Here is a 57,671-nt window from a genome sequence, read left to right as displayed (position 1 = left end):
TGGTGAAAGAAGCACGCCACCGCATCGCAAATGGCGAACTTGGCAAAATACGCAAAGTCGTCGTTGAATATAGTCAAGGATGGCTTGCAAGTGCTGATGACGAAAACAGCAAGCAAGCCAGCTGGCGACTAGATGCAAGTAAGTCTGGCGTGAGTTGTTGTATGGGCGATATCGGTGTGCACGCAGCGAACCTCGCCGAATATGTGAGTGGCTTGGAGATAGAGGCGCTTTGTGCGGATTTAAACACGGTTGTGTCCGGCCGACAGCTCGACGATGACGGCACCGTGTTACTGCGCTTTGGCAACGGTGCAAAGGGCGTGTTGATGGCAAGCCAAATAGCCCTTGGCGAAGAAAATAATCTCACCTTAAAAATCTATGGTGACAAAGCCAGTATCGAATGGTCGCAAATGGAGCCTAATAGTTTGTGGTTACGTGCGGCAAATGCTCCAGCTCAGTTGATCCGCACAGGAGTGGGTTCACTTAGCCAAGCAGCCATTAGCGCAACTCGTGTGCCAGCCGGTCACCCTGAGGGATATCTGGAAGCATTTGCAAATATCTACCTTAACTTCGCCAGCCTTATTCGTGCGCATCAGCTGCAACCCGATGTGCAGCACGAAGAATTTGACGTGCCAAGTATTAACGCTGCAGTCCGTGGCATGGCATTTATTGAAAACGCGGTCGCAGCTAGTGCAAAAGACACTAAGTGGCACCCCTTTACCATTGGATAAAATAAGAATGAAGCAAATTAAAGGACCCGCTATTTTTCTCGCGCAGTTTGTCTCGGACGAGGTGCCATTTAACAATTTTAATAGTATTTGCCAGTGGGCAAGTAACCTAGGTTATAAAGGTATTCAGCTACCAAGTTGGGAACAGCGACTGTTCGATCTGCAAAAAGCCGCTGAAAGCCAAGATTATTGCGACGAGATCACTGGTATTGCTGCAGAGCATGGCCTTACTATTTCAGAGCTATCAACCCATTTGCAGGGTCAATTAGTGGCGGTGCACCCAGCTTATGACCAAATGTTTGACGGCTTTGCACCAGCAAAAGTGCATGGCTCGCCTCAGGCTCGTATGGAGTGGGCAACCGAGCAGCTAATGTTAGCGGCCAGTGCCAGTGCTAAGCTTGGGCTAACTAGTCACGCAAGCTTTTCTGGCGCCTTGCTCTGGCATACCTTTTACCCCTGGCCACAACGTCCAAATGGCTTGGTGGAACAAGGGTTTGAGGAGCTCGCAAAACGCTGGTTGCCTATTTTGAACCGCTTTGACGAGGTTGGTGTGGATGTCTGCTACGAGCTTCATCCAGGTGAAGATCTACACGATGGCGTGACTTTTGAGCGCTTTTTAGCGGCGACGAATAATCACCCGCGAGCCAATATTCTTTACGATCCAAGTCACTTTGTTTTACAGCAATTGGACTACTTAGCGTTTATCGACATCTATCATGAACGTATCAAAGCGTTCCATGTAAAAGATGCCGAATTTATCCCCAATGGCCGCTGCGGTGTTTACGGCGGATACCAAGGATGGCAACAACGGCCAGGTCGGTTCCGTTCATTAGGTGACGGACAGGTCGACTTTAAGAAAATATTTAGTAAGTTAACACAGTACGGTTTTGATGGTTGGGCTGTATTGGAATGGGAATGCTGTATTAAGCACCCTGAAGATGGGGCCAAAGAAGGTGCCGAATTTATCAAACAGCACTTGATAAGACCAACCGAAAAAGCCTTCGATGATTTTGCAGGAAGTAGCACCGATACCGAACGCAATAATCAAATCCTCGGCATAAAATAAACAGGACTACGACCATGAATAATAATAATCATAATCGGACCGTGTTTCAGCTCTGTTGCCTTGCACTGGTCGTCACATCAATGACGTTCGCTATTCGCGCAGGCATTTTGGGGCAATTAGGTGCGCAGTTTGGACTCTCAGATACAGAACTTGGTTGGGTTAACGCTATGGCATTTCTGGGCTTTCCCGTTGCAACCATGTTAGGTGGCGCAATCTACAACGCCATTGGCGCTAAAAAGTTAGTTGCCCTCGCCTTTATTTGCCACTTTGCAGGATTGGTTTTAACCATTACCGCTGACGGTTTTTGGTTACTGCTGATCTCGACGTTTTTAATCGGCTTTGCGAATGGTTCAGTGGAAGCTGGCTGTAATCCACTGATTGCCGAAATGTATCCGAAAAACACCACGACCATGCTCAACCGATTCCATGTCTGGTTTCCAGGCGGCATTGTGATTGGTGCTCTGGCATCGAATGCCATGACTGCATCGGGCTTTAATTGGCAATGGCAAGTTGCTTTGATATTAATTCCAACGCTGATTTACGGAGCAATGATGGTCAAGTCACGGTTTCCTGAATTTGACCGCACAGATCATTCTACCACCAGCAATCTCAAGCACCTGTTTTCTCCGCTCTACCTATTTTTAATTTGCTGTATGACATTAACAGCAACCACTGAACTTGGTACACAACAGTGGATTGAACGCATACTGGGAGCGTCAGGCGCCTCTCCTATGATGATCCTCGCACTGATCACAGGCTTGATGGCATTAGGTCGCTTCTTTGCCGGCCCAATAGTCCACCGTTTTAATCCAACAGGCGTGTTACTCGGCTCTGCGGTATTGGCAACCGCGGGGATTTTCATGATGAGCCAAGCACAAGGGTCAGCAATCTACTTGGCTGCAATATTATTTGCCTTGGGTGTCACTTATTTTTGGCCAACCATGCTGGGCTGTGTTGCAGAATATACCCCAAAAACAGGCGCACTTGGTATGTCTTTAATGGGCGGTGCGGGGATGTTCGCTGTCAGCATGTGGAATCCAGTAATTGGTAGTTGGATTGATTCGGCGCGACTCGAAGCCCAAGCGGCGAACTTAACTGCGCAGCAATCAGAACTAGTTGCAGGTCAAGCGGTGCTTGAAAATATCCTGTTATTCCCAGCTATTCTCATTGCCGCTTTTATCGGCCTTTACCTTTATATCAATAAAAATAAACGCGTTGAGAAATACGCGTAATACCCTTTGTATTAAGTAGCAACAAGTAAAAAGTGAACAGACGAGGTTCCAATATGCTCAACTCTATAAAAATACTAACGCTGGCATTGGCTGTTAGTTGTGCGGCTTGCGCTAGTACAACTGACAACCAATTGAGCCCGCAAGAACAACAAGCCGGATGGCAACTGCTTTTCGATGGCAAAGATATGTCGCAATGGCGCAACTTTAAAAGTGACGGCCTAAATAGCCAATGGCAAGTTGAGGACGGCGCGATGACACTTACCCAAGGTGGTGGCGGCGATATTCTGACCAAAAAACAGTATCACAATTTTGAGCTCCAGCTCGATTGGAAGATTTCTAAAAAAGGCAACAGTGGGATCTTTGTATTGGCGGATGAAAGAGGCGGTGCAATATACTCCCACGCCCCAGAAATCCAAATTCTAGATAACAAAGAACACCCAGACAATAAAATAGACTCTCACCTTGCAGGTTCTATATATGACCTGTTTGCAGCGCCAAGTACGGCACATAAACCTGCCGAAGCTTGGAACCAAGTTCGCATTAAGCTACAAGATAGTCACCTACAAGTTTGGCAAAATGGTGTAAGCACGACGAGTATCGTGATTGGCAGCACCACTTGGAATGCTTTGGTTAAGAATAGTAAATTTGCAACATGGCAAGGGTTTGCTGAAGGTAAAAAAGGCCACATCGGCTTGCAAGATCACGGCGACAAAGTCTGGTTTAAAAACATTAAGATCAAGGAGCTGTAACCATGGCAACATTTGATCATAAAGTATTGGTCGTTGGCTCAGGTGCCGGTGGCGCAATGGCCGCTTATACACTCACTAAGCTAGGCCACAAAGTTTTATTGCTAGAAGCTGGCAGAAATTACGACCCAAAAACAGAAAGCCCGATGTTCCGTCGCAATAGCGAAGCCCCACTCATGGGCGCTGGTAATAAGGATAAGAACTTTGGTTTTTACGACGCGACGATTGATGGCGGTTGGCAAGTGCCAGATGAACCATACACACGCGCAGAAAACACCGATTTTTATTGGTGGCGTGCACGTATGCTCGGTGGCCGAACCAATCACTGGGGTCGCTACTCGCTGCGTTTTAGTGAACACGACTTTAAGGGCAAAAGCCGTGATGGACATGGCGCTGATTGGCCGTTTGAATATCAAGACATTGCACCTTGGTATGACAAAACAGAAGAAATAGTTGGGATCTGTGGTACCAATACTGGCTTGGATGACATGCCCCCTTCTGCGCCTGGCGTGTTACAGCCACCACCAACACCAAGAGTACCCGAATTATTGGTTGCTGCTGCCGCAAAGAAAATGGGGATCCCAGCGGTTCCAATGCACAGAGCTGTGCTGACTCGTAATAAAGACGACCGCTTAGCATGTTTTTACGCCACACCTTGTGGCCACGGTTGCTCAATTGGTGCGGCATTCCAAACTACAACCTCGCTTATTCCGATGGCCAAAGCGACAGGAAACCTTGAAGTGATCACCGATGCCATGGTGAAGTCGGTCGCGGTGAATGAAGATGGCAAAGTAACTGGTGTGACTTACGTCGATAAAAAGTCTGCGCAAGAACATACACTCAATGCAGATGTAGTGATTTTGGCGGCCAGCGCCTGTGAATCTGCTCGTATTCTGCTTAATTCTAAACATGCAAAGCATCCCAAGGGACTTGCAAACTCAAGTGGTCAGGTAGGTCGTAATCTAATGGATTCTACCGGCGCTTGGCTTGGTGCACAAATCCCTGCGTTAAAAGGTCGCCCACGTTATAACGAAGACGGCCATACCGGGAACCACCTTTTTATTCCCTGGTGGGGACACAAAGCCCATGAGAAAGGTGAGCTTAATTTCCCGCGCGGCTATCACTTTGAAATTAGCAGCGGCTTTAATCAACCGGGCTCTGGCGTGTCTGGCAATAAACAAGGTTATGGCCCCAAATTAAAGCAGCAAGTGCGTGACGCTTATGGCTCCTATGTTGGATTTGCACTGCGTGGAGAAATGCTACCGAACAAAAATTCTTACATGGAAATTGACGAAAACGTCAAAGATAAATGGGGGATCCCGGTTGCTAAGTTCCATTTCAAATGGTCTGACAGAGAGCTCAAGCAAATCGAGCATGGTCTCAAAACCGCTAAGCAGATCCTTGAGAACATGGGTGCCAAAGTCGGCGAGCTACCGCCTGCGGAAAAAGCCATTTCAAAAGGCGGTGAGATCATTCATGAGGTCGGCACGACGAGAATGGGCAGCTCAGCAAAAGAATCGGTAACGAATCAGTGGGGGCAAACATGGGACTGTGACAATCTATTTGTGATGGATGCCGGCGTCTTTGCGTCTAACCCCCATAAAAATTGCACCTTAACCATTATGACCTTAGCGATGCGAAACTCCACCTGGTTAGCAGCACAAATTGATAAAGGAGCGCTGTGATGAATACACCTGTCCGCGTTGATTCTTATAAATATATTTCAGGCATGACACGTCGCGAGTCATTAAAGTGGTTAGGCTTGCTTGCTGCTGGATCTGCGGTGACACTCACCGCTGGTTGCAGTAAGGCCATTGAAGGTGAAACGGCTGCAGCTGGGCACTGGCCAGATATTGAAATAAAGCCAGTTAGCGCTCAAGGGTATGGCACCGATCCAAACATGATCATGCCGCCAGAATCACCTTGGCCGCTCACCCTCACCGAAGCGCAGCTCACGTTAGTTGCAGTACTAGCTGATTTTATTGTGCCAAAGGAAGGAAATCATCCATCGGCTTCTGAAGTACAAGTACCGAGTGTGATCGATGAATGGGTAAGCGCACCGTATCACGGACAACAAAAAGACAGAGTGACAATACTCCATGCGCTTGCTTGGATTGACGATGAGTCGACTTTGCGCTTTAAAAAGCCATTTATACAACTTAGCGCAACGCAGCAAAGTAAGATTATGGATGATATTGCTTATTTTAATGCACAAACACCAGAGCAATTTCAGCGTATAGGTAAAGCATTCTTGCGCTTTAAAGATCTCGTTCTCGGCGCTTACTTCTGCACACCTGAGGGCTGTCAAGACATAGGTTATCTGGGCAATATGCCAATTGCAGGTGATTATCCAGGGCCTACTGCCGAAGCCAAGGCGCATCTAGATGGCGTACTCGCAGAGCTTGGGCTAAGCCAGTATGCGTACCGCGACTAACCCTTGAGTCATTTTGTTATGACTAACCGAAGCAGAGTCTAGCTCTGCTTTTTCTTTAGGAGTAGATCATGTTTGTTGAAAACACCAACCGATTAAAGCAAGTAATGCTGTTCATTGCTTTAATTTTTATCTCGCCACTGTATGCACAGCCTTCCCTTCAACCTTTGCCCGTTAGCGTTCAACTGTGGTCGGTAAAAGATGAATTGGCAAGAGACTTCGACGGCACCTTGCAAGCAATCGCTAGCATGGGATTTGATGGCGTTGAGTTTGCGGGAAACTTTGGCAGCTATGCCAATAACCCAAGTAAATTAAAACAAAGGTTAGCCGAACTCGGCCTAGTTGCGAGCAGCGCCCACATCGGCTTTGACGCATTAGCTGAAGAAAAACGAGCAAGCACCCTACTCTTTTACAAAACCTTAGGCGTATCCACGCTCTTTATTCCTTGGGATGAAAGAGCATGGGATAAAAACCAAGTGCAAGCATTTGTAAAACAGCTTAACCAAGTGCACCAAATTGCCAAACGTTATGATATGAGGATCGGATTTCATAATCATGAGAAGGAATTTAACCCATACGCTAATAGCACGTTTTGGGATTATATCGCCACCAATACCCCTAGCGATTTCCCACTGCAGCTCGATGTCGGCTGGGTGATTTACGCAGGTAAATCACCCAGCGATTATGTTAAGCGATATGCAGGAAGAACCGTATCGACACATATTAAAATACGTACTCATCAAGGAGATGACAAAAGCCCAATCATTGGCGAAAACCACTACCCCTGGAAAGCGCTCATCCAAACCATGCAGCAACACGGCGGTACACAGTGGCTGATAATCGAACAAGAAGAATACCCAAGCGGCCTAACACCACTAGAAAGCGTCGCCCGCTCAAAAGCGAATTTAGATAAGATACTGAGTGAGTAACAAGCGGGAATATGTTTATCTGAAATAGCTAATAGTCACTGTCAGGTTTGAGCTTTAGGGTTAATCAAACCTGACTGCTGTAATGGTGCGAGAGTAGAAAATGGTAATATTAAGGTAAGGGAAAATATGGTGCTATAACGCGAAGATACGCTACGCTTTAGGCCCGATTTGTGAAGCGAATGTTTTAAGCGCTTGTATGTGCGTTTACCAGAAACGCCACCAAGGCTTCCCCTCAACCTCATGCAAATAAACAGGGTACTTGGTATTTAGTAACTCAACTGGTGAAGGCAACTGTTCCATCGCTTCTTTAGTTGGATTCATAGCAATAACTTCATTTGCATATGACTGACTAAAGCTGTTGAGGAGTATACCTATTTCTACATTTTTTCTCGTTTTGGGGATTATTTTTCGATTGCACTCAATTAAAGTCACCTCGGCAGATAGACTCCCTTCATTCGTCTGAAAAGAAACTGTCTGTCCCGTTTTTAATACACCGTCCAACACGTATCCACGAAATACGATCCCACGCCCAGCCAGCACAAAAATATCTTCAGATTTGAATCGAAACTTCATGTTAACCCTTTAACACATAATGCCTGTTGCTAGAAAATCGCTGACACCCCATCTCAAACCTGTGCGTTCCAAAGATAGCTTTTTCAGCATCATACAATTAGTAACCGTGTCATTGATTCGTCTATTAACGACTCACCGACATAACGAAGTTGTATAGTTCTAAGCATTGCCACTACAAATTAGCAGCTAAAAAGAATCGTAATGCATACTTGAATGGAGAAAGCTAGTATGCATTAGGTGAATTAATCACCATAGAACAACAAGCCCGTTTTATGTTTTATTGCTAACTCAGCTGCTTCAGATAATTGCGCTAGAGTTGACATAATTTCGCATTTATTCAATGAAACCAAACCTTTCTCAATAGTTTCGTATCTCACAACTGACTTTGACATAAGAGCTAGAGTTTCTTTAGCGAAAGCTACCGTATTTATCAAACGACGGCAATCTTCTACGGTGTAATTAGTTTGCCCATATTCATCGAAATTTTGTCCACCAACATTAATGATTGGTAATAAATATTCTTGAATTTCAAATGATGGAAAGTGCCAACTGCTTTGGCCTTCCTTAATGATAGCAATATTCCACAAAATCAAAAGTTCACCTAATGCTTTAAACAATGGAAAACACGAGCACAGCGGGTGGTTTTCCAGTGCTTTAACTTGTTAACTGCTTTTGCAAACATGATAGATTTCCTGTGTATCAACAAACTTGTTCACTTGGGACCAATTTTGACCATCGTAATAATTAACAACAACACCATGCTTATGTACATATATCGTAATTTTGTCTGATTTATAAAAATATCCAGGAGCAGCAGTTGCTACATAGTTTTGCCAGTTTGAGCCATTTAATTTCAACCATTTATTAAGTCGGCTATATTCAACTGAACCCTTGTTGATTTTTCCATTACATGTAGCCCAAAAATCTGGTTGATAAGCAGAAAAGTCTATATCTTGGGAACGGTCAAACCACAGAAACAATGCGCCAACTAGAAGTGCTGCAACGATAACAACACATGCAATAACTTTAAGGAACTTGACCATGCGACTCCATGCAGTTAACGAGTCAGTAGAATCACTTGTTTTTAATACATTTCCCATTGTGGTATTAACCTTAGCCGTGTTCTTTATTTGATTCAACCATTCACTTTAAAAAGAAAGAAATCGCTGACACCCACCTCATGCTTGGAGCTGTATTATCAGCATTGATGCAGATAGTAACGGGTATTATTTGATACTTCGCTTCGTTAGGCTAGGGCTAAGAACAAATTTCTTTTGTATCAGCATCTAAGTTATTTGTCGCCATAAATGGCGACCTACATAAAATCGTGGCGTAAAGCCACTCCCGCAACACTATTTGCACTGTGATGTAGGAGACATACCTTGACGCTAAATACTTTCCTCATAATCCAACACTTTTGCGTCATTGGCTTTGTTAAGCAGGCCTCGGCTTTGTGATAAGAAGTGTTTCGCGCTTTCTGAGAAATACTGTTTGGCCTCTGAAAAAGATTGCATTAGGCCTTCTTTATCGCCTTGTTGTAGCTTGGTCAATGTCTGCTCAAAGGTATCTTGATAGCTTGCCAATAACCCTTCTACATCATTAAATTGCGCGAGCATAATATCTGAATAAAGCTCAGGGGATTGCGCAAACAGCCGTCCCACCATCATCAGCTCTAATTGGTAGATAGGCGATGAGCAGCTTCTTAGCTCTTTTAATGAATGGCACTGCTTAGATAAGAACTGACCGTATACAAACGTAGTTAAGTGGCGCATTACCTGAATGATCTGCATGGATTGGTCGTGTTTTTTAGCGTCCATCGGTACCAACTGGCTGCCCCAGATCTTTAGTTGCTTGATTAATCCTTCGCATTGCTTTGGCATACGTCCTTCGCACACCACGACAGTTTGCTTAACCCAGTGAGATATATCTGGACCAAACATAGGGTGTAGACCGACCACAGGGCCGTTGTGCTTGTTCATTAGTACTTTGAGCGGGGCTTGCTTCACAGAGGTAATATCTGCAAGAATACAATCATCAGGTAGCGCTGGTAACTCGTTAACGACTTGCTCTAGCGCGTTAATTGGTACGCTCACCAGCACCAATTTTGCATCACTCAGTAGCTCAGTAGCCTGTGATTGATTGTCTTTGTCTAAAATGCGTACTTCGTAGCCTGAGCGTCTAAACTGTTTCGCAAACAGTTTACCCATGGCGCCTTGGCCACCGACAATAACAACCGGAGACATTTTTGGTGCGGCACAGGCGAGTTCACTTTGCTGGTTTTCGTAGGCTTCTCGCATCATACGACGCAGAATATCTTCAACTAAATCAGGGTTTACCCCTTTGGCATCAGCTTCTGCGCGCCGGGCTTTGATCAGCTCAGCTTCGCGCTTCGGCACATGTAGCGGTGCGCCCTTTTGCTGTTTTATTTTTCCAACCTGTTCGGTCAATGCTTTGCGCTTTGCAAGTAGCGCGACAAGCTCGCTATCGCAATCATCTATTGCAACGCGTATTGCTTCTAAATCGTTAGCCCCATTCATGATGTAAACTTATATATACAGTAGTAAATTAAATAATACACCGAGTCTAACAAGAAGTACGCCGCTTTAAAAGTAAGCAACCATGAAAATATCGTGACAAGACGCCTGATATGTCAGTGAGTATTCACAGAATGGAAATAATGAGAGGGATAAAACCAAAACAGGCCGCATAAAGCGGCCTGTTTTATCTGCATTTGATAAATGCGACGTATTAGTTAAGTTTCTCTTTAATACGTGCAGATTTACCAGAACGCTCACGTAGGTAGTAAAGCTTAGCGCGACGAACCGCACCACGACGCTTAACTGCTACGCTGCTGATAAGAGGGCTGTGCGTTTGGAATACACGCTCAACACCTTCACCGCTTGAAATCTTACGAACAGTGAAAGATGAGTGTAGACCACGGTTACGCTTAGCGATTACAACACCTTCAAAGGCCTGTAGACGCTCTTTGTTACCTTCTTTTACGCGTACCTGTACAACTACTGTATCACCAGCGCCGAACGCAGGTACGTCTTGCTTAAGCTGTTCAGCTTCAAGCTCTTTAATAATATTTTGGTTTACTTTTGCCATTTTATTTCTCACATTCCTAGGTGTAACTGTCTTCTAGCCACAAGCTTGGCCATTCTCTTGCTGAAATTCAGCAAGTAATGCCGCCTGCTCCTCAGTCAGAGCTAGGTTACGCAACAAGTCAGGACGACGTTGCCAAGTTCTACCCAAAGACTGCTTTAAGCGCCATTTGGCTATTTCTTGGTGGTTTCCGCTGAGTAATACAGCAGGCACCTGTTTATCATCCAATGTTTCCGGCCGAGTATAATGAGGACAATCCAACAAGCCATCCGAAAATGAATCTTGTTCTGCTGATTGGTTATGACCTAACACACCTGGCACTAATCGCGCGACTGCATCGATTAATGTCATGGCTGGTAACTCACCACCACTCAGTATAAAATCGCCGATGGACCACTCTTCGTCTATATAAGACTCGATGATCCGCTCATCAATACCTTCATAACGACCCGCTACTAAAATCAACTTTTCAGATTGCGCCAATTCAGTCGCACCTTGTTGATCTAGCTTTCGCCCTTGAGGGGACATATAAATTACTTTAGCGCCTGCTCCTGCTGCCGTTTTGGCATCAAGAATAGCTTTTTTCAGAGGCTCAACCATCATCAACATTCCCGGGCCACCACCATAAGGGCGGTCATCCACGGTTCTATGTTTATCAGTGGCGTAGTCTCTCGGATTCCAACAATTAAACTCAATCAAGCCGTTTTTCACAGCTCGACCCGTTACGCCTTGCTGAGTTATCGCATTAAACATGTCAGGAAAAAGTGAAACCACTCCAACCCATAGCTTTTGCTGATCGCTCATTAAAACGCTGGATCCCAATCTACCGTAATTTTTCTCTCGTCATGATTAATATCCAAAATAACAGAGTCTGTTAAGAATGGAATTAATCTTTCCGATTGGCCAAATGCATCTTTTTTGTTTGCTTTCACAACCAAAACGTCGTTTGAACCAGTCTCCATCAAGTCATCAACTATGCCTAAGTCGTAGCCTTTATCGGTTACTACTGACATGCCGATGAGATCTCGCCAATAAAACTCCCCTTCAGGTAATTCAGGAAGCTGCTCAGCATAAACAGCGATTTCAGCATTGGTATAAGCCACTGCTTCGTCTCTGTCGTTTACCTGTGCAAATTTAGCGATATATCCCTTGTTGTGACGACGCCAGTCGCTCACTTCAAGGTTTTGCCATTTACCTTGTTGCCCTATCAACCATGGGCTGAAATCGAAGATCCCTTGGGGATCGTCAGTAAATGAATGCACCTTAAGCCAACCCTTGATGCCATAAGGAGCACCAAGCTTACCAACAACGATTGTCGAGGTTTTACTTTGACTCATGGTTACACTTACGCCTATTAAGCCGCTTTACGAGCGTCTTTAACCAGCTTCGCAACACGATCTGAAAGAGCTGCACCTTGACCTACCCAGTGATCAACACGAGATAAATCTAAACGTACTTTTTCTTCCTGACCTGCAGCGATAGGGTTAAAGAAACCTACCTTCTCGATGAAACGACCGTCACGCGAGAAACGGCTATCCGCAACCACGATTTGATAGAATGGACGCTTTTTAGCGCCGCCACGTTGCAAACGAATAGTTACCATACCGTCCTCTACATAGATTGACTGTTTTCATTAATAAGTTTGTACTTCCCATTACGGGAAGCTCGGGCATTTTACGCATTTTCACGCGCAATGCAAGTTAATTCCAAAGTTGATGCTTTATTAGACCCTGCTACAAAGTTACCGCTGAAGTTTCGCACGGCACATTCGTCCCAATAGTGGTACAAAAAATTGGCTTTTTCAGCACTGCTGGAAAGTCGAAAATCCCTGTTGTTTCATTTATAAGGAAAGCACACATATGAACCAAATGCGCAAAGCAAAACGTTCAATTAAACATCTACTTCTAGGTATACCACTCTTTTCTTTTGCGCTCATTGCTACTTCAACACTTGCAGCAAACAATGAAGAAATAACGGCTTGTAAACTGTTACGTTTTGGTGACTTCTCGCAGCTAGAGCAAGGTAATGCTGCAATGAGTATCACCAACGCAGAATATGTACCAAGCCAAACCCTAGATGCCGACACCGAACTCTGGACATATAAGTATAGTCGCCTATTGGGTGCACCTATACCAAAAGGAATAAACTCTTTACCTGAGCACTGTTTGGTTGAAGGCTATGCGGCACCGACGATACGTTTTCAGCTTAGGTTGCCAATGAATCAAGTTTGGAACCAACGTTTCTTGCTCAATGCCTGTATGGGCTTTTGTGGCGAAGTATCCAACTACCCAACGATGGCTGGCGTTATGCGTAATTACGCGACCATGTCTCATGATGGCGGCCATACCGCTGCTGGATTCGATGGTTTGTGGGCTAAAAACAATGTGCCGTTAAGGGAGGACTTTGCCTACCGAGCGAATCATGTGGTTGCTGTTGCAGCAAAGGCGGTTATTGAGCGCTTTTATAGTAAACAACTTACGTACTCATTTATATCGGGTTGTTCGAAGGGAGGTCATGCAGGGATAATGGCCGCAAAGCGTTACCCAAATGATTTTGATGGCGTGATTGCCAGAGGACCGACGATTAATTACACCAAAGTCAACCTAATTAACTGCATGGATAACGCAAAAGCTATTTTGGATGAAAACGATAACGCACTGCTCGATGCAAGCTACACTGACTTTATTTCACAGGCCGTCATGCAAGCATGTGACCATAAAGATGGCTTAGTTGATGGATTAATAAGCGACCCAAGACGCTGCGATTTTGACCCGCAAACGCTCCTGTGCAGCAACAACACCACGGGTAAATGCCTGACACCTCGCCAAGTCAACGCAATTAAGGAAATATATGCACCATCCTACGACCAACAAGGCAACGTCATTTATGGCGGCCTCCCCTATGGCTCCGAGCCTGAATGGACAGGTTGGTTGTTTCCTGAAGCACCGTTTATCAAGCCTTATCACTATTATGCTGCAACCGAGTACTTAAAGTACTTGGCTTTTCCTCGAGAAAGATACAATCAAGGCAACTGGAGAGACTTTTCTTATAACAATGAGGTTGGCGAGCTTTCACCTATCTCAAGCTTTATGGACGCCGATCACCCTGATCTCACTGGGTTTAAAAATAGCGGTGGCAAAATGATTGTATTACATGGATGGTCAGACGCTGCAATACCCGCATATGCAACTATTGATTGGTATGAGTCAGTTATCAACTATATGGGTAAAGACAACACCTACGACTTTGCTCGGTTATTCTTGCCACCAGGATTGGTGCATTGTGGTATCGAGGGACCTGGCGCTGAAACCTTTGATGCCATCGCAGCGTTAGTGCATTGGCTTGATACAGGCATAGCACCGGATGCGCTTATGACGCAAAAAGAAGATCCGCAGGGCAATATTCTTTTCACTCGCCCTGTTTACCCCTATCCACAAGAAGCCCAGTACATTGGTACAGGCGACCCTAGAAAAGCAGAAAACTTTAGGCCAATAGTGCCCAATTTTAAGAATAACTAAGTAAACAAAAAGGCAAGCCTCATGGCTTGCCTTTCACATTATACAGACTATAAAACGGTGTTAGAACTTAGGCCCACCGCCACCGAACATGCCCGGCGGCATCATGCCTTTCATGTTCTTCATCATTTTCATCATGCCGCCTTTGCCTTTCATCTTCTTCATCATCTTCTGCATTTGGGTAAATTGCTTCAGCAACTTATTAATGTCTTGTACTTGCGTACCAGAACCCGCAGCGATACGCTTTTTACGCGAGCCTTTGATGATTTCAGGACGTGCACGCTCTTTTGGCGTCATTGAGCTTATGATGGCTTCCATTTGGTTAAAGGTCTTATCATTTACTTGACCTTTTACTGCATCTGGCAAGTTCGACATACCAGGCAGCTTTTCCATCATCGACATCATACCGCCCATGTTTTTCATCTGGCGCAGCTGCTCAGCAAAATCTTCCAGTGTAAAACCGTCGCCTTTAAAGACTTTCTCAGCCACTTTTTGGGCTTTGTCTTTATCGACTTTCATTTCGACTTCTTCAATAAGCGACAGTACATCGCCCATACCTAGAATTCGAGATGCAACACGGTCAGGGTGGAATGGCTCTAGAGCATCAGTTCTTTCACCCACACCGATAAACTTAATGGGTTTACCGGTAATATGACGAATAGACAGAGCCGCACCGCCGCGCGCATCACCATCCGTCTTAGTTAAGATAACACCGCTAAGTGGCAGCGCTTCATCAAACGCCTTTGCTGTATTTGCAGCATCCTGACCTGTCATTGAGTCAACGACAAATAAGGTTTCAATCGGATCAATCGCCGCGTGTAAATCTTTGATTTCGTCCATCATGTCTGCATCTACGTGCAAACGACCTGCGGTATCCACAAGTACCACATCAATGAACTTTTTCTTCGCGTGAGAAATAGCACCCGTTGCGATATCTACCGGCTTTTGTGAAATATCACTGGGGAAGAACTCGACGTCAACTTCTGCTGCTAACGTTTCAAGCTGTTTGATAGCCGCTGGACGATAAACGTCAGCACTCACCACCAACACAGATTTCTTTTTGCGCTCTTTAAGGAATTTAGCCAGCTTACCAACACTGGTGGTTTTACCCGCACCTTGAAGACCTGCCATCATGACGACAGCTGGCGGCTGCGCGTTTAGGTTCAGCTCCTCGTTGGCCTCACCCATCGACTTTTCAAGTTCTTCGCGAACAATCTTGATGAAAACCTGGCCTGGGCTCAGACTCTTTGTGACTTCTACACCAACCGCACGTTCTTTTACTTGTTTTACAAAGTCGCGCACAACCGGCAAGGCAACGTCAGCCTCAAGCAATGCCATGCGTACTTCACGGAGTGTTTCTTTAATATTGTCTTCAGTTAGTCGGCCACGGCCACTGATGTTTTTAAGCGTTTTTCCTAAACGCTCTTGGAGGTTTTCAAACATGTATCGGTTCCAAAATCTCGAAATTGTCGGGCATTATACTGATATGCGAGCCACTAATACAGTATTCAAGCCGATTGTTCTGCTTTTTACGCTTTCGTTGAACGAAAATAAGAATAAGTTAACGGATTGAAATAAAACCCTATGCAAGCGCAGAGGCTTTAAATACAATAGCTAAAAAAGGAAAGCAAAAATTAGGCACTTATTTTTATGTTGATTGTTAGCTTGTCATTAATCGCCTGTCTCTTTTACGTCATGGCCACTAGCCATGTTTTATCGCGCTTATTTGACAAACAAGGTCCAGATCAAAAGAAAACCTTAATATTAAGCACCGTCGCCATTTTGACTCATATGCTAGTGTTGGTGAATTCAGTGTTTACGCATCAAGGACAAGATCTCAGTACCGTCAACGTTGCCTTGTTAACCTGTTGGGTTATCGTCGTTTCTGTAACGACCGTATCTTTGCGCTTCCCTGCAACACTATTACTACCTGTGGTGTATGGCTTTGCCGCCATTTTGTTATTAGCAAGCCTGTTTATTCCGCACCATATTATTATGCATACAATAAACATAGATGTTGGTCTCGTTTTGCATATTTCACTTTCATTGTTGGCTTACTGCGTACTTATCATCGCCACCCTCTACGCCATTCAATTTATGTTTATTGATAAACGTCTAAAACAGCGGGATTTGGCGATTATGACCAGCCATCTACCGCCACTTATGCAAGTGGAAAGGCAGCTTTATCAACTGTTATTTGTAGGCACAGGTTTATTAACGCTGGCATTGGCATCCGGTTTTTACTTTTTAGACGGTATGTTCGCTAAAGAGACTATTCACAAAACCATTTTATCTATCGTTGCATGGCTTATTTATGTCGTCGTCGCATTTGGGCATAAGCAGTTCGGCTGGCGCGGTAAATCTGTGGTGATTTCAATCATAGCGGCTTCTGGCATCGTAACTTTAGGTTACTTTGGTAGTCGCTTTATACAAGAAGTGATTTTAGGCAGGTTTTAAACTTTAACTTGACTATCGTAACTCACTAACGCTTAATACTCTTTCGTAAGTAAAAAAGGGATCCACTGTTGGAAGACATATCGACCAGCGCCTTGTTTATCATACTCGGCGTGCTCATTTTGATGTCGGCTTATTTTTCTAGTTCAGAAACCGGTATCATGTCAATCAACCGTATTCGTCTACGCCATCTTGAAAAAGAGAATCACCGTGGTGCGAAGCGTGTAAGTAACCTCCTTAACCGTCCTGACAGACTGATTGGTCTGATCCTGATTGGAAATAACCTCGTCAATATTGCCGCTGCGCAAGTGGCTACCATCATTGGATTACGCCTGTATGGCGATATGGGTATCGCAGTTGCTACTTTTGGTCTCACACTTGTGGTTCTTATCTTCGCTGAAGTTACACCTAAGACTCTCGCGGCTTTATACCCTGAGAAAGTCGCGTTCCCAAGCTCTGTTATCCTCAAAGTATTGTTGAAGGTCTTGTTCCCTTTGGTTGTGGCAACCAACTGGATCACCAATGGTATGTTGCGATTGGTCGGGATCACACCACAAGAGATTGAAGAGCACAGCCTAAGTAAAGAAGAATTAAAAACCGTGGTAAATGAGTCGAGCGCTATGCTGCCCTCAAACCACCAAAACATGCTCACTTCTATCTTAGACTTGGATCACGTGACCGTAGAAGACATTATGATCCCACGCAGTGAAATCAATGCGATAGATATCAATGACGAGTGGAAAGATATTGCTCGCCAGCTCACGAATGCGCAGCATACCCGAGTGCTACTTTACCGTGACCAAATTGATGATGCGGTTGGTTTTATTCACGCTCGTGATGCGCTACGCCTACTGACAAAAGAGCAGTTTGATAAGCCGTCACTACTACGTGCGGTAAGAGAGATTTACTATGTACCAGAGAATACCTCGCTCAATACACAGCTGATTAAATTCCAAGAAGCCAAAGAGCGTATTGGTCTTGTTGTTGATGAGTATGGTGACATTCAAGGTCTGGTTACACTCGAAGATATTCTTGAAGAAGTTGTTGGTGACTTTACCACCACGCAGACGCGTGCGCCGAGCGAAGACGTAAACATGCAGCGTGATGGCTCAGTTATGGTTGACGGCAGTGTAAACGTGCGTGACTTAAATAAGGAAATGAGTTGGGACTTACCTACCGAAGGTCCTAAAACCCTGAGTGGCCTGATTGTAGAGCACCTTGAAGATATTCCAGATGCGCCTCTTGGCTTAACGATTTCTGGTTATAAGATGGAAGTCATTGAGATAAAAGAAAACATGATCAAGATGGTGAAAATTTCCTCTAATACCAATTAGCTTAATTAAGTGGTCTATTTTGAGGCAAGAAAATCTTGTCGATAACACCGCTACCGCGCCCTGCTATCGCCAAGGTACCTACATCCATATAGGCAAGGCAAAAATTTTACTATTTAACCTGAGGTTTGGATAAGGAATGTTCCAACTCATTGTTGCTAAAGCACAACTTAGTTTTCTCCTTGTCTAGCCAGAGAGTTTTAGGGAAAACAAGGCGAATTTACGCACCAATAGCTGGCTATTGGAAGTGAATTCAACGCAGTTAGCGCTAAAACTGGCTGCTAGAAAGGCATTAATTATCCGCAGCTCAGGTTATTTAGTTGTTCTAAATGAGAAATTTTTAACGCAGTTAGCGTCAGATTTTATCCTTCAAATTGAGCAAGTATTAAGACTAATTGGTATAACTCTTAAGCAAGTAAACTCAATTGTGGTGTTGAAAATAACACCGCAATTTCCTCAAGAAAAAATTCGCTCGAACCAGTTCTTATCTAAATCATCTTCACAGCGTTTAAGTTGAACGGCATAGCGCGCAGCTCGATGCTTTACCTTATTTGCGACTTGCATTAACCATTTCTTATTTTTATAAGTGCCACGACGATAACCGCCCCAGCCTTCATGATAATTGAGGTATTGTGCATAAGCGTCCCATTTTGACACGCCGTTTACTTTGTGAGTTTTGTATACGAACCAAGCCATAAAATCGATGGCGTCTTCAAAGTCATCGCGATCTGCACCTGAGTTTCCAGTTTCACGAATATAATCAGACCAGGTCGGAGTTTTGGCTTGAGAGTAGCCATAAGCAGAGCTCACTCTGCCAACAGGAATAAACCACAGGAAATATTCCATAGGAGGAGCCGCATCGTGACGAAAAGAGCTTTCTTGGTACATCATGCTCATCAGTACATGCTTTGGTGAGCCCCATTTTTCTTGAGCATCACGAGCATCATAATACCAATCTTCTTTTTCCTCAAAAATTTTACAAATATCATGAGGTTGTTTAGGTGGTGCAGTAGCACATCCGGATAAAACGGCGACGAGGCTAATTAAAATTAATTTTTTTTGCATTTTTTCGAAACCTAATGAACTTTTACAATTTGCATTGGTCTGAACTTATGAATGCAGCAGTTTAGCATTGTTTCATCCCTGAAATTTATTTGCGCAGCCTTATGGCTGCGCTTTTTTTTGTCTTGTGCATTATGCCCTTGAAAAATAATCGTCAAGGAAAGCCGTGAAGTCTACCGTATCCGCAGCTCTAACCGCAGCCTCATCTTCGAAAGACTGACGTGCAAATGACTTCAGCGTATCTTCATCGTAATAACCATATTTGATATCTTGATGAAGTTGCTTATATTTTTTCGCAAGTTCAATGCCCATTGAGCCTTGTTCTAAGGTACGACTCTTCAGTTGAGATAGCAACTGCCCAGAAAAAGTAAGTGCAGGCGTTTCAATTGACAACATTAATTTTTCCACCGTCGCCACATAGACTGATTGTTCAGTACTCGCATCTAACATTTTTGCGACTTTGAGTAAGTCTGTAAAAATCTCTGTGCCCCACTGTTTCACACTCACAGGCTCACCCGCTTTACTCAGTTCGAGTGCTGTGCAGCGACCTTGGTTAACCACCTGATGTAAATTCTTACCAGCGAGCTTCTGCGCTTCAAACGAAAGTTCAGGGCTTGGCTTTAACAAACAATAGGTTAAAAACACGTCTAGGAAGTGGATTTGCTCCAGACTCACACCGGTGTGCTCGAATGGGTTAACATCCAGCGCACGAATTTCGATATATTCGATACCACCACGTTCAAGTGCCTGAGTCGGCGTTTCACCAGACTTGGCATTGCGCTTTGGTCTAATTGGTGAGTAGAACTCATTTTCAATTTGTAAAATGTTGCGATTCAGCTGTTTTGGCTCTGCTGCTCGATAGTCTGGAATTTCATGATACAAGTCGGAGCGGCAACGAATGGCTTGTCGCAAGCCTGCAATATACTCATCCAGATCGTTATACATCACCTTAAGCGAGCTTTGTGCGCTATTGGTATAACCTAAATCACCCAGTCTAAGTGCGGTGCCATATTCAAGATATATGGAGCCATTTTCTAGCTTACTAAATGGCAAGTCGCTCTTTTTGCCTTGCAAAAATGACGGACAAAGCGCAGGAGATGCGCCAAACAGGTAGCTTATCAGCCACATTTCACGCTTGAAGTTACGAATGAGGCCTAAATACTGCTGGGAGATAAATGATTGTTGAGGGTTATCATCTTCAGACATCACTTGCAGGCTTTGCCATACGGTCTCTGGAAACGAAATATTGAAGTGCACACCCGCAATGGCCTGCATCATACTGCCATAGCGATTTTTCAGCCCTTCACGATATAGGGTTTTCATTTTGCCGATATTAGAAGTACCAAACTGTGCTAGGACAATATCTTCTTCATCCTCAATAAAGCACGGCATCGACAAAGGCCACAGTAACTCATCACCCATGTTAGCCAAAGTAAACTTCTGTAGATCAGAAAGTTGCGCTAATGTCTCTTGTGGGTCCTCACTCACTGGAGTGATAAATTCGAGTAGCGACTCAGAAAAATCAGTGGTGATATGACCATTGGTCAATGCATGGCCCGTCTTTTCTGGATGCGGTGTTTTCGCTATTTTTCCCGACCCTTGGATCCGCAATGCCTCACGTTCGATACCTCTTTTGATACCTTTGAAAACGCCGCGATGCGCGCCGTCAGACAATAAGTCCAGCTTAGTGTTTAAGTCTAATTGTTTCAAAAATTCTTCCTCGAACCTACAGGCCAATTTCAAGTTTATGGGGTCGAAACCAAATTATACCAAGTGTATTCATTAAATGAGTGATTTAAACCGAGCAATCAATTTAAATATGGTTACTTTTAGTACACTTAGGCCTTAATAATAACTTTGCCAACATGCTTACCACTTTCCATACAGTGATGAGCCAGCGCAATATCCGCCATAGCAAAGTAATGACTTACATTTATGCTGATTTTGCCAGCTTGGTACGCCTGATACAAATATTTAAGATCGTCTAAATTACTCGCAACCAACATCCCCTCAGCCCTTACACCCCTTGTCGTAGCTCGCTCACAGACCATTTCTTTGGTGACGCTGGGAATAGTCACTAGGTGCGAATCCGGCTTCATCGAGTCGACACACTGTAATGCAATATCGCCACCAATTAAGTCCAGTAAATCGCATTCAACTTGGTGCTGATAAAATTCGTCATAACTTATTGCCGTTACCTTAAGCTTTGACAACAATTCGTGCTCAGGGCGGGTCGAGACAGCAACTACCTTTCGACCTTCAAGCTGTGCTAGTTGAACTGCTAAATGCCCCACGCCACCGGTTGGTGCCAATACATATAGTGGACGATTATGATTCGAAAATTTATCTAGCGCTTGTTTTGCCGTAAGACCCGCAAGACAAAGACCTGCAATATCTGGATTTTCTTGCAAAGAAACCTTAATGAGCTCTGGCTCAAGCGCCACGACATAATCACTATAGGTTCCGGGGTTACTTGCAAACCCAATCATACCGATGACAAGGTCGCCTACTTTAAATTGGCTATCTGGGCCATAAACCTCAACCACCTCACCATACAGATCATATCCGAGCGGCAAAAAAGCATCTGCGCTTTTTTGCGCTGCAACATAACCAAGGCCTTGTCTGGTTTTCACTTCAATAGGATTTATGCTGGTACTGTTTACTTTTATGCGCACTTGGCCTGAACTAAGCGCTGGCAAAGAAATGGTGGTACTACACAGCTGATTGCTATCACCAAATTCGTAGATACCGTAAGTGGTTGACTTATTTATCATGTGCGGCTTTCTTAGAAGACAGTTTGTTATCTTTGTAGAATACGCGAAAGGGTAAAGAGTTTGAAGAAATTTACAGTATGGGAAAGAAAAACGCTCTTACAGTATGGCTGTAAGAGCGTTTAGCCATATTAGTGATTGAACACTATCTGGTCGTCGACAACCTCGACTTTAATGGTATCTCCAGTCACAAACTTCCCTTGTAACAAGTCCTGCGCCAACGGGTTTTCAATGTATTGTTGCACTGCTCGTTTTAGAGGACGGGCACCATATACAGGATCAAACCCGCTTGCAGCGATTTTATCAAGCGCGGCGTCACTGAGCTCAAGCGCAAAGCCTTTTTCAGTTAAGCGTTTACTCAATCTGTCTAACTGGATACTCGCAATTTCTTTAATATGCTCATTGATAAGCGGGTGGAACACCACAGTTTCATCAATGCGATTAATAAATTCAGGCCTAAACTGACTAGCAAGCACGCCCATAACACGCTCCTTGAGTGTCGCGTAGTCGTTATTTCCTGCTTGCTCTTGAATGACATCCGACCCTAAGTTCGAGGTCATGATGATCACCGCATTTTTAAAATCAACCGTGCGACCTTGACCATCGGTCAAGCGACCATCGTCCAAGACCTGCAATAAGATGTTAAATACATCTGGATGCGCTTTTTCCACTTCATCAAGTAAAATCACAGAATAAGGACGACGCCTTACCGCTTCTGTTAAATAGCCGCCTTCTTCATAGCCAACATAACCAGGAGGTGCACCAACCAAGCGCGCAACTGAGTGTTTTTCCATAAACTCGGACATATCAATGCGCACCATGGCGTCTTCTGTATCAAACATAAAGTTGGCTAACGCTTTGGTCAGCTCCGTTTTACCGACCCCTGTTGGACCTAAGAACAAAAACGAACCAATTGGGCGATTTGGGTCTGCAAGCCCGGCTCGTGAGCGACGGATAGCGTTGGCAACCGCATTAACGGCTTCGTCTTGCCCAATCACTTTTTTATGGAGCTCGTCTTCCATTTGCAGTAACTTTTCACGCTCACCTTGAAGCATTTTTGCTACCGGGATCCCAGTCCAGCGAGATAAAATTTCTGCAATTTCATCTTCACCGACCTGATTTTTTAAAAGGCTCATTTCCTGCATTTCAGCCTGAGAAGCAAGGTCTAGTTTTCGCTCAAGCTCAGGGATCCGACCGTATTGCAGTTCGGACATGCGTTGCAAGTCACTTGCTCGACGCGCGACTTCTAGATCTAAACGCGCTTGCTCAAGCTCAGCCTTAATCACTTGTGTGCCTTGTAGTGAGGCTTTTTCGGCATTCCACACCTCATCAAGCTCACGATACTCAGCTTCTAATTCATTAATGAGCGTTTGCATCTCAGTGCGACGCTTTTGACTCGCTTCATCTTTCTCTTTTGCCAGCGCGTTATCTTCCAATTTTAGTTGGATAATACGGCGCTCTAGTCTGTCTAATTGCTCCGGCTTTGAATCAATTTGCAGCCGAATTGAAGACCCTGCTTCGTCTATCAAATCGATAGCTTTATCTGGAAGCTGCCGATCTGAGATATAACGATGTGATAAATTAGCCGCAGCGACAATCGCGGGATCGGTAATATCGACCGAGTGGTGCAATTCGTAACGCTCTTTTAAGCCACGTAGAATCGCGATGGTGTCCTCTACGGTTGGCTCTGCAACAAATACTTTTTGGAAACGACGCTCAAGTGCCGCGTCCTTTTCAATATACTGACGATATTCATCGAGCGTGGTCGCCCCCACACAGTGAAGCTCACCACGAGCAAGTGCGGGTTTTAGCATGTTACCTGCATCCATTGCACCGTCGGTCTTGCCAGCCCCTACCATAGTATGGATTTCATCAATAAAGAGAATAACTTGACCTTCTTCTTTAGCCAACTCGTTCAATACCGACTTTAGGCGCTCTTCAAATTCACCACGGTATTTGGCTCCTGCCACCAATGCGCCCATATCTAGCGATAGTACGCGCTTACTTTTCAAACCTTCAGGAACTTCACCGTTGATAATACGCTGCGCGAGCCCCTCAACGATGGCGGTTTTACCAACGCCCGGTTCACCGATAAGTACAGGGTTGTTTTTAGTACGGCGCTGTAGCACTTGAATAGTGCGGCGAATTTCGTCGTCACGGCCAATAACAGGATCAAGCTTACCTTGCTCAGCACGCTCAGTGAGATCGATGGTAAATTTCTCAAGAGCTTGGCGAGTGTCTTCGGCATTAGGGTCATCCACTTTTTGACCCCCTCGAATAGCCTTAATGGCTTGCTCAATCTTTGGCTGGGTGATGTTAAGCGCTTTGAAAATCTCGCCTAATGGGCCTTTATCTTCGCACGCAGCAAAAACAAATAGCTCGCTGGAGATATATTTATCTTTACGCTTTTGTGCATATTTATCACACAGATTGATCAGCGAAATAAGGTTATTTGAAAGCTGTACATCACCACCTACACCTTCTACTTTAAATAGCTTTTCAATGGCTTGTGACAACTTAGTATTAAGCTCGTCGGCGCTCACACCTGCTTGTGCTAATAATGCGCGCACACTCGATCCGCTCTGTTGGAGCAAAGCATACATTAAATGAACAGGTTCAATAAATTGGTGATCGCGCCCAAGCGCTAATGACTGCGCATCAGAAAGCGCAGCTTGGAATTTGCTTGTAAATCTATCTAAACGCATGATTTATTTACCCATATAAAATATCGAATTACCTTATTTATGGGTATTAACTGAACGAAGATCAAGCGTAAAAGTAATAATTTACCCTGATTATTTGCGCCAAATCAAAGTTGCCATACGGCCCGTTGTTTTGTCTCTACGATAGGAAAAATACTGCTCGGACATAGTTACTGTACAGTGTTTATCGCCGTAAAAATTTTTTACACCTTGCTCGCGTAGTAACGATTGTGCAAGCTCGAAAATATCCGCAATATATTTACCGTCTTTTTTGGCAACAAATGCCGTATTTCGTTGCGCCTCAAAAGCCTCTACTACGTCTTCGCCCACCTCGAATGCTCTAGGCCCAATAGCAGGGCCAAACCATACACAGATCTCTTCAGGTGCACAGTTAAACTTAGCCAGTGTTTGCGAGATAATTCCAGCCGCAAGAGGCTTCCTACCACCATGGATAGCGGCCACCTCTTCACCATCTTTTGATGCAAGCAGAATGGGTAAGCAGTCTGCTGTCATGATAGCCAGTGGTGTTTGACGCAATCGAGTGTATAAGGCATCGGCTTGATGGACCTGTGCGATTTCAAACTGCTCGTCGACCACCACCACTTCTGCGCCATGTACTTGCTCAAGCCATACAATCGGGTTGGCCACATAACCATGTAAAATTCGACGGTTTTCGGCTACATGTTCAGCATTATCACCAACATGAAAGGCTAGATTGAAGCTATCATACGGCGGCGCTGAAACACCGCCCTTACGCGTTGTTGATAATGTCCCAACTAATTGGGTTAATGGCCACTGAGCAAGTTGCATCTTATAACGTTAAATCCGGGTTTTCTTTGGTGTCTTCTCTGAGCGCTGCCACCAACTTAATCATATCTTCAGGCACAGGCGCTTCCCATGTCATCTTCTCGCCAGTAATAGGGTGAGCGATACTCAATTTTATAGCATGCAATGCCTGACGTTTAAACTCTCTTAATTGCTCGGTTAATCCTTGAGTTGCATTTCTTGGTGGACGAGGACGGCCGCCATAGAGCTGATCGCCAATTAGTGGGTGATTCAAATACGCCATGTGTACACGAATTTGGTGCGTTCTACCGGTTTCTAGGCGCAGGCGCAATCGCGTGTGTGCTCTGAACTTTTCAGCAACACGGTAATGAGTGATAGCTGGCTTACCCATCTCATGTACTGCCATATGTGTACGCTTGGTTGCGTGACGACCGATTGGCTTTTCAATCATGCCACCTGCGGTCATCGTGCCATTACAGACAGCTTCGTATTCACGTGTGAAGTTTTCACGCGCTTGCAGATTCTTCACCAAGTGCGTTTGTGCTTGAATAGTTTTCGCTACGACCATTAGACCAGTCGTGTCTTTGTCTAGACGGTGTACGATACCAGCACGTGGCACGTTAATGATTTCTGGGTGATGGTGCAGCAGAGCATTTAACACAGTGCCATCTGGGTTACCGGCACCGGGGTGAACCACCAGCCCCATCGGCTTGTTTATCACAAGAATGTCATCATCTTCGTAAACAATGTCTAACTCTATATCTTGCGCTTCGTATTCACGTTGTGCTTCGATAACCGTCTCGATAGCGACACTTTCACCACCAAGTAACTTTTCACGAGGGGTGTTGAATACTTCGCCATCTACGGTGACTTTATCTTCAAGGATCCAAGTTTTTATTCTTGAACGAGAAAAATCCGGGAACAATTGCGCCAATATTTGGTCTAGACGTTTACCACCGAGTTCGACTGGAACCTCCGCTTGGAGGGAAATTTGCTCTGACATCTGAAACTTTACCTAATTTACCAGTGCAAGCCGTGCTCGACTGGGTTAGAATCGTATTAATGCATAGTTTACTCGGTTTTGCCGAGTTGGCCTAGCCGAAGAAAACAAAGGTAGTAAAATAAAATGATTAAAAACTTAAGGACACACGCCTTTAGGCTGGCGTTAGCCGCGTCTGTTTTGGGTTTGGCAGCCTGTTCATCCGCACCAGAACAAGAAGATATTGAGCGCGTACCAAACAAATCCGCCCAAGCGCTTTATGAAGATGCTAAACAAACATTAGATTCAGGTTTATATGCCCGCGCCATTGAATTATTGGGCGCGATTAATGCTCGTTACCCGTTTGGCCCTTATGCAAGACAAGTTCAAATGGACTTAGTCTATGCATATTATCAAACAGGTAACACTGACCAAGCACTTGCCACTATTGATCGTTTTATTCGCTTAAATCCAAATCATAAAGACCTAGACTACATGTACTACATGCGAGGTCTGGTAAGTATTAAAGCTGACGAAAACGCATTCCAAGAATATTTCGGTGTAGACAGAGCCGACCGCGATGCCAATCGCACCCGCGTTGCTTTTCAGGATTTAACCACGCTGGTTAAAAACTACCCAAACAGTCCATATGCACCAGAGGCGAAAAAACGCTTAGTATGGTTACTAAACAAAATGGCTCGTTACGAACTGAGAGTCGCTGAATATTACTTCGAACGTGAAGCATATCTTGCCGCAGCAAACCGTGGCAAATATGTAGTAGAGCACTACTCTCAAAGTAGTTATCTGACCCAAGCTTTTGACATTATGGAAAAAAGCTACCGAAAGCTTGGTCTTCCTGACCTTGCAGATAACGTGAAAAAAGCCAAATCGGTTAACGCACGTAACAAATAAAAAGAGTGCTAAGTCACGATATCACCAATGTCGTGACGCCTCTTTCACCAGTACTCGCCTTCAAGCATTCTACAGCAGTAAAAAATACTTGTTTCCTGTACATAGACATCAGCCGTCAGCGTGTTTTTTTGATTGTAGTTGTAATAAGGAAGGATTTAGGCTGCCCATAATAGAAGGTAAGCAGCCTTAAAAGGTAAGCATTTGACTGAGCAGCGTATTAAATTGCTTCTTCGTCCTCTTCACCTGTACGGATCCGAACCACACGCTCAACATCGGTCACAAAGATTTTACCGTCACCAATTTTGCCCGTTTGAGCGGTTTTTAGGATAACTTCAATGGCTCTGTCAACGTCTTCATCTGCGGTAACAATATCAAGTTTTACTTTAGGCAAGAAATCTACCATATATTCAGCACCGCGATATAACTCAGTATGACCTTTCTGACGACCAAAACCTTTTACCTCACATACCGTCATACCCGTGATCCCCACATCCGAAAGCGCTTCTCGGACATCATCAAGTTTAAACGGTTTAATTATTGCTTCTATTTTCTTCATGACTATCTCGATTCCTTTGGTATAGCGTCGATTTTAGACAATCCGCTTGCCCAAGGCAAACAAAGACATTGAAAGTTGAAGTGATTTCACGCAATAATATTAATCATAAATTATTACTTTTTGGTTGTGAGGCGGTAATGAAACAATCAGCAGGATTCAATCTACTAGAACTGATGATAACCATCGCTATATTGGCTATCGTGTTGGCCATTTCATTTAGCTTTGATGGCAACCTGCTGCAACGTAACCGAGCAGAGTCCTTCTTACAAGAATTACAACGCAATATCGCTTTTGCTCGTGTAAAAGCAACCGCTGCAGACGACATTGTCATTCTCTGCCCCGCGCCACCAGCCAATATTCAAGCTAGGACTGCATTTACTTGCCAAGATAATTGGGCAACAAACAGAATTAGCGTGTTTGTTGACAGAGATAAAAATGGCACATTTAGTAATGGAGATACTATCCATCGCACTATGGAGGTCGTAGACGATAACGACACTATGGTGTTTAAGAACAAAGACCAGCCTGCAGGCAATCTTCTAAGGTTTGATTCAAGCGGACTCTTAAGTGGTTCAAACGCTGGCAATTTCACCTATTGCCCAGGCGATGACAACAATAATCAGCAGCTGAGTGTTTCAACCGCTGGCACAGCATTATATCGAGGAAGTACGACAGAATCCTGTGAATAGACGCAAAACACCGATACGCAAATTATCTCGAAGTTCCAATCTTGCCTTTAACATATAAACGACTAGGCTTAAAGAAAATATAATACGAGGCAAAGGATATGCATCGTCATATGGGTTTTTCCCTATTGGAATCTTTAGTGTGTTTGGCGATTATCACCATCGTCAGTTTATTTTCTCTTCCCACTCTTACTGCTTTGTTTCAGTTTGATAAACCAAAAATAAAATTGGAAGCATTACGACGGGCCATTAATTTTGCTCGCATTCAAGCCGTTGCAAGCGGTGCAACCGTTACTTTGTGCCCATTGAAAAACAATCGCTGCGACGACAAAGAATGGCACACTCAGTTAACGGTTTTTATCGACTACCACCCTCAAGGTGAGTTTTCAGACGATGATTATAAGTTAGCGGTTGTGGACTCGGTAGACTCAGGTGACAAGCTCACCTACCCAAGAAACGCCATTATATTTCGTCATTTTGGTCATCTCGCAGGACTCTATAACGGTACTTTTGTCTACTGTAACGCAAGTTCTACTGTGGGATTGTCGTTGTCAGTTAGCTACACAGGGAAAAGCACTCTAAAAGATACTGATGAGTGTCAAAAGTAAATAACCTAAGCTTCGGATAATTAATGCCTTTCTAGCAGCCAGTTTTTGCGCTAACAGCGTTGAATTCACTTCCAATAGCCCGCTATTGGTACGTAAATTCGCCTTGCCTACAGGATGTAGGTACCTTAGCGAGAGCAGGACGCGGAAGCGGTGTTAATCCCAAAACTTTCTGGCTAGATAAGGAAATAATTTAATGTAATATTAAAAACAATGAATTAGCTCATTCCTTATCCAAACCTCAGGTTAAATAACCTAAGCTCGGGGATAGTTAGTATTAATAAAAAGGGAAGTTAACTACTTCCCCAGAAAACTAGCGCTCCCAACACCTGTCTATAGCGTCTTGATTCGTTGTCCCAGTAACACCACGAACCCCAAGTTCATCGATAGTTAAAGCAGGACACTGCTCATCACCTTGTACGGGCCCCGATGCAGCTGTTGCAACAATTCTGAAAGTATCATTGGTGACGTTTTCAAGTGTCATGTTGAAGTAGCCATTCTCTGTTGCTGTTGGTACACCGATTGCTTCAAGATCATTCGAATAAGCTCTGTTGTCCACAAAAAATTGTTCTTGCTTATTCGCAGCGTCAAGTAACAAAGTCATAGCGTCTGCTCTTGCCCCCCTCCTAACGTATTCACTGTAATTAGGGTAAGCGATAGCTGATAGGATCCCGATAATCACCACCACTATCATTACTTCAATTAAGGTAAACCCTCTTTCGACTAAACAACCTGCGGAGTTATTTCTATTCATCTTTCCCTTTCTCATCGCTATCTTCTCTCTTATAGATATAAAGCTGTTTAGTCTTTATCTTTGTACTTTTGGTTGTGAATATTTCAACCGGTTTTTTAACGGGTACCGGTTCACTAGGAATACTCGGTGGTGCAAATGGAGTACTTGCATCAGGTCCTGCTTCAATCCCTGGACCTGGAATATACACAATATTGTCTCTTACTATGATCGAGGGCTTATCTGGTAAGTCTTGTGATGTAATATAGGTTTTACCCGTACCATAGTGCAAGTGAAACATATAGAGTTGGCCTTTGCCGCCCGTGAGCGTACATTGCTGAGTAGTCTGGTCTGCTGGGGTAAATGACGTAAAATAAGCGACCCCACCAATCACTGTTGATTCTGCTAGCGACTTTTCTCCACCAGATAATTGATACTTCCAACCTTTAAATTGAGCCAGCTTAGCCTCTTGTTTAACGAATTTGTCCAAGTCATTTACCGCATTACCAAAAGGATCATCTTTCATTTCCATTAAATCACTGATGACTATCGGCTCTGGGATATCCTCGACAAATGACTGTGTTTTGGTATTCACATCCCTAACCATAAATAGATAATCCGTTACACTTGAGTCTGTTGGTTTTGCGCGGTTGCCGCTACCTATTACAATGGCATCAAACGGTGTATCTTTTCGCTCCATACGATAATCATTCGCTCCTGTACCGAAGATAGTTTTAGTTACCTCACTATAAAACGTTCTCGCAATCGTCGGTTTATAGAAAAAACGTCTATCCTGATCAGCGGCTGTACTACCCAGTTGTGCAAGCTCAAAGTGTGTCCACGGCTCCGTAGGATCATTAGGGTTTGGTCCAGGCATATCTATTCGCCATATACTGCCTGCGGTATCCGCTAAATATATTCGGTCGCTAAAGCCATCGTAGTCCGAATCCGTCAATGCAGGTTGCGCAACGATGCTATGCTCCCCCTTAAACGCATCCCCCGTAAGCGACCAAACGATATCAGCATTGTTTGACATAATATCGACCATGTAAATGCCAACACCTTTGTTATTCTCGTCGACTGAGCGCGATACATTATCTTTGTTGGTGTTGTAACCTGCAGCAAAAATCAATACGGGTCTATTCTTTTGCTTCTCAATAAAGCTGACGACAGGCTTAGACCACGTTTGTCCCAAATCTTTAAACTTATTTGAATCACCAGAAATAGGCCCACCCCAAAGTAATGATGGCGAATCAGGGTTAGTGATATCGAAACCATAGTACTTGTTTCCACCACGGCGCATACCAACAAAGGCCCACACCTTGTCACCAGACTCTACTTTTCGGTTTTTATTGATATCATGAAAATAGACAGTAATTGGGCCATCCATGCCATATAACTTGGTTTCTGCTTTTTCCGTTTTCACTGGGTTTAAGATAGATAAAAGCGACTTCGGAATAAATGCCCAACTTTCGCTTACACTGTTACCATTGTCTTTGAACATGTGTAACACACCAGCATTGGTGCCTAATAAGATGCGAACGTCACCATTCCCATAGTCAATTGATGCTGGCTTTGAATGAAGCGGATCTGCAAATATATCGGCTCTTCTATCCGAAGAAAAACCATCTCCATCGTCATCATCTACATCTTTGCCAATTACCCAGTTGAAGACTTCTTGTAACTGGCTTTTACTGGCACCACTTAGGCCCATCGCATCCGCTAATTGTGTTCGGCCACCGTATGCACTCTCTGCATTATCATAAGTAAATTCAACTAACGAGCCGCCGTCAAAATCCGACAGCACTTTTCTCGTTAGTTGATTTTCCAAAGCGTAGTTAACACCACCCTTTTCAATATTATTGCCATCCTTCGAGCCTCCAGCTGACCAAAAGGTGGTAATACTGTTTGAGATTGCGCCTTTTTCATCTATCGCGGGGGTACCTTCTTGGCCCACCACTTTTTTATTTTCAAATTTTAATTTTTTAAGGTTACCGCGCCAGCGAGTATGAGTTTCCGGCTTAAACTGAGTGTAGTATAAAGCATTTCCGGTTTGCGTCGGATCTTGTGCGTTGGCAGACACGGTTGGTGAACTAAAGCTTGCACTCACATTTCTGATATTGGTAATCGTGGTTTTGAGCACGTCCGATAAGTCGTTTGCGGTATGCGCATGAAGATATTGCCCACCACCTTGCGTCGCGGTTTCTTTAAGCAGATCTATGCCTGTACCCGACATACCATTACCAAAACCAATCGTGAAGACCCGTGCAAAATCGTGTTCATCAGGTGTAGAAGGATATAAGTCAACTTTAACTTGAGACGTACCGCGCATTGTTTTAGCTAATGCGGGTAAATAATTTTTAGTGACACCAGAACCTTCATTTATATCAAAGTAATTGGGATAAGAGCCATAGACTGAAAAATATTCATTCACTATGCTATTGTTAGAGCTAGTGTCACTGGTTGGATCTCCATCTGTCATTAAAATTAAATTAATTGAGGTATCGCAGCGTTCATCCGCGCCACGGGCTGGAGTAAACGCGGAGATATAATTACCACGACGCTCTATACTCTTATCTCTATCGTTTCCACCGTTTTCGCCCCAGTAGACATCTCCACCTTTAAGGTAGTTATACAACTCCCATAAGGTTTCAGATAACGGCGTTGAGCCAGAAGCAGGTAATGCATTTATTTTTTCTACAATGTCATCACTACTACTACCAATACCATTTAATATATAACCGCCACTTGAAGAATATAGGCGAGATAAACCAAATTGGATATCTGCGTTGTCTTTCACCAGTTTACGCATCGCGTTTTGCGCAACTTTGAGGCGGCTATCAGCACAGCCCTGTACAGCTTGATTGTACTCATTTGCTTGATAACAGTTACTACCGTTAAAGCACTCTGTTTCTTGGTATCCATAACGTGTTTCATAACGCCAGCCAGTCCACACGCGATATGAGTAACGCTCATAACACGCCTTACCATTTTGTGAGTCCCACGCCATACTGCCCGATGTATCAAATAACATTAATACTCTGGGCTGCTCACGGGTAGAGACATTATGTTTAACGTAAAGCTCGATATCTTCGGCCTGAACGATTTGTGTCAACGCGGACCAAGCAATTAAAATACAAAATAACTTTTTCATAATTTATATCCGAAGAAGTCTATAGTTAATTTGAAACACTGACTATTTCTTGCCCAACACCCATCACAATAGTTACATTGTGACGACCTCTATCGCCGTATTCCACCGTGGCCTGGACTTCCGTCATGTTACAGACGAACCCATCTGTGTAATCAAATTGTCGGGGACAAAATAGCTCAAGCTCTCCGTTATTTAAGTTTTTCACGGTCGCTTGTAAGCCATTGGGTGTTTGTACTGTCGCGCCACCATCTGCTAGCTGCTGTCGTGAGCGTAAAAACACATTATTGGGGGCTCGTTGCTCTTGCCTTATCAACCTTTGCATTTCACCAAACAGTAAACTCTCGGCTTCTTCTCGCTCCATCACCGCATGTGTCATTTTAATATCCAAGGTACTTGTGCTCATTAAAGTCACTGCAACCGCCATAACAGCAACCACCATCACCATCGCCATGATCAGCACCACACCTCGTTGCTTTACATTTCCCATGCTGAGCCTCCCATGTTGTACATCGAAATCGTAGTTGAGAAAACCGTTCTGCGAACGGCATCTGTATAAGTTAGCTCGCTTCTATTGGGATCATTTCCCAGATAGTAAGTCCGCTTTTGCACCCCGAAATCTGCATCAGGCTGTAGGACTCTAACTAAAACAAACAACTGCAAAGATAAAATCCCTCGCGTTCCGCTCCAATCGGCCTCAGACATATTCGCAGTGTGCCTATATCTATCTACGCGGCCGTCATAATCGGTATCTAAGCCAAACACAAACCGCATCCGTTCAACCCCTTCAATGACCAGCTCATCACTCATTCCACCACTTACCAGTAGACGTTTTCTTCTCAATACAGGGATGGTGATAGTGCGATTGTTAATCACCTGCTGCTCTTCACTTATGTAATAAACATGGTGACTATAAGGCCACAATGTGGCGTTTACACTTGGCATATTGCCAATGGTATTACCAGCAATAAACTCCGCCTGCTCTTGCTGCGCAATAAAGTAGTATCTTCCATTTTGGATTTGTGTCCCATCTGGAACTAGTCCTGTGATTTCCACTGGGTTACCTTCCAAAAACTTCACTTGCAACACTTCGGTCTCGGGTATCGCTTTGGTAATACACTCCATAGCATTAGCACCGTCGGAGAGTGTCGCTAAGATAGGTCTAAAATTTGTGGGGTCGTTGTTAGGGAAACTTCCATTATTAGGTCCATCGCTGCAATCATTACCCGGATTTGCTGGTGCACTTTGATTGGTACTTTTGAAGCCTTTGTCGTAAAAGGTTCCCCAAAAGCCAACTTGCTCGATATCGCGACGCATTATTGATAGAGACAAGCGTCCCTTTTCTTGTAATTCTCCAATTTGCATCGTGTCATTGGTGGTCGCCTTCATACCTATGTATGTTGCTATAACACCTGCTAATAACATCACACCAATGAACATGGCGATCATTATTTCCAATAAGGTAAACCCTAGCATCCTTTTCATGGCTCACTCCTAATTAAAACAAATGTTTCCATGACTACCGCTCTGCGTCTATCATCAACCGTACCACAATCCCCCGCGGGATTATCCTCAAGGGCAGTCATGGCCTGACGTCCTCGCCACGTGACAACAACCCTCACATTTACCCCGGAAGGATCGGTGGCACTCGAGGTGGGAGTAATACATACAACCGCATTATCCAACGAACCGGTATTTTCTCGTGCTCTTATGGCTCGACGCCAATTAGCAATATCCGTTTGCGCGATGCTAGCTGCACTACAATATCCGGTATAACAAGTGTCCGCTTTTGTAGTTCCGCTCTCACTATTAAACTTTACCTTATAAAGTGTCGTGATGTCGGTCGCATCATTACTACGAATACGATGCATGATGTCGCTGGCAAGCTCAACCGCTGCGGCTCGCTGCATAGAATCAAAACTTGCTTGTTTAGCTTTTGCTTGTAATGCCACAGCACCAAGCAGCCCAAAGCTCAAAATCATAAAAGCAATAAGCACTTCTAACAGTGTGAAGCCATGTTGCTTTAGCGAAAGATGCATATCTCAACCAGAATTCAATTATCCTAGTTTCAGTGTAAGCGGTCGTCTTTGAAACTCAATACGAGATAGTATGAAAGGTCTATTGAGGCGATAAACGGTTTATTCACCACTTAACACTCAAAACAATGTTTTTATTTGGGTATAAGCTCTACGGCTAACTTCATAGCGATTGGGCAGCGACTTGAGGCAAACATAGTGCTTTTGTTCATGTAGTTCTAAAGCAGAAATTTCTGTTCGCTTAACTAATGTACTGCGATGGATTTGAATAAAATGTGTTGGAAACTTATCTAACAGTGACTTGAGTGACATGTCAATTAATGCTTGTAGGCCGGAATTCAAGGTTACTCGCGTATATTTTTCATCCGCCTCGGCAACAATAACATCCGAAGCCTGAACGTAACGCAACTCACTGCCAACGTAATAGCTGAGCGTCTCCATACTCGGAAAGATAGTAGTCAATAAAGCATCAAGCTTATCACTATCTAGTGGCTTCACTAGATAACCATTGGCGTGCAGTTCAAATGCTTCTAACGCATATTCCGGATGCGCCGTTAGAAACACGATTTTCATCCTCGGAAATTGCAGGCGTAATTGACTCGCAAGCTCAACACCTGACTGACCTGGCATCGAAATATCAAGAAAAATTAGCTGTACAGGCTCCTGATTTAGTAGCGCTTCCACACCGTCAGCGCAGTCAACTTCACCGATACAACGAAAGCCCACGTGCTTTTGCATTAGTCGTTTAACGCGAGCTCTTGCCAACGGCTCATCATCCACAATAAGATAAGATATTACTGTTTTCATAGTGGTAGCGAAAAACTGACGGTATAGCTATCTTGACTGGCTTCGGTTTTAAAATCAATGGGCTGATTGTAGTGTAAAGTCAAGCGGCGTCTGATGTTACTTATCCCAATGCCATGCCCTTGGTGCGTCGGCTTTAATTTTGCGTCATAGCTGTTAAAAATTACCACCGTTAAGGTGCGTTTACTACAGTGAATATGAATACGAATATCCGCTCCATTTGGGTTTGGCTCTACCCCATGGCTAACCGCGTTCTCCACCAATGGCTGCAATATCAACGCAGGGATAAAAACATCTCCCAAGACATTGTCTAATTCCCACTCTACCCTCAGACGCTCTGCAAAGCGCCACTGCTCAAGTGCTAAATACGCTTTGCATAAAGATATTTCACTTTCCAGCGGAACAATATTTTGTGTGGACATCGCAGCGCGAGATAAATCGGCAAGGGCTAATGCTGACTTTTCTGCTGCACTTGGATCGATATGAGTCAATTCGGCCACTGTATTGAGTGAGTTATATAAAAAGTGCGGCCGAATTCTCGCATGTAACGCTTCAAGTTCCGCTTGAGATAGCGCTTTCACCTTACGAATATTATCGGTAAAGATAGCTAAGAAATGCGCGAAAAGCGTGATAATGCAAAGACATATTGCGATGTTACGCCATAAGCTCAATTCAATTTTTGCCTCATCAATCCAACCGAGCAATGTAAAACCATAGGGAAAAGCCGTACTAGTGACAACAGTACAAAGCACGAAGACAGATATGAGAATACCTGCTTCAACTAGATCTGAGCGCTTCTCAACAGCGTGGCGTACAATCGCTATCACGGCAAGTGATAAAAAGGCAGTGAAATGAATAAATAAGCTAGTTAACCCAAGGGATTGCCAAAACGCAGTCGCGGAAATCAGCGTGTATAAAAAGGCTAGGATTTGCGAGGCAACTAGCAATGCTAGCACACCTCGCTCACTCAATAGTGCAGACAACAACCTGATACGCGGTGTCATCGTGCTAACTCTCTTATCTGAGTTCTACAGGTACGGCAAACACGACATTTTCTTCTTGTCCTGGGTTCTCAACTACCGTTTTCCCACCAAGTTCTTTAAGTCGAGAGATAACCTGTTGAACCAACACTTCAGGTGCAGATGCGCCGGCAGTTACACCTACCTTTGCAACCCCATCGAACCAAGCTTCTTCGATGGAAGAGGCATCATCGATAAGAAATGCTTTAGTTCCCATTTTATCCGCAAGCTCTCTTAAACGGTTAGAGTTAGAACTATTTTTCGCACCCACCACAAGCAATAAATCAACTTTGTCCGCTAAGTCGCGAACCGCATCTTGGCGGTTTTGCGTGGCATAACAGATATCATCTTTTCGAGGACCACTGATGTTCGGAAACTTGCTACGCAGTGCGTCAATTACATCCGCAGTGTCATCTACCGATAATGTTGTTTGACTGCAATAGAACACATTGTCAGCATCTTTCACTTCGAGTGCTGCTACATCCTCTGGTTTTTCAACGAGATAAATACCACCATTCGGATTGTCATACTGCCCCATAGTACCCTCAACTTCAGGGTGCCCCTGGTGCCCAATCAAAATACACTCAGTACCTCTGCGGCTAGCACGCGTCACTTCCATATGCACCTTTGTCACTAACGGACAAGTCGCATCAAAGACTTTTAGCTCTCGGCGCTTCGCTTCATTACGTACTTGCTGAGAAACACCATGCGCGCTGAAAATAACAATACTGTCGTCTGGCACTTCATTTAGCTCTTCAACGAATACCGCACCACGAGACTTCAGACCATCAACAACATATTTGTTATGAACAACTTCATGGCGAACATAAATAGGCGCTTCGAAAATATCGAGTGCACGCTCAACAATGCTGATCGCTCTATCTACACCTGCACAGAATCCTCTCGGGTTTGCCAGCAAGATATCCATCAGTTATTTACCTCAAGAATTTCAACTTCAAACGTTACTTTTTGGCCTGCAAGCGGGTGATTGAAATCGACAGTTACCGAGTCGCCGGCTACTTCTCGGATCAATCCAGGTAAGTCAGTACCATCAGGTTGCGTAAATGCAATGATGCTACCTACTTGAGCAGGGGTTTCTGCGCCAAATTTGCTTCTATCAACATAATAGATGTTATCAGGATTTGGTTGTCCAAACGCGTCTTCTGGCTCTAGCTCAAAAGATTTCTCATCGCCCGCTTTTAATCCAAGCAAGCACTTTTCAAAATTTTCCGTCAGGCTGCCATCACCCATAAACAACTTAGCGGGTTTATTATGAACTTTGGTAGAATCTGCTGCTGAACCGTCTGATAACTTGATTGAAAAATGGAACAAGACTTCAGACTTTGCTCCAATTAGTTGCTCACTCACGCATTTTTCTCCTGTGGTTTATCGCCACTGGTAAAGGCATCGAAAATTAATAGTGCAGCACCGCCGACAATCGCCATGTCTGCGACATTAAACGCTGGATAATGCCAGTCTTGATAATAGAAATGAAGGAAGTCAATCACATAACCATGAATAATGCGGTCGTATAAATTTCCTACCGCACCACCTAATACCAGGGCGTAGGCCAATCCCAACTTCCAATTTGATGCCGGCAACTTACGTAGCCAAAAAATCAATAAAGTGCTAATCGCCACGGCAATGCCACTTAAAAAGTAACGTTGCCAGCCACCTGCTTCACTTAGGAAGCTAAAAGCCGCACCATAGTTATGCATATAGGTGAGATTGAATATAGGCAAAATATCAATGGACTCATAGAGTTCCATTTCAGTCATAACCAGTGCTTTGGTGAAATAGTCTACTGCAAAAAGCAGTAGACTAAGCCACAACCACACCAGACCACTTTTCTGTGTAGTTTGTGTCACGTTTTACTCCTAGGCGAATTGACGCTGCTCGCCGTCACCTTCAACGTTACTAATACAACGGCCACAGATATCTGCATGTTGCTCATTCTTACCTACGTCGTCCGTATAGTGCCAACAACGATCACATTTTTTAGCCGATGTTGCCGCTACACTAATGTATAAACCATCAATTTCTGATGAAATTGCATTTTCTGGCTTGCGGTTGACTACTTCTACCGTTGCTTTCGAAGTCAGTAAAACAAAGCGCAATTCGTCGCCAATGGCGTTGAGCTGCTCAGCTAAGTCACCGCCAGTATATAGCGTTACTTCAGCCTGTAGCGTCGCACCGATCACTTCTTCTTTACGTGCATTCTCAAGCACACGGTTTACTTCATCACGTACCGCCAGTAGGTTTTGCCAGTACTCGTTATTCAACGAGCCTTCTGTCGCCCCTTCAATTGCATCATACCAAGTATCCGTGAATACAAACTGGCCACGCTCACCTGGTAATACTTCCCAGATTTCTTGCGCAGTAAAGCTCATGATTGGCGCCATCCAACGTGTCATCGCTTCGGCGATATGATAAAGCGCTGATTGACAAGAACGACGGGCATGGCTATCACTTTTCGCCGTGTACTGACGGTCTTTAATCACGTCTAGATAGAACGAACCCAATTCACCAGTACAGAAATTCATAAGCTTCTGTGTTACTTGAAGCATTTGATACTTGTCGTACGCTGTTTTGATCTCAGTTTGTAGCTGTGCAGCACGCGCAACAATCCAGCGATCTAGCTCAACCATATCTTCAATTGCTACTAAATTCGTTTTTGGATCAAAGCCGCTTAGGTTCGCAAGTAGATAACGACTTGTGTTACGAATACGACGATAACGGTCAGCTGAGCGCTTAAAGATTTCATCAGACACAGTCATTTCGGCCGTATAATCGGTAGAAGCTACCCATAAACGTAAAATATCTGCACCTAGTTTGTTCATGATGTCTTGCGGCGAGATCACGTTGCCTAATGACTTAGACATCTTATGGCCTTTTTCATCGACCGTGAAGCCATGCGTTAACACTTGCTTATAAGGTGCATGACCATTGATAGCAACTGAAGTCATCATTGATGACATAAACCAACCACGGTGCTGATCCGAGCCTTCAAGGTAAAGATCTGCAGGACCTGTTAAATCTTCACGCGCATCAACAACACACGCATGTGTTACACCTGAGTCAAACCATACGTCTAGTGTATCTTGTACTTTTACGTACTGTTGAGCATCAGTTTCACTTAATAGCGCGCTAGGCTCTAAGTCGTACCACGCCTGAATACCCTTTTCTTCCACTAATTTAGCAACGGCTTCAATAAGGGCTTCCGTTTCAGGATGTAGGCTACCGGTGTCTTTATCGACAAATAATGCGATTGGTACACCCCAAGTACGCTGACGTGAAATACACCAGTCAGGGCGACCTTCAACCATGTTTGCGATGCGGCTTTCACCCCACTCTGGTAACCACTCTGTCTTTTTGATTTCATTCAGTGAATCAGCACGTAGGTTAGCCTGATCCATGCTGACGAACCATTGTGGCGTCGCACGGAAAATAATAGGAGTTTTGTGACGCCAGCAATGTGGATAACTATGCGTTAGCGCCTTATGACGGAACAATACGCCTTTCTCAGTTAATAACTCAATGATGCTGTCATTTGCTTTAAATACGTGCTGACCTGCAAAAATCGGTGTATCTGGTAGATAAACACCATTTGCACCAACAGGGTTTGCAACTTCTAGACCGTAAGCCTGGCCCGCAGCAAAGTCTTCTTGACCGTGACCAGGTGCTGTGTGAACGATACCAGTACCTGAGTCTGTTGTTACGTGCTCACCTAAAATAACAGGCACATCGAAATCTAAGAATGGGTGTGCAACGCGCAGATTCTCAAGCGCAGCGCCTTTCGCGTAACCTAGTACGTGGAAGTGCTTGAATCCAAAACGATCAACAGCGTCTTTGACTAATTCAGAACCAAGTACAATACGCTGCTCTTGACCTTCATCTTCGATTTGTACCAGCGCATACTCTAGCGCGCCGTGTACTGCCACAGCGCGGTTTGCAGGCAATGTCCAAGGCGTTGTAGTCCAAATTGCGGTACTTACTTCGCCTTTGCCTTCGTGACCTTCGGCCAAGCCAAACGCACCAATGATTGCCGCTTGATCAGCAAACACAAATTTTACGTCGATTGCTGGCGATTGTTTGTCTTGGTATTCAACTTCCGCTTCTGCAAGTGCTGAACCACAATCCGTACACCAGTGAACTGGCTTTGCACCTTTGTGCAGGTGACCATTTTTGATAATACGACCAAGCACACGAATAGCATTGGCTTCAAAATCAAAGTTCATGGTTAGGTATGGCTTATCCCAGTCACCTAAAACACCAAGGCGTTTGAAATCTGTTTTTTGGCCATCAACTTGCTTTTTAGCATAGTCGCGGCACTTTTCACGGAATTCAGCAGCCGATACTTTCTTACCTGGTTTGCCTACTTTCTTTTCCACCTGTAGCTCAATTGGAAGACCATGACAGTCCCAACCAGGTACATAAGGTGCATCAAAATCAGAAAGCGTTTTTGACTTAATAATAATATCTTTTAGGATTTTGTTTACTGAGTGACCTAGGTGAATATCACCATTTGCATACGGAGGACCGTCATGCAAAATAAATGGCTTTTTACCTTTTTTCGCAATGCGAATTTGACCGTATAGGTCTTCTTCATACCATTTTTTCAGCATCTTTGGTTCGCGTTGCGCCAAATTACCACGCATCGGAAACTCAGTTTCCGGTAGATTTAAAGTATGTTTGTAGTCGCTCATTTATCCTACTTTCCGTATCGGCTACGTTAAAGAAAAACACTGTTTTGCATTGCTAACATCACGACTGATTTGTTCTGTTAACTGCGACAATGTTTCGAATTTTTGCTCATCGCGAAGCTTTTCAATTAGCTCCACTTTCATAAACTGACCGTAGATGGTCTCATTAAAATTAAACAGATGCACCTCTAAAAGGGCTTTCGTTCCGTTTAGGGTTGGCTTAGTGCCAACATTCGCTACGCCATAATGTGTTTTGTGATTCACAGTCGCTTTGACCGCATACACACCGCGCACAGGGCTCACTTGGCGTTTTAAGGCAATATTTGCAGTATGGAAACCAAGCTCTCTGCCTTTCTTCCAACCGTGAATAACACGGCCCGAAATGGCATAGGTATGGCCCAACATATCATGTGCTTGACGTAAATCACCAGCCGCAAGTGCCGTGCGGATCAACGTGCTACTTACACGACAATCTTGCTTGCGAAAACTTGCCGTGTCTTTTACTTGCATACCTAGCGGTTCGCCTACTTGCTTTAACATTGCAAAATCACCAGCACGTTCACGGCCAAAACGAAAGTCATCGCCGACCGTGAGCGCCTTGGTTCCAAGCTTTGTCACTAGGACTTCTTTGATAAACTGCTCTGCATCTTGCGAGGCAAATTTGCGATTAAAGTTGACGCAAATGACCCGCTCTATGCCAAGCTCTTGCAACAGGACTAGCTTATCACGTAATCGCGTCAGCCTAGCCGGTGCTTTATCTTTGGCAAAAAACTCCAAGGGCTGCGGCTCAAATAACATCACTGTGCTTGGAAGTTGATAGTGTTTTGCGTCGCTAATCAGCCCCTTCAAAACCTCTACATGTCCAAGATGAACCCCGTCAAAGTTTCCAATCGTCAACACACAACCAAAATGATGTGGTCGAATATTATGGATCCCTCGGATTAGTTGCATAGTGCCGTGCCTTTGTGCAGCAAATATCAAAGAGCCCGATTATACCCAAGTTGCTTAAAAATGCGAATCAAGCATCTCGGATTGTGCTCAATCTTACCCCTAGTATAAATAGTAAACTAAAATAGCTCACCATCGCAGTTACTAATAATCCGCAAAGTAATAGCACCTGCTCCATCAGTCCCCACTCTAGCCATTCAAAACGTGCGCCGAGAAAGTATACACATACAGCCATCACGACCGCTGCAACAAAGCATTTGGCAGTAAAACCAAGAGAAAATGCGCTTAGCTGATACACACCTTGATGTGACAGCTGACGATAAAGTAAAAACGCATTACAAGACGCTGATAATGAAGTTGCCAATGCAAGGCCGATATAGCCAATAAAAGGAGCTAAAAGCAGATTAAACACCATATTCAGTACCATCGAAATGATACCTATACGAACTGGCGTTTTTATGTCTTGTCTCGCATAAAACCCCGGAGCGAGCACTTTTATTAGCATAAAACTTAGCAAACCGACGGAATATGCAGCAACACCTAAGCTGACTTTTTCTATATTGTCTGCATTTTGAGAAACAAACTCACCGTGTCCAAACAATACTGAAATGATAAGTGGGCTTATTACCATCAACCCAAACATTGCGGGTAAACCTAAAAAAACAACGAAGCGCACCCCCCAATCCAGCGTCTTTTGGAAGTCTGAACTATTGTCTCCGGCATGCAACCTCGACAATGCAGGTAAGATGACCGTAGCAATTCCAACACCAAACAGACCTAGTGGAAACTCAATTAATCGATCTGAATAATACAACCAAGCAATTGAGCCTGTGACTAAAAACGAGGCGATAACGGTGTCTATTAATAAGTTAATTTGGCTAACAGAAACTCCAAATAATGCTGGGATCATCAAAGTTCTTACTTTGGTTACCTCGGGGCTTCGCCAAGCAAAGCGGGGGCGACTTAGCACCTTTAAACGCAGTAAAAACGGTATTTGGAATAGCAGTTGAACCATTCCCCCAATAAATACCCCTAGTGCCAATGCATATGCACCCTGCTCAAATTTATCATGAAGGAAAATAGCGCAAATAATAATCGCAACGTTCAATAATACAGGGGTAAAAGCAGCTGCGGCAAAACGATTATAAACATTCAGTACCGCGCCACTCAGAGCCACGAGAGAAACAAAGAACAAATAAGGAAAGGTCAGTTTTAATAGTGCACTTGCAAGCACAAACTTTTCACCATCTGCACCACCTTGCCACCAATCTATGAACCAACTCGTACCGAATAATGCCGCAATGACAGGCGAACCAACTACGCCCAAAATAGTGACAATAAGTAGCACCGTGCCAAGTGTACCTGCGGCTTGTGCAACAAATAACCTCACTTTATCATCGCCATGCTTTTCTCTAATTTCAGAAAGCACAGGTACAAATGCCTGAGCAAACGCGCCTTCAGCGAATAGTCTACGTAAAAAATTAGGGATCCGGTTGGCGAATAAAAAGACATCTGCGGCCAATCCAGCGCCTAATAAGTTTGCCACGACGGCATCTCGAACGAGGCCCAGAACCCGCGAAATCATAGTCATGGCACTGACAATCATACCCGATTTAAATAACCCTTTTGCCACCTTAACTCCTAAATTCAGTGAATCGCGGCAGATTATGCCACAGTCGTTGTGCATTTAGCACTAGGCGTGCCCTGTCAGCTTTGATACAATACGCGCCATTAACCTTGGTAGGCCTGTTTCACCTTGTGAAATTTGACTGTTTACTTTGGTTCAGACCTGAGATTTTCAAGGCACTTTGTGAAGCTACGCTTTGCAAATTATTAGTGCAACTTGGGATATTACGGGTTTACTTGCCTGCTATAGAAGTAAAAATGTCGCATAGCAACGTTTTGATTTGTACAGGTTAAGAATTGAGAATAGCCCAAGTCGAGTCTTGGGTGTTGAACATTAGGCCGCGCTTGTTAATTTATATTGACTTTTGCGATTAAAACAGGCATATTCCTCGGCCTTTAAATTAAGCTTATTTTAAGATTGTTAGGAGCAAACCTTGGCTAACATCAAGTCTGCAAAAAAACGCGCTATCACTAGCGAAAAGCGTCGTAAGCACAACGCAAGCCGTCGTTCAATGATGCGTACATACTTCAAAAAAGTAATCGCTGCAATTGAAGCTGGTGATAAAGAAGCTGCAACTCAAGCATTCGCTGTTGCTGCACCTATCCTAGACCGTTACGCAACTAAAGGTCTAATCCACAAAAACAAAGCTGCTCGTCATAAGAGCCGTTTAGTTGCTAAGATCAAAGCACTTTAATTTGTTGCTGGATTGAAAAAACCGACATTATGTCGGTTTTTTTATGTCTGTAATTTATATACTTTGGTATCAAAAGATAAAATCAGTGCCGTTTTAAACCAATTCTAAATCTGGGTAAAACTTCTTCAGCATAGCCGCGATTTTCTTTGGCGAAAATGGCTTAACAACAAAACCTTTAGCACCGCGCTCAATCGCATCTTTAACATTGTCTACCGTTGAGTGTGCCGACACCATAACGACATTAATATTCGGGTTTATTTCATTTAGGGTTGCAATTAACTCTTTACCATCACCATCGGGCAGCTCAATATCTAAAAAGACAATATCAAAATGTTGCTCTTCACATGACTTTACGCATTGCGTTGCAGTGGAGGCTTCTCTTACATGATCAATGCCTAAGTGCATTAAGGTTTGATGTAAAAAGCTGCGAACTGTCCCTACATCATCGACGATTAAAATAGAGATGTTTTGATCCATAGTCCTTTCCCGTAGGCTGTAGTGTAAAAATAAGCTATTATACTTAGCATAGAAGCATTATAGAGACCTGCAACTAAAAGGCTACTTAAAGCATGGCAAAACCATCAAAAAAACAATCGCTTTTAGGTCAAGTACAGTCCAATCAAAAGAAACGCACTAGTACAACAAAAAACCGTCGACCATCGCCACAACAAATTGCAGCGATAAAGGCTCAACAGACCGCGCAAGCGCGGCAAACAAATACACCTCAAACACAAGCCGCTACAGATAACGATAAACCCAAGGGTAAAGGTAAGTGGATAGTGTTTGCTGTGATTGGTGTTTTATTTATTATCCTGCCAAAACCACAACTGATTACTTATGAAAAATTAGGCCTTGTGGCTAGTAGTGTATATTGGTCTGGTCTTCCTGGTATAGATCCTGTGCTATTTGATTCAAACTTACATCCAAAGCCTGCGCTTGAGCGCAATACACTATATTTATGCCACGATTTGAAAAACCCTGACTCCTGTCAGAAGTACCAAATCGTTAAGCAAGAAGGGTTTATTGCAGCCATGATGAAGCTGCTCCAAGGCTAAAGCGAAAAAGCAACGAAAATGCCTCTCTATTGGGGCATTTAAACCTTATACGCATATGTGAAACGCATTTACGAAAGGCCGAGCACCTCACAAGCAATTAATGAAAAGCGCGAGCCTTAATTGTCATCGCTGCTAGTAATTCACTTCTATCGATTAACCTACCAGCAATAACATGTACCACTTCACCCTCTTTCTCTACTATACCCTTTATTTCTAATAGCTGTGCGCCCATATAGGCTTGCTTTTGTGCTCGAGCAGTACCAGACCACACAATTACATTGATGTTGCCTGTTTCATCTTCTAAAGTAAAAAAGGTCACGCCTTTTGCGGTACCCGGGGCTTGCTTTCCTGTCACCAGCCCTATCACTGTTACTAACGATTTATGCGGTCGATAAAGCAGTTCATTGGCCTTAACCGTTCGGTGTATAAGCTTTGCTTGCTCAAGTTGCTTGATTGGGTGAGTGCGTAAAGAAACCTTAGTGCTATTGTAATCTTCCTGTAAGTTTTCAAACTCTGTGGCGCTAAAGTGACTATATTGCGACTCTTTCTCTTCAATATCGCTGAATAGTGGCAAGGTTTTACTTTGATCTGCAAGTGACCACCTAGCCGCATAACGGCTATCTACAAAGTGATGTAAAGCATCCGCGGAAATCAGCTTTTCAATAGTGCTGTTAGTAATACCAGCTTGCTGTAACTGCACGATATTCCCAAACCCCTCTTGAGGTCTGCATTGTAATAATTGCAGTGCTTCTTCTTCACTTAACCCTTTTATAAGCTGAAATCCTAACCGGATCGCAAACGTTGCTTGTCTTGGCTCTTGTACGACTTGATGTTCGTAATCGGACTGGTTAACACAGATAGGTAAAATGCTAACCTCATGCCTTGATGCATCTTGCAACAGCTGTGAAACCGAATAAAACCCCATTGGAAAGCTATTGAGTAGAGCGGTATAAAACATTGCGGGGTAGTAGTATTTCAACCACGCAGAGGCATAAGCCAGCACTGCAAAAGAAGCTGAGTGACTTTCAGGAAAACCATATTCACCAAAGCCGCAGATCTGCTCAAAAATCCGCTCAGCAAATTGTGCTTCATAGCCCCGATCCAGCATGCCTCGAATAAGCTTTTCTCTAAACTGCATTAGCTCCCCGGTTTTTTTCCATGACGCCATGGCTCGGCGTAGGCTATCCGCTTCTCCTCCAGTGAACCCAGCAGCAACCATAGCCAGTTTTATCACTTGTTCTTGGAAAATAGGAACCCCCATTGTCCTCTCTAATACCGATTTAACCGCTTCGGATGGATAAGTCACTTGCTCTTCACCATCCCGTCGCTTTAAAAATGGATGCACCATATCCCCTTGAATAGGGCCGGGACGTACAATCGCTATTTGGATCACTAAGTCGTAGTAATTCGCGGGTTTCAGCCTTGGCAACATACTCATTTGTGCACGAGACTCTACTTGAAACACGCCAACACTATCCCCTTTTTGCAACATCTTATAGACCAAAGGGTCGTCTTGCATACGAGTCAATTGGGCAAGATCCAGATTTCGCTTCGTATGCGCTGCAATATAGCCAAAACACTTACGGATAGCGCTTAGCATACCCAAGGCCAAGATATCGACTTTGAGTAACTTAAGGGTTTCAAGGTCATCTTTATCCCATTGAATAATGGTGCGCTCTGGCATAGCTGCATTTTCTACGGGCACTAATTCATGTAATGGGCTTTCTGAGATAACAAAACCACCAACATGCTGCGATAAATGCCTTGGAAACCCCATAATGTCATTAACCAACTGAATAAAGTGCTGACCTTTTAATGAGTTTGGCTCTAACCCTAACTCCACTAATTGGGCCTGCCAGTTAAGTCCTTTATCACGGCGGTTGAGATGCTTAATAAAGTACTCTATTTGCGCCATTTCAATGCCCAAGGCTTTGCCAACATCACGCATGGCACTTTTTAAACGATACGTGATCACCGTTGCTGCTAATGCTGCGCGTTTACGACCATATTTTTTGTAGATATATTGGATCACCTCTTCACGACGTTGGTGTTCAAAATCCACATCTATATCGGGTGGCTCATTACGCTCTTTACTAATAAAACGCTCGAACAATACACCCACTTGCCGAGGGTCAACCGCGGTTATCTCTAAGCAATAACAGACCACAGAGTTAGCGGCTGAGCCTCGCCCTTGGTATAAGATTTGATGCTGTTTGGCATACATCACAATGTCATGAATAGTGATAAAGAAAAACGGATAATCAAGCGCTTCGATAAGCGCTAGCTCTTTATCAATAATGGCTTCTATATCTGGCGGCACGCCATCAGGAAAGCGAACTTGTTTACCCTTTTCGACCAACGCGCGTAAATAAGTCATTGGAGTAAAACCTTTAGGCACTAACTCCTGAGGATATTGATAATGCAATGAGTCTAAATTAAATACACATCGCTTCGCGATATTGGCACTTTCTTCAAGAAAGGTAGGTGAAAACAACTTATTAAGCTTAGTGATAGATCTAAGTGCCGACTCGCTATTGCTAATCATTTTCTCAGGGATCTCGCTTATCACACGATTCTGTCGAATGGCTGTCAGTGTATGCTGTAGCGCAAGTCTAGACGAGCAGTGCATAAGCACCCCACCAACAGCGCAAATAGGTATTTGGTAAGCTTTTGACAGTTTTACACAATGGGTAAAATAATGTACATCTTTTGCACTCAAGTTACGTCGGTAGCCAATCCATATTCTATTATGGTGATATTTACACAGCCATTGCAATGATTGAACATCTTGACTGTTTCCCTTTGGCAACCATAACAATAAGACATGCTTAAGCGACATAATATCCCACTCACTAAGCTGATATTGTCCCTTCTCCATTCGCTGGCGAGCATTACTGATCACTCGACATAACTCTGTATAAGCGAGCTGGCAAGGACAAAGAGCAACCAACTCAATATTGTTGTACTTCAGTAAACTCCCAACTATCAGTTTTATCTTGAGTTTATGATCTCGAATATAAGCATGAGCACGGACAATACCAGCCAAAGAGCATTCGTCAGTAATGCCTATTGCGCTATAACCTAAAAAATCTGCTTGTTTGACCAACTCTTCTGGTCGCGATGCGCCAGTCAAAAATGAAAAGTTGCTCTGGCAAAAAAGCTCGGCATAAGACATTAGCTAAATACTCCATGAATATACCAATGATTATTTTGCTCTCGAAATACCCATAACCGCTGCGCTTGTTCATTTTGTACAATAAAATAATCTCGCTGGACCGGCTCACCGTCCCACCACCCCGAAGCGATACGCTCTGGACCAGAAATAATATTGACTCTTTCACATAACAGCTGTGGCTTCGAAAATAGGATAGTAGGTCTTAATTTACTCTTGAGTGTCGTGAAATGTGGCTCGTGGCTATAAGTGCTGGCCTTTTCAGGACGAGGATCGCCTGTAAGTTGTAAACCTTGCACTGCCTGCTCACCGAGCTTAGCACATAGAATAGCCCGCAGTCCTTGCGCAGACATCGCACTTTGCTGCGTTGAGAAGAGATCTTTTATTGTGGCATGCTGCGCTTCTAGTGCATCAGCTTTGAGTGAAACACTTTGTACGGGTGCATCTAAGGTTATGGATTCTAGCTTGAGGTTTAACAAGCGCTGCCAATTTGCCGCCTTATATTCAGGCTCCGCGCTGTTTAATGTGATCTCTAAAGCCTCTTTATCTCGAAGTGCTAAGGTAAAATAAAGCGTTCGAGTTACTAAGTTACGTTGCTGTAGGAATAACGCTAAACGCGATAGCAAATGCTCGATTGGCTTTTCTAACCAAGCCATTACTTCGACTTCGTAAAGTAAAGGTGCAGTAAGCTCAAAGGTTTCCGCAGGTTGGTAATAGTTAAGGGTTTCCTTTAGTTTTCCAAACAAGCAGCCTACATAATGTACGAGTTCAGTATCAAAACGTTTGGCCAGTTCACTGAGTGAAAACAGCTCTAACTGCGCCACGTTTTTAACTCCGGTGCGAGCAAGCAACTCAATCACTTGACTGTCTAGACTTGTACGTGTTAATCCTATCTTCCCCAAGTAATGACGCTTTTGGCACTGCGTTAACATAAGCGCATTGCAATGCTCTCGCGCTAAGAGCTTAGCCATTATTGTGGACTCACCCATGCCGTAATAATAACTCTTGCCAAGTTGCGCTAATTGTCCAGATATTACTTGCCAGTAACTTGGCAAATCATGATAGAGCGACAGCATAGAATCGACTTTAAGCACAAGGCCATTAGGTTCATCGATTACAATATCTGCACTTACTTGATAAAGCGTATTGGCAATTTCTAATAGCTGCTGTCTTTCTAGAAGGTCGTCGTAGGGCAAAACATGAAGCTGTGTACACAATGCACAAGCAGTCCCAAGGCCCATTCCTATTTTTATACCTCGCTGCTGCGCTGCATCATTGAGCTGCACTATCTGGTTTTTGCGGCCATCAATAATAACAACGGGTGTAACAAAATCACCAGAAACCGTTCGCTTTGTCATTCCCTCTAGTTGCAGCATAGGAAAATAGAGATATAACCACATAACTAGCTCGTTAAACGCCGCTCATAGCCTGTAAATGCAACTATATTATCGCTAACATGAGGTAGATTTGGCTTTTCAAGCTCTGGCCAATAGTGGGGGTTTTCTAGTTTAAGACTACGATGTGCCAAGTGCCCCTTGTGCTTCTTCACTATCACATCCAAGCCGCTGTGCTGTGCTTGTAAAGCCACTGAAAGCGTAAATGGTAGAGTTTGAGCGTACTGTGCTTGATGTAAAACAAATAACCTACAACCTCCCGTCTGTGCACCTAGCTGCAAACGCTTTACAGCGGCAATAGAAAGCGCTTCGTGCCAAAGTACAAGCGCACTACACGCACCACTTTTTACACACTGCTCCGCAGCCCACAGTGCTTCTTTTTCACTTGGTGGCTGCAATATCATAAATTCACTCAGGTCTAACGATAAATAATGCAATGCCGCGGCATGTATTTGTCCTGGTGGATTAATTAATACCTTCAAACGGTTATCATCCGCAAAGTGGGGCAATATCAACCTTAACTCCCCTATTCCCATTGCAGTTTTTACACCAATCACACCTTGTTGCGGCCAACCACCACACAGCACATCATCAAGTGCAGCAAAGCGAGTACTGACGACATCATGCTGCACGGCCTTTCCACGCCCACGCCAAAGCAAGTTTTTACGCTCAAGAAGATCTATATAATTCGCCATACATCACCAAACACTGTTTATACATACAGTATATTTAAATAAAGACAGATCGCAAGTAGATCGCTAGAAAAGAGACGAGTTAAAAAGTAACCATGGTTTACGCTTTAAGTTAATCGTGTTTTGCTTAGGAGAAATGAGATCTACAACTAGGGCCTGTTGATCTTTCAAGTTTGTTTTTGCAGCAGTTTGATTGGTATTTATACAAGGCAGAGCCAGCGTAGCATAGTCATTCTATGTAAGTCTGGCGATAAAGACTTTGTGCTCCTGCAAAGTCACCTTACCCCACATCCTTGTGGGGCAACACAGAAGAAATGCTAATCAAGCGCTGCCCTTTGGGTTCATCTGAGTGCGCTTTGTTCATTGTTGCTCAACTTTTGCCTAGATTACTAGGCGGCAAGTCGAGCGTCGCGACCAAAACACACTCAGAAGAATAAAAATCAAACAGCAAAGGTCAACAGGCCCTAGTCTATTTGTATAAAAGGCGACAAGAACTGAGACGTAAAACAATGAGTGTGGCGCGTAGATAATCGTCTTTTGGCCTAGCTGAGTGCTACCCTCTTAAGCAACAGCTAACCAACTGAACTACCACTTTGCCACAACAGGTAAAATTATATCGACATTATTATAAGCTTATGTTGAAAAATGAATTACTGGACTGTGATGACAAGGGAAAGACTAATGTAAATGAGCTTTTTGATTTTGGTAAAGGAAGCTTGCTTAGAAGAGAAATTGCAAACTGGCGGAGTGGACGGGACTCGAACCCGCGACCCCCGGCGTGACAGGCCGGTATTCTAACCAACTGAACTACCACTCCGCAGTGATAGATTTGCAAGATATCTTAAATGGCGGAGTGGACGGGACTCGAACCCGCGACCCCCGGCGTGACAGGCCGGTATTCTAACCAACTGAACTACCACTCCGCAGAGATATCTTAATGACATTATTTTACTCGTTTTAGTGTTGGCGGAGTGGACGGGACTCGAACCCGCGACCCCCGGCGTGACAGGCCGGTATTCTAACCAACTGAACTACCACTCCAGCGAGTAAACAAGCTGTCATAAAGCTTGAATATAGTTATGCGATACATTGGCGGAGTGGACGGGACTCGAACCCGCGACCCCCGGCGTGACAGGCCGGTATTCTAACCAACTGAACTACCACTCCACTGAGTATTCGCATTTTTTGCTTCGAAGTGTTGGCGGAGTGGACGGGACTCGAACCCGCGACCCCCGGCGTGACAGGCCGGTATTCTAACCAACTGAACTACCACTCCATAAGAAGCAAATGCACGTTTGTAATAAGTATTGGCGGAGTGGACGGGACTCGAACCCGCGACCCCCGGCGTGACAGGCCGGTATTCTAACCAACTGAACTACCACTCCAGCGCGACTTATTGATACCACGAAGAAATTTGGCGGAGTGGACGGGACTCGAACCCGCGACCCCCGGCGTGACAGGCCGGTATTCTAACCAACTGAACTACCACTCCGCGTCATATTCTTGCAGTGTTTGCTGTAAGGTGTGCTCCCTGACAGCGGCGTGAATAATACGAATGACCCCCTCATGAGTCAACCGTTTTTTGAAAAAAAACCGTGTTTTTTAGTTATCTTTCATTGAAAGGTTCAAAATATCACCTGATTTATCATTTTTTGAACCATTCCCTGCTGCGTTATTTTCAGATGGTCCTAAATCATCAAGATCAATGACTTCTTCGGTTTTCTTAAATGGATTCTTTGGCATTGGTACTTTTAGTCTAATTGGCTTTTTTTGCACCAGAACACGAATGGCTAACCAACCGAGCAATAATACAACTAAGTTACCAGCAACAATAATACTGACTAGTAGCGCTGTACTTATAGTCGGCTCTGGTTCTGGCTCGGGTTGTATCACTGCCGGTAACGCAGCGGCTTCCAATTCAGGCACTTTTTCAATGGGTCTTTCAATTTCAAAATTGTAGTTTGGCAACGTTGCCATAAACTCACGGCCATTGATATTTTCACCAAATGCGGAGATTTCTACACTATAACGCCCCCAATCATAATTCTTGATTGGCAGCTGACGATAAAGCCGTTCTTCTGCATCTAAGGTAAACATCTGCTCTTCACCATTAGGGTAAAAGATTTTACCCTGTAGCAATATGGTCTCAGGTTTCACAACCGTGTCGTCTATCGTAATAGTAAGGCCATGTTCAAGCTCGTTTTCACCCGCTAGCATCAATTCAAAGTTGAATGGCGGCTCAGCGATAACAATAGGTGATTTGATCACTCTTCTTTTTAGAATGGGCGTTTCTATGAAAAATTCAGGCTGCCACTCTCCCGCAGGAAAGTTTAATTTAAACTCACCAGTAAAAATTCCATCCAAGGGTCTTTCATCAAACTCTCGGCCATCATCTTTAAAGTCGGTCACGCTTTGCGTACCTGCACCAAAGTTGGCATATTCATCGTTATTGGTACTAGAGAACTCCACATACAAAGTCACGACATCCCGGAAGTAACCCACATCTATCTGTTTGCCATCATTAGTCACGCGCCCTGTTACCTTCAGCACTTCACCACGGAATAATAGCGGGGGCAAAGCTTCAACTTCGAGTTCAATGTCACCAAGCACCATTATGCGGCTGTTTTTTTGGATCTGTCCGATGACTTGCCAAGGGCCTGGCGTTGGGTTCTTTAGAATGATCAAGTCATAACTGACTTCGTCATACCATCGTAGTGCATCATTATCCAGTGAACTGGTCGCATAATATTTACTACCATCAGGCTTCACAAGTACCACGGCGGGAGCGCCTGGGGCGCGAAAAAACAGTAAAGTGATCTCTTCAATATTATAATCAATACGAAAACGGTTATCTAAAAGAGGGATTTCATTTACCTTACCGTCCCGCTGCAACATCGTTATCTGTGGTGTTTGAGCGCCAACAACCGTACTTACTAGCAGTACAAACCCCAAGATAAGCTGTTTTAGATTCATGTATTAACCCTACATTGCGTTGATGGCCTGAGTGATCTTTTTTTGGGATAAAGCCCCTAGTTAAGCGTCTACTCCACCCCAACGATACCGATTATATTCATTATTGTTGCCACAGACTTTGTCCACAAGCTTTGTTTACAAGCTCTAAACGTTCTGTATGTGCTTGTTCTTCATCGGCAGAAGCACGTAAAACTTTAAGTGCAGGACGATTGCTGTCTAAACGAATAATGCCACCGGCTGAGTTAGCCTGATCACCTTTATTTTGATTTGCCAAATTCAGCTTTTTTTGGCCTCCCGTCATCGACAGGTAAACATCAGCAAGGATCTCGGAATCCAGCAAAGCGCCGTGCAGCGTACGCTTTGAGTTATCGATATCGTAGCGACGGCAAAGCGCATCTAGGCTGTTCTTCTGGCCCGGATGAAGATCCCTTGCCATCACCAAAGTATCTAGCACTTGACAATAGTCATGGGTTGCCGGAAAGCCTTGATTTAACTTAGCAAACTCGTGATCCATAAAGCCGACGTCGAACGGCGCGTTATGAATGACAAGCTCAGCTCCTTTAATATAGTCAAAAAACTCTTGCGCAATTTGATGGAAAAAAGGTTTATCACGTAAAAATTCGTTGGTGATACCGTGAACATCAATGGCTTCTTCTTCAATGTCGCGCTGAGGGTTGATATATACGTGGAAGTTATTCCCCGTTAGTCTGCGATTGACTAGCTCAACACAACCAATTTCAATGATCCTGTGCCCAGCTTTAGGATCAATACCTGTGGTTTCTGTATCCAGTACTATTTGCCGTGTGTGCATATCGTTGCTCGCTTAACTTTGCTATTATTTTGCCCTATTCGCACATTTTACATAAAAATAGGCAATTCAGTGCAAAAAACCGTAGAGATTTATACCGATGGCTCGTGTTTAGGCAATCCAGGTCCAGGTGGTTATGGTGTTTACCTTTCCTATCAAGGACATGAAAAAGAAATGAGTGCAGGGTATAAACTCACAACCAATAACAGAATGGAAATGCTTGCGGCTATTGTTGCACTCGAAACATTAAAGCGCCCCTGCGACATCATTCTGTATACCGACAGCCAATATGTTAAACAAGGCATTGAGTCTTGGCTTGAAAACTGGAAAAAGCGCAATTGGAAAACCGCAGCCAAACAACCAGTAAAAAATGTCGATTTATGGCAAAGACTGGACGCTGCCACCAGCCGACACACGATCCAATGGCGCTGGGTAAAAGGCCACGCTGGAAATAAATATAATGAGCTTGTTGATGACTTAGCGCGTGAAGCGGCTTCAGGTTCAAACCTACTTGTAGATGAAGGCTACGAAGCCAGCGTCTAACTAAGGGATCATTCAATAACAAATAACAGCTCCCTTAAGATTTATCTTAAGTAATAATACTCGTTATTCTTTATCTTGGCAGGTTTGTCTGAGTCCAGCCCCTTTCACAGCGGGTGTCCACTTAGGCTTTACATGCCACTTAGGTTTGATTGGAGTGAGCGGCATCACCCGCTTTCTTGCCACCAACATATACACGCTTCCCATCGGCTTTAAGTAATGACGGCAAAAACGACGCCATGGCGCAAAACGAGAAAGCCTCGAGCCTCGCGCTAAAGACGCATAAATAAAGCGCTCGTCACCAACAATCTCAAACCCGAGTAAATCTAGCCAATCCTTCACCCGCGATGGAGTAAAGAAGCGCCCTGACCAAGGTAGTTTTTCTTTACTAAAGGGAAGCATTTGCGCCACACCACATAAACTAAACGGATTAAAACCTGAGATCACAATATAACCTCCAGGAATAAGCGTTCGGTGGGCTTCGCGTAGAATATGATGCGGATCAGAATGATATTCTAAGCACTGACTTAAAATACAAGCATCGACTGAGTTTTCGTAAAAAGGTAGCTCGTCAATTTCAGCAAATACTCCGACATGTTTGCCTTGTGGGGCAACACAAACTTGATGCTTAATCGGGCTGGCAGAGGTATTCATTTGACCGCTCAAACAGCCGAGTTTTAGCATGTGGTAACCAAACATTCTAGGTAGCCATTCATCCAGTCGTTTTTGGATCCCCACCTTTAAATATTCACCGTGAGGAAAGTCTTGCCACTCATCGGGTTTGGGTCCTTGTAAAAAACTTAACGCTGGTTTCATTTACTAAGCTCGTTATACTGGTGTTATTAATCACTTTATAGAGCATTGCGTTATGGTGCAAGTCGATGCAATCAAAGCATTTGATGACAATTATATCTGGGTGATAAAAGACCCTCGACGTTCAAACTGTTGGGTGGTTGACCCAGGTGACGAACAACCTGTTTTAGATTACCTCGCCAAGTTTGATTTAACACTCCAAGGCATATTAGTCACCCATCACCATTGGGATCATACTGATGGCATTGCCCCGCTTTTATCACATTTTCCCAGCTTAACAGTCTACGGGCCTAAAAATGGTAAATATAAAGGCATTACTCATGGCCTTAGTGAACACGATAAGATCACACTTTTTGATACCACGCTGAACATTATTGCCACCCCAGGTCACACGTTAGACCATATCTGTTATGTAAATGATGAACTGGCTTTTACGGGTGATACATTATTCAATGCTGGCTGCGGCAGACTTTTTGAGGGAACACCTAGCCAAATGTGGCACTCCTTTGAAAAGCTACTCACACTACCTGACACATGTAAAGTGTATTGCACGCACGAGTACACGCTCGCGAATCTTGCTTTTGCTGAGGCCGTTGAGCCCGCTAACCAAGCACTAACCCAGTATCACCAACAAGCAAAGTCATTACGTGCCAATAACGAGCGCACGGTACCTACGACAATTGAACAGCAAAAAGCAATCAATCCTTTTGTACGTGCCGCAAATGAAGCCATTCTCACCCATGTTCCAACGCAATTTATCGCGTCAGAAAATACACCTGAAGCTCGCTTTAGTGCACTGAGAAAATGGAAGGATAACTTCTAAAATATTCAATAGTGACCTAATGTAACGCCAAAATGACGCTTTTTTGGCGTACTTACATGGGAAGTATTGAATAAATTATCCATTTTCTTTGCAATACCGCCAAAGATAAGCATTTCTAACGATTTTTAGGAAGTCGAAATAAAATAATAAAGAAGCTTTAAATGCTGATACAAACTCGGTAATATTGCCGAGTTTTTGTCCGAACCCCCAAGCAAAAGAACGCATTTATGAAAAAGCTCGCCTTTATTATTGCATCAACAGCAATATTAAGTGGTTGTGAAATCACACAAGAAACCCCATTGGAAACTGCAACTGAACAAGTGAAGCAGGCCAACTTAGATCACGCGAGCCCTTATGATATCTCCCAAACACTCAGTACCTCATGGCAAGACGAAGATGAAGAGGCTGTGCCTGTATTTGACGACGTATGGGAGCGGATCCGTTATCAGTTATCTATCGAAGTGCCACAAAATAGACCTGTGGTCGCCGAACGTAATTACTATCAACGTCACCAAGCCTATTT

54 protein-coding genes and 7 tRNA genes (2 of these 61 only partly in view) are annotated in these 57,671 nt (G+C 44.0%); 18 read left to right on the top strand and 43 right to left on the bottom strand.

The genetic code is table 11. From position 1 onward, the window contains the following. The 7 genes from DS891_RS12945 to DS891_RS12915 all read left to right on the top strand — a co-directional run. Positions 1–728, top strand: partial view of a Gfo/Idh/MocA family protein gene (locus DS891_RS12945; RefSeq protein ID WP_174169999.1) — the 3' portion only. It extends 433 nt beyond the left edge of the window; the window shows 728 of its 1,161 coding nt (coding positions 434–1,161); its start codon lies off the left edge, out of view; its stop codon occupies positions 726–728. Positions 729–735: 7 nt separating this feature from the next. Continuing rightward, positions 736–1,791 (top strand): sugar phosphate isomerase/epimerase, encoded by a 1,056-nt coding sequence (locus DS891_RS12940; protein WP_102057164.1) that lies wholly within the window; start codon positions 736–738, stop codon positions 1,789–1,791. Between the two features lie 14 nt (positions 1,792–1,805). After that, on the top strand, positions 1,806–3,023 hold the full coding sequence (locus tag DS891_RS12935) for a sugar MFS transporter (RefSeq protein WP_174169998.1): 1,218 nt from the start codon (positions 1,806–1,808) through the stop codon (positions 3,021–3,023). A gap of 53 nt (positions 3,024–3,076) precedes the next feature. Continuing rightward, entirely contained in the window at positions 3,077–3,772 is a 696-nt protein-coding gene (locus DS891_RS12930) for a DUF1080 domain-containing protein (RefSeq protein ID WP_174169997.1), read from the top strand. Between the two features lie 2 nt (positions 3,773–3,774). After that, a complete protein-coding gene (locus DS891_RS12925; RefSeq protein WP_174169996.1) occupies positions 3,775–5,454 on the top strand; it encodes a GMC family oxidoreductase in 1,680 nt (559 codons plus the stop codon). Next, positions 5,454–6,203: a gluconate 2-dehydrogenase subunit 3 family protein gene (locus tag DS891_RS12920; RefSeq protein WP_010606696.1), complete on the top strand. Its 750-nt coding sequence runs from the start codon at positions 5,454–5,456 to the stop codon at positions 6,201–6,203. The genes DS891_RS12925 and DS891_RS12920 overlap by 1 nt, the downstream gene beginning before the upstream one ends. A 68-nt stretch (positions 6,204–6,271) precedes the next feature. Next, positions 6,272–7,129, top strand: coding sequence for a sugar phosphate isomerase/epimerase (locus DS891_RS12915; RefSeq protein WP_174169995.1), 858 nt, complete (start codon positions 6,272–6,274; stop codon positions 7,127–7,129). 204 nt (positions 7,130–7,333) lie between these two features. Here the strand turns inward: DS891_RS12915 and DS891_RS12910 are convergent, their stop codons facing one another. The 8 genes from DS891_RS12910 to rpsP all read right to left on the bottom strand — a co-directional run bounded on the left by DS891_RS12910 (position 7,334) and on the right by rpsP (position 12,410). After that, complete coding sequence (locus tag DS891_RS12910) at positions 7,334–7,702, bottom strand: hypothetical protein (protein ID WP_174169994.1); 369 nt, start codon at positions 7,700–7,702, stop codon at positions 7,334–7,336. 242 nt (positions 7,703–7,944) lie between these two features. Next, positions 7,945–8,319: a hypothetical protein gene (locus tag DS891_RS12905; protein ID WP_174169993.1), complete on the bottom strand. Its 375-nt coding sequence runs from the start codon at positions 8,317–8,319 to the stop codon at positions 7,945–7,947. Between the two features lie 45 nt (positions 8,320–8,364). Then, positions 8,365–8,802: a hypothetical protein gene (locus DS891_RS12900; RefSeq protein ID WP_174169992.1), complete on the bottom strand. Its 438-nt coding sequence runs from the start codon at positions 8,800–8,802 to the stop codon at positions 8,365–8,367. A gap of 288 nt (positions 8,803–9,090) precedes the next feature. Then, positions 9,091–10,239, bottom strand: a complete 1,149-nt coding sequence (gene tyrA / locus DS891_RS12895; protein ID WP_174169991.1) for a bifunctional chorismate mutase/prephenate dehydrogenase — start codon at positions 10,237–10,239, stop codon at positions 9,091–9,093. 211 nt (positions 10,240–10,450) lie between these two features. After that, positions 10,451–10,810 carry a 50S ribosomal protein L19 gene (gene rplS, locus DS891_RS12890; RefSeq protein WP_017216162.1) on the bottom strand — a complete coding sequence of 120 codons (360 nt, stop codon included), beginning with the start codon at positions 10,808–10,810 and terminating at the stop codon, positions 10,451–10,453. Positions 10,811–10,843: 33 nt separating this feature from the next. Continuing rightward, positions 10,844–11,611, bottom strand: a complete 768-nt coding sequence (gene trmD, locus DS891_RS12885) for a tRNA (guanosine(37)-N1)-methyltransferase TrmD (RefSeq protein WP_174169990.1) — start codon at positions 11,609–11,611, stop codon at positions 10,844–10,846. Beyond that, complete coding sequence (gene rimM / locus DS891_RS12880) at positions 11,611–12,144, bottom strand: ribosome maturation factor RimM (protein WP_010606688.1); 534 nt, start codon at positions 12,142–12,144, stop codon at positions 11,611–11,613. Before rimM ends, trmD begins: the two co-directional genes overlap by 1 nt. Positions 12,145–12,161: 17 nt before the next feature. After that, positions 12,162–12,410, bottom strand: a complete 249-nt coding sequence (gene rpsP, locus DS891_RS12875) for a 30S ribosomal protein S16 (RefSeq protein ID WP_010371051.1) — start codon at positions 12,408–12,410, stop codon at positions 12,162–12,164. Positions 12,411–12,666: 256 nt separating this feature from the next. Here rpsP and DS891_RS12870 point away from each other — a divergent pair, with 256 nt between their 5' ends. Then, the gene (locus DS891_RS12870) at positions 12,667–14,325 is read left to right on the top strand and encodes a tannase/feruloyl esterase family alpha/beta hydrolase (RefSeq protein ID WP_174169989.1); all 1,659 of its coding nucleotides are present in this window, start codon (positions 12,667–12,669) and stop codon (positions 14,323–14,325) included. A gap of 60 nt (positions 14,326–14,385) precedes the next feature. On the opposite strand, the gene ffh is transcribed toward DS891_RS12870, so the two are convergent. Further along, positions 14,386–15,765 carry a signal recognition particle protein gene (gene ffh / locus DS891_RS12865; protein WP_010606686.1) on the bottom strand — a complete coding sequence of 460 codons (1,380 nt, stop codon included), beginning with the start codon at positions 15,763–15,765 and terminating at the stop codon, positions 14,386–14,388. Positions 15,766–15,972: 207 nt separating this feature from the next. Between ffh and ccsA the strand changes: the two genes are divergently transcribed. Both ccsA and DS891_RS12855 read left to right on the top strand, forming a co-directional pair. Then, entirely contained in the window at positions 15,973–16,779 is an 807-nt protein-coding gene (gene ccsA / locus DS891_RS12860) for an inner membrane protein YpjD (protein ID WP_174169988.1), read from the top strand. Between the two features lie 68 nt (positions 16,780–16,847). Beyond that, positions 16,848–18,110, top strand: a complete 1,263-nt coding sequence (locus tag DS891_RS12855; RefSeq protein WP_010606684.1) for an HlyC/CorC family transporter — start codon at positions 16,848–16,850, stop codon at positions 18,108–18,110. Between the two features lie 453 nt (positions 18,111–18,563). On the opposite strand, the gene DS891_RS12850 is transcribed toward DS891_RS12855, so the two are convergent. From DS891_RS12850 to rluD, 6 genes are all read right to left on the bottom strand, one after another. Continuing rightward, the gene (locus DS891_RS12850; protein WP_010606683.1) at positions 18,564–19,172 is read right to left on the bottom strand and encodes a transglycosylase SLT domain-containing protein; all 609 of its coding nucleotides are present in this window, start codon (positions 19,170–19,172) and stop codon (positions 18,564–18,566) included. A 129-nt stretch (positions 19,173–19,301) separates the two neighbouring features. Next, positions 19,302–20,879: a glutamate--cysteine ligase gene (gshA, locus tag DS891_RS12845; RefSeq protein WP_174169987.1), complete on the bottom strand. Its 1,578-nt coding sequence runs from the start codon at positions 20,877–20,879 to the stop codon at positions 19,302–19,304. A gap of 128 nt (positions 20,880–21,007) precedes the next feature. Then, positions 21,008–21,943, bottom strand: coding sequence for an NADP-dependent oxidoreductase (locus DS891_RS12840; protein ID WP_010606681.1), 936 nt, complete (start codon positions 21,941–21,943; stop codon positions 21,008–21,010). Positions 21,944–22,071: 128 nt separating this feature from the next. Next, positions 22,072–24,645, bottom strand: coding sequence for an ATP-dependent chaperone ClpB (clpB, locus tag DS891_RS12835; protein ID WP_130163731.1), 2,574 nt, complete (start codon positions 24,643–24,645; stop codon positions 22,072–22,074). A gap of 90 nt (positions 24,646–24,735) precedes the next feature. Then, on the bottom strand, positions 24,736–25,452 hold the full coding sequence (gene pgeF, locus DS891_RS12830; protein ID WP_174169986.1) for a peptidoglycan editing factor PgeF: 717 nt from the start codon (positions 25,450–25,452) through the stop codon (positions 24,736–24,738). Position 25,453: 1 nt separating this feature from the next. Further along, complete coding sequence (rluD, locus tag DS891_RS12825; RefSeq protein ID WP_010371027.1) at positions 25,454–26,431, bottom strand: 23S rRNA pseudouridine(1911/1915/1917) synthase RluD; 978 nt, start codon at positions 26,429–26,431, stop codon at positions 25,454–25,456. Between the two features lie 123 nt (positions 26,432–26,554). Here rluD and DS891_RS12820 point away from each other — a divergent pair, with 123 nt between their 5' ends. Further along, the gene (locus DS891_RS12820; protein WP_010371025.1) at positions 26,555–27,319 is read left to right on the top strand and encodes an outer membrane protein assembly factor BamD; all 765 of its coding nucleotides are present in this window, start codon (positions 26,555–26,557) and stop codon (positions 27,317–27,319) included. Positions 27,320–27,536: 217 nt separating this feature from the next. Here DS891_RS12820 and glnB read toward each other — a convergent pair whose 3' ends face one another. Next, positions 27,537–27,875 carry a nitrogen regulatory protein P-II gene (gene glnB, locus DS891_RS12815; protein ID WP_010371023.1) on the bottom strand — a complete coding sequence of 113 codons (339 nt, stop codon included), beginning with the start codon at positions 27,873–27,875 and terminating at the stop codon, positions 27,537–27,539. 137 nt (positions 27,876–28,012) lie between these two features. Here glnB and DS891_RS12810 point away from each other — a divergent pair, with 137 nt between their 5' ends. Both DS891_RS12810 and DS891_RS12805 read left to right on the top strand, forming a co-directional pair. Next, on the top strand, positions 28,013–28,564 hold the full coding sequence (locus DS891_RS12810; RefSeq protein WP_238536745.1) for a GspH/FimT family pseudopilin: 552 nt from the start codon (positions 28,013–28,015) through the stop codon (positions 28,562–28,564). Between the two features lie 98 nt (positions 28,565–28,662). After that, the gene (locus tag DS891_RS12805) at positions 28,663–29,169 is read left to right on the top strand and encodes a GspH/FimT family pseudopilin (protein ID WP_238536744.1); all 507 of its coding nucleotides are present in this window, start codon (positions 28,663–28,665) and stop codon (positions 29,167–29,169) included. A gap of 310 nt (positions 29,170–29,479) precedes the next feature. On the opposite strand, the gene DS891_RS12800 is transcribed toward DS891_RS12805, so the two are convergent. From DS891_RS12800 to murJ, 13 genes are all read right to left on the bottom strand, one after another. Continuing rightward, on the bottom strand, positions 29,480–29,920 hold the full coding sequence (locus DS891_RS12800; RefSeq protein WP_174169985.1) for a type IV pilin protein: 441 nt from the start codon (positions 29,918–29,920) through the stop codon (positions 29,480–29,482). After that, complete coding sequence (locus tag DS891_RS12795) at positions 29,913–33,050, bottom strand: pilus assembly protein (protein WP_174169984.1); 3,138 nt, start codon at positions 33,048–33,050, stop codon at positions 29,913–29,915. Before DS891_RS12795 ends, DS891_RS12800 begins: the two co-directional genes overlap by 8 nt. A 25-nt stretch (positions 33,051–33,075) precedes the next feature. Continuing rightward, complete coding sequence (locus DS891_RS12790) at positions 33,076–33,537, bottom strand: pilus assembly protein PilX (protein WP_095727498.1); 462 nt, start codon at positions 33,535–33,537, stop codon at positions 33,076–33,078. Next, positions 33,525–34,532 carry a PilW family protein gene (locus tag DS891_RS12785; RefSeq protein WP_095727497.1) on the bottom strand — a complete coding sequence of 336 codons (1,008 nt, stop codon included), beginning with the start codon at positions 34,530–34,532 and terminating at the stop codon, positions 33,525–33,527. The genes DS891_RS12790 and DS891_RS12785 overlap by 13 nt, the downstream gene beginning before the upstream one ends. Continuing rightward, positions 34,529–35,086 (bottom strand): type IV pilus modification protein PilV, encoded by a 558-nt coding sequence (gene pilV, locus DS891_RS12780; RefSeq protein ID WP_174169983.1) that lies wholly within the window; start codon positions 35,084–35,086, stop codon positions 34,529–34,531. Before pilV ends, DS891_RS12785 begins: the two co-directional genes overlap by 4 nt. A 117-nt stretch (positions 35,087–35,203) precedes the next feature. Beyond that, a complete protein-coding gene (locus DS891_RS12775; RefSeq protein ID WP_174169982.1) occupies positions 35,204–35,890 on the bottom strand; it encodes a LytTR family DNA-binding domain-containing protein in 687 nt (228 codons plus the stop codon). Continuing rightward, positions 35,887–36,891, bottom strand: coding sequence for a sensor histidine kinase (locus tag DS891_RS12770; RefSeq protein WP_174169981.1), 1,005 nt, complete (start codon positions 36,889–36,891; stop codon positions 35,887–35,889). The genes DS891_RS12775 and DS891_RS12770 overlap by 4 nt, the downstream gene beginning before the upstream one ends. Positions 36,892–36,904: 13 nt before the next feature. Further along, positions 36,905–37,834, bottom strand: a complete 930-nt coding sequence (ispH, locus tag DS891_RS12765) for a 4-hydroxy-3-methylbut-2-enyl diphosphate reductase (RefSeq protein ID WP_174169980.1) — start codon at positions 37,832–37,834, stop codon at positions 36,905–36,907. Continuing rightward, the gene (fkpB, locus tag DS891_RS12760) at positions 37,834–38,274 is read right to left on the bottom strand and encodes an FKBP-type peptidyl-prolyl cis-trans isomerase (protein ID WP_010370993.1); all 441 of its coding nucleotides are present in this window, start codon (positions 38,272–38,274) and stop codon (positions 37,834–37,836) included. The genes ispH and fkpB overlap by 1 nt, the downstream gene beginning before the upstream one ends. Continuing rightward, the gene (gene lspA / locus DS891_RS12755; RefSeq protein WP_174169979.1) at positions 38,271–38,774 is read right to left on the bottom strand and encodes a signal peptidase II; all 504 of its coding nucleotides are present in this window, start codon (positions 38,772–38,774) and stop codon (positions 38,271–38,273) included. The genes fkpB and lspA overlap by 4 nt, the downstream gene beginning before the upstream one ends. A gap of 9 nt (positions 38,775–38,783) precedes the next feature. Beyond that, positions 38,784–41,612, bottom strand: coding sequence for an isoleucine--tRNA ligase (ileS, locus tag DS891_RS12750; protein WP_174169978.1), 2,829 nt, complete (start codon positions 41,610–41,612; stop codon positions 38,784–38,786). Positions 41,613–41,633: 21 nt separating this feature from the next. Next, positions 41,634–42,560 (bottom strand): bifunctional riboflavin kinase/FAD synthetase, encoded by a 927-nt coding sequence (gene ribF, locus DS891_RS12745; protein ID WP_174169977.1) that lies wholly within the window; start codon positions 42,558–42,560, stop codon positions 41,634–41,636. A gap of 67 nt (positions 42,561–42,627) precedes the next feature. Continuing rightward, entirely contained in the window at positions 42,628–44,190 is a 1,563-nt protein-coding gene (murJ, locus tag DS891_RS12740; RefSeq protein ID WP_320076052.1) for a murein biosynthesis integral membrane protein MurJ, read from the bottom strand. Positions 44,191–44,617: 427 nt separating this feature from the next. Between murJ and rpsT the strand changes: the two genes are divergently transcribed. Then, a complete protein-coding gene (rpsT, locus tag DS891_RS12735) occupies positions 44,618–44,878 on the top strand; it encodes a 30S ribosomal protein S20 (protein ID WP_010370978.1) in 261 nt (86 codons plus the stop codon). Between the two features lie 93 nt (positions 44,879–44,971). Here rpsT and DS891_RS12730 read toward each other — a convergent pair whose 3' ends face one another. Further along, on the bottom strand, positions 44,972–45,355 hold the full coding sequence (locus DS891_RS12730) for a response regulator (RefSeq protein WP_010370975.1): 384 nt from the start codon (positions 45,353–45,355) through the stop codon (positions 44,972–44,974). Between the two features lie 92 nt (positions 45,356–45,447). Between DS891_RS12730 and DS891_RS12725 the strand changes: the two genes are divergently transcribed. After that, positions 45,448–45,933 (top strand): hypothetical protein, encoded by a 486-nt coding sequence (locus DS891_RS12725; RefSeq protein ID WP_102057192.1) that lies wholly within the window; start codon positions 45,448–45,450, stop codon positions 45,931–45,933. A 97-nt stretch (positions 45,934–46,030) separates the two neighbouring features. On the opposite strand, the gene DS891_RS12720 is transcribed toward DS891_RS12725, so the two are convergent. The 12 genes from DS891_RS12720 to dnaQ all read right to left on the bottom strand — a co-directional run bounded on the left by DS891_RS12720 (position 46,031) and on the right by dnaQ (position 54,975). Continuing rightward, a complete protein-coding gene (locus DS891_RS12720; RefSeq protein ID WP_174169976.1) occupies positions 46,031–49,108 on the bottom strand; it encodes an error-prone DNA polymerase in 3,078 nt (1,025 codons plus the stop codon). After that, positions 49,108–50,505 carry a DNA polymerase Y family protein gene (locus tag DS891_RS12715; protein ID WP_174169975.1) on the bottom strand — a complete coding sequence of 466 codons (1,398 nt, stop codon included), beginning with the start codon at positions 50,503–50,505 and terminating at the stop codon, positions 49,108–49,110. The genes DS891_RS12720 and DS891_RS12715 overlap by 1 nt, the downstream gene beginning before the upstream one ends. A gap of 2 nt (positions 50,506–50,507) precedes the next feature. Beyond that, a complete protein-coding gene (imuA, locus tag DS891_RS12710) occupies positions 50,508–51,194 on the bottom strand; it encodes a translesion DNA synthesis-associated protein ImuA (RefSeq protein WP_174169974.1) in 687 nt (228 codons plus the stop codon). Positions 51,195–51,931: 737 nt separating this feature from the next. After that, positions 51,932–52,008: transfer RNA gene (locus DS891_RS12705), tRNA-Asp, on the bottom strand. Between the two features lie 29 nt (positions 52,009–52,037). After that, positions 52,038–52,114 (bottom strand) — tRNA-Asp (locus DS891_RS12700). A 41-nt stretch (positions 52,115–52,155) separates the two neighbouring features. Next, positions 52,156–52,232 (bottom strand) — tRNA-Asp (locus tag DS891_RS12695). A 49-nt stretch (positions 52,233–52,281) separates the two neighbouring features. Beyond that, positions 52,282–52,358: transfer RNA gene (locus tag DS891_RS12690), tRNA-Asp, on the bottom strand. A 32-nt stretch (positions 52,359–52,390) separates the two neighbouring features. Continuing rightward, positions 52,391–52,467: transfer RNA gene (locus tag DS891_RS12685), tRNA-Asp, on the bottom strand. A gap of 32 nt (positions 52,468–52,499) precedes the next feature. Next, positions 52,500–52,576 (bottom strand) — tRNA-Asp (locus DS891_RS12680). 30 nt (positions 52,577–52,606) lie between these two features. Then, a tRNA-Asp gene (locus DS891_RS12675) sits at positions 52,607–52,683 on the bottom strand. Between the two features lie 110 nt (positions 52,684–52,793). Beyond that, entirely contained in the window at positions 52,794–54,164 is a 1,371-nt protein-coding gene (locus tag DS891_RS12670; protein WP_010606637.1) for a TIGR03503 family protein, read from the bottom strand. 100 nt (positions 54,165–54,264) lie between these two features. Beyond that, entirely contained in the window at positions 54,265–54,975 is a 711-nt protein-coding gene (gene dnaQ / locus DS891_RS12665; protein ID WP_010370953.1) for a DNA polymerase III subunit epsilon, read from the bottom strand. 69 nt (positions 54,976–55,044) lie between these two features. Here dnaQ and rnhA point away from each other — a divergent pair, with 69 nt between their 5' ends. Continuing rightward, complete coding sequence (gene rnhA, locus DS891_RS12660) at positions 55,045–55,515, top strand: ribonuclease HI (RefSeq protein ID WP_099029375.1); 471 nt, start codon at positions 55,045–55,047, stop codon at positions 55,513–55,515. 63 nt (positions 55,516–55,578) lie between these two features. Here rnhA and DS891_RS12655 read toward each other — a convergent pair whose 3' ends face one another. Continuing rightward, the gene (locus DS891_RS12655; protein ID WP_010370946.1) at positions 55,579–56,328 is read right to left on the bottom strand and encodes a methyltransferase domain-containing protein; all 750 of its coding nucleotides are present in this window, start codon (positions 56,326–56,328) and stop codon (positions 55,579–55,581) included. A 52-nt stretch (positions 56,329–56,380) separates the two neighbouring features. On the opposite strand from DS891_RS12655, the gene gloB reads away from it, so the two are divergent. Further along, positions 56,381–57,148, top strand: a complete 768-nt coding sequence (gloB, locus tag DS891_RS12650; protein WP_174169973.1) for a hydroxyacylglutathione hydrolase — start codon at positions 56,381–56,383, stop codon at positions 57,146–57,148. Positions 57,149–57,375: 227 nt separating this feature from the next. Then, a protein-coding gene (locus tag DS891_RS12645; protein WP_174169972.1) for a LysM peptidoglycan-binding domain-containing protein crosses the window boundary here: on the top strand, positions 57,376–57,671 show its 5' end (the start). The gene runs 1,279 nt beyond the window's last position; 296 of the gene's 1,575 nt are visible here — the first part of the coding sequence; its start codon is at positions 57,376–57,378; its stop codon lies off the right edge, out of view.

Source organism: Pseudoalteromonas sp. JC28 (genome assembly GCF_013319255.1).
Classification (GTDB): domain Bacteria; phylum Pseudomonadota; class Gammaproteobacteria; order Enterobacterales; family Alteromonadaceae; genus Pseudoalteromonas.
The sequence above is the reverse complement of the archived record's forward strand: the minus strand, read 5'-3'. Positions and strand labels throughout refer to the sequence as shown.

Excerpts from the sequence above, each read along its gene's own strand:
- DS891_RS12940 (WP_102057164.1), top strand. The coding sequence starts at position 736 with ATGAAGCAAATTAAAGGACCCGCTATTTTTCTCGCGCAGTTTGTCTCG.
- DS891_RS12935 (WP_174169998.1), top strand. The coding sequence starts at position 1,806 with ATGAATAATAATAATCATAATCGGACCGTGTTTCAGCTCTGTTGCCTT.
- DS891_RS12930 (WP_174169997.1), top strand. The coding sequence starts at position 3,077 with ATGCTCAACTCTATAAAAATACTAACGCTGGCATTGGCTGTTAGTTGT.
- DS891_RS12925 (WP_174169996.1), top strand. The coding sequence starts at position 3,775 with ATGGCAACATTTGATCATAAAGTATTGGTCGTTGGCTCAGGTGCCGGT.
- DS891_RS12920 (WP_010606696.1), top strand. The coding sequence starts at position 5,454 with ATGAATACACCTGTCCGCGTTGATTCTTATAAATATATTTCAGGCATG.
- DS891_RS12915 (WP_174169995.1), top strand. The coding sequence starts at position 6,272 with ATGTTTGTTGAAAACACCAACCGATTAAAGCAAGTAATGCTGTTCATT.
- DS891_RS12910 (WP_174169994.1), bottom strand. The coding sequence starts at position 7,702 with ATGAAGTTTCGATTCAAATCTGAAGATATTTTTGTGCTGGCTGGGCGT.
- DS891_RS12900 (WP_174169992.1), bottom strand. The coding sequence starts at position 8,802 with ATGGGAAATGTATTAAAAACAAGTGATTCTACTGACTCGTTAACTGCA.
- tyrA (WP_174169991.1), bottom strand. The coding sequence starts at position 10,239 with ATGAATGGGGCTAACGATTTAGAAGCAATACGCGTTGCAATAGATGAT.
- rplS (WP_017216162.1), bottom strand. The coding sequence starts at position 10,810 with ATGGCAAAAGTAAACCAAAATATTATTAAAGAGCTTGAAGCTGAACAG.
- trmD (WP_174169990.1), bottom strand. The coding sequence starts at position 11,611 with ATGAGCGATCAGCAAAAGCTATGGGTTGGAGTGGTTTCACTTTTTCCT.
- rimM (WP_010606688.1), bottom strand. The coding sequence starts at position 12,144 with ATGAGTCAAAGTAAAACCTCGACAATCGTTGTTGGTAAGCTTGGTGCT.
- rpsP (WP_010371051.1), bottom strand. The coding sequence starts at position 12,410 with ATGGTAACTATTCGTTTGCAACGTGGCGGCGCTAAAAAGCGTCCATTC.
- DS891_RS12870 (WP_174169989.1), top strand. The coding sequence starts at position 12,667 with ATGAACCAAATGCGCAAAGCAAAACGTTCAATTAAACATCTACTTCTA.
- ffh (WP_010606686.1), bottom strand. The coding sequence starts at position 15,765 with ATGTTTGAAAACCTCCAAGAGCGTTTAGGAAAAACGCTTAAAAACATC.
- ccsA (WP_174169988.1), top strand. The coding sequence starts at position 15,973 with ATGTTGATTGTTAGCTTGTCATTAATCGCCTGTCTCTTTTACGTCATG.
- DS891_RS12850 (WP_010606683.1), bottom strand. The coding sequence starts at position 19,172 with ATGCAAAAAAAATTAATTTTAATTAGCCTCGTCGCCGTTTTATCCGGA.
- DS891_RS12840 (WP_010606681.1), bottom strand. The coding sequence starts at position 21,943 with ATGATAAATAAGTCAACCACTTACGGTATCTACGAATTTGGTGATAGC.
- clpB (WP_130163731.1), bottom strand. The coding sequence starts at position 24,645 with ATGCGTTTAGATAGATTTACAAGCAAATTCCAAGCTGCGCTTTCTGAT.
- pgeF (WP_174169986.1), bottom strand. The coding sequence starts at position 25,452 with ATGCAACTTGCTCAGTGGCCATTAACCCAATTAGTTGGGACATTATCA.
- rluD (WP_010371027.1), bottom strand. The coding sequence starts at position 26,431 with ATGTCAGAGCAAATTTCCCTCCAAGCGGAGGTTCCAGTCGAACTCGGT.
- DS891_RS12820 (WP_010371025.1), top strand. The coding sequence starts at position 26,555 with ATGATTAAAAACTTAAGGACACACGCCTTTAGGCTGGCGTTAGCCGCG.
- glnB (WP_010371023.1), bottom strand. The coding sequence starts at position 27,875 with ATGAAGAAAATAGAAGCAATAATTAAACCGTTTAAACTTGATGATGTC.
- DS891_RS12810 (WP_238536745.1), top strand. The coding sequence starts at position 28,013 with ATGAAACAATCAGCAGGATTCAATCTACTAGAACTGATGATAACCATC.
- DS891_RS12805 (WP_238536744.1), top strand. The coding sequence starts at position 28,663 with ATGCATCGTCATATGGGTTTTTCCCTATTGGAATCTTTAGTGTGTTTG.
- DS891_RS12800 (WP_174169985.1), bottom strand. The coding sequence starts at position 29,920 with ATGAATAGAAATAACTCCGCAGGTTGTTTAGTCGAAAGAGGGTTTACC.
- DS891_RS12795 (WP_174169984.1), bottom strand. The coding sequence starts at position 33,050 with ATGAAAAAGTTATTTTGTATTTTAATTGCTTGGTCCGCGTTGACACAA.
- DS891_RS12790 (WP_095727498.1), bottom strand. The coding sequence starts at position 33,537 with ATGGGAAATGTAAAGCAACGAGGTGTGGTGCTGATCATGGCGATGGTG.
- DS891_RS12785 (WP_095727497.1), bottom strand. The coding sequence starts at position 34,532 with ATGAAAAGGATGCTAGGGTTTACCTTATTGGAAATAATGATCGCCATG.
- pilV (WP_174169983.1), bottom strand. The coding sequence starts at position 35,086 with ATGCATCTTTCGCTAAAGCAACATGGCTTCACACTGTTAGAAGTGCTT.
- DS891_RS12775 (WP_174169982.1), bottom strand. The coding sequence starts at position 35,890 with ATGAAAACAGTAATATCTTATCTTATTGTGGATGATGAGCCGTTGGCA.
- DS891_RS12770 (WP_174169981.1), bottom strand. The coding sequence starts at position 36,891 with ATGACACCGCGTATCAGGTTGTTGTCTGCACTATTGAGTGAGCGAGGT.
- ispH (WP_174169980.1), bottom strand. The coding sequence starts at position 37,834 with ATGGATATCTTGCTGGCAAACCCGAGAGGATTCTGTGCAGGTGTAGAT.
- ileS (WP_174169978.1), bottom strand. The coding sequence starts at position 41,612 with ATGAGCGACTACAAACATACTTTAAATCTACCGGAAACTGAGTTTCCG.
- ribF (WP_174169977.1), bottom strand. The coding sequence starts at position 42,560 with ATGCAACTAATCCGAGGGATCCATAATATTCGACCACATCATTTTGGT.
- DS891_RS12730 (WP_010370975.1), bottom strand. The coding sequence starts at position 45,355 with ATGGATCAAAACATCTCTATTTTAATCGTCGATGATGTAGGGACAGTT.
- DS891_RS12725 (WP_102057192.1), top strand. The coding sequence starts at position 45,448 with ATGGCAAAACCATCAAAAAAACAATCGCTTTTAGGTCAAGTACAGTCC.
- DS891_RS12720 (WP_174169976.1), bottom strand. The coding sequence starts at position 49,108 with ATGTCTTATGCCGAGCTTTTTTGCCAGAGCAACTTTTCATTTTTGACT.
- DS891_RS12715 (WP_174169975.1), bottom strand. The coding sequence starts at position 50,505 with ATGTGGTTATATCTCTATTTTCCTATGCTGCAACTAGAGGGAATGACA.
- imuA (WP_174169974.1), bottom strand. The coding sequence starts at position 51,194 with ATGGCGAATTATATAGATCTTCTTGAGCGTAAAAACTTGCTTTGGCGT.
- DS891_RS12670 (WP_010606637.1), bottom strand. The coding sequence starts at position 54,164 with ATGAATCTAAAACAGCTTATCTTGGGGTTTGTACTGCTAGTAAGTACG.
- dnaQ (WP_010370953.1), bottom strand. The coding sequence starts at position 54,975 with ATGCACACACGGCAAATAGTACTGGATACAGAAACCACAGGTATTGAT.
- DS891_RS12655 (WP_010370946.1), bottom strand. The coding sequence starts at position 56,328 with ATGAAACCAGCGTTAAGTTTTTTACAAGGACCCAAACCCGATGAGTGG.
- gloB (WP_174169973.1), top strand. The coding sequence starts at position 56,381 with ATGGTGCAAGTCGATGCAATCAAAGCATTTGATGACAATTATATCTGG.